This is a genomic window from Sphingobium aromaticiconvertens (assembly GCF_037154075.1).
In the GTDB taxonomy this organism is placed as follows: domain Bacteria; phylum Pseudomonadota; class Alphaproteobacteria; order Sphingomonadales; family Sphingomonadaceae; genus Sphingobium; species Sphingobium aromaticiconvertens.
In genome coordinates, this window is the sequence record NZ_JBANRJ010000001.1 from 391,969 (window position 1) to 447,901 (window position 55,933).

At 62.9% G+C, this 55,933-nt stretch carries 59 protein-coding genes (1 of these 59 cut by a window edge); 37 read left to right on the forward strand and 22 right to left on the reverse strand.

The window, feature by feature from the left end; translation table 11 throughout:
* Positions 1-20: 20 nt before the first annotated feature.
* The 3 genes from WFR25_RS02055 to WFR25_RS02065 are packed head-to-tail and all read right to left on the reverse strand — an operon-like array spanning position 21 to position 1,668.
* Entirely contained in the window at positions 21-926 is a 906-nt protein-coding gene (locus WFR25_RS02055) for a pirin family protein (protein WP_336968040.1), read from the reverse strand.
* Positions 923-1,387 carry an NUDIX hydrolase gene (locus WFR25_RS02060; RefSeq protein ID WP_336968042.1) on the reverse strand — a complete coding sequence of 155 codons (465 nt, stop codon included), beginning with the start codon at positions 1,385-1,387 and terminating at the stop codon, positions 923-925. The genes WFR25_RS02055 and WFR25_RS02060 overlap by 4 nt, the downstream gene beginning before the upstream one ends.
* Positions 1,384-1,668 carry a BolA family protein gene (locus WFR25_RS02065; protein ID WP_336968044.1) on the reverse strand — a complete coding sequence of 95 codons (285 nt, stop codon included), beginning with the start codon at positions 1,666-1,668 and terminating at the stop codon, positions 1,384-1,386. The genes WFR25_RS02060 and WFR25_RS02065 overlap by 4 nt, the downstream gene beginning before the upstream one ends.
* A gap of 45 nt (positions 1,669-1,713) precedes the next feature.
* On the opposite strand from WFR25_RS02065, the gene WFR25_RS02070 reads away from it, so the two are divergent.
* From WFR25_RS02070 to WFR25_RS02095, 6 genes are all read left to right on the forward strand, one after another.
* A complete protein-coding gene (locus WFR25_RS02070; protein WP_336968045.1) occupies positions 1,714-2,331 on the forward strand; it encodes a J domain-containing protein in 618 nt (205 codons plus the stop codon).
* A gap of 73 nt (positions 2,332-2,404) precedes the next feature.
* Complete coding sequence (locus WFR25_RS02075; RefSeq protein WP_336968047.1) at positions 2,405-3,694, forward strand: Hsp70 family protein; 1,290 nt, start codon at positions 2,405-2,407, stop codon at positions 3,692-3,694.
* Between the two features lie 89 nt (positions 3,695-3,783).
* Positions 3,784-4,791 (forward strand): cobaltochelatase subunit CobS, encoded by a 1,008-nt coding sequence (cobS, locus tag WFR25_RS02080; protein WP_336968049.1) that lies wholly within the window; start codon positions 3,784-3,786, stop codon positions 4,789-4,791.
* 24 nt (positions 4,792-4,815) lie between these two features.
* Positions 4,816-6,642: a cobaltochelatase subunit CobT gene (gene cobT, locus WFR25_RS02085; protein WP_336968051.1), complete on the forward strand. Its 1,827-nt coding sequence runs from the start codon at positions 4,816-4,818 to the stop codon at positions 6,640-6,642.
* 4 nt (positions 6,643-6,646) lie between these two features.
* Positions 6,647-7,120, forward strand: a complete 474-nt coding sequence (locus tag WFR25_RS02090) for a GreA/GreB family elongation factor (RefSeq protein WP_336968052.1) — start codon at positions 6,647-6,649, stop codon at positions 7,118-7,120.
* A 5-nt stretch (positions 7,121-7,125) separates the two neighbouring features.
* Positions 7,126-7,914, forward strand: coding sequence for an enoyl-CoA hydratase/isomerase family protein (locus tag WFR25_RS02095; protein ID WP_336968054.1), 789 nt, complete (start codon positions 7,126-7,128; stop codon positions 7,912-7,914).
* Between the two features lie 13 nt (positions 7,915-7,927).
* Here WFR25_RS02095 and WFR25_RS02100 read toward each other — a convergent pair whose 3' ends face one another.
* From WFR25_RS02100 to WFR25_RS02110, 3 genes are all read right to left on the reverse strand, one after another.
* Complete coding sequence (locus tag WFR25_RS02100) at positions 7,928-8,419, reverse strand: Dps family protein (protein ID WP_336968057.1); 492 nt, start codon at positions 8,417-8,419, stop codon at positions 7,928-7,930.
* A gap of 112 nt (positions 8,420-8,531) precedes the next feature.
* Positions 8,532-9,098: a TMEM165/GDT1 family protein gene (locus WFR25_RS02105; RefSeq protein ID WP_336968058.1), complete on the reverse strand. Its 567-nt coding sequence runs from the start codon at positions 9,096-9,098 to the stop codon at positions 8,532-8,534.
* Positions 9,099-9,121: 23 nt separating this feature from the next.
* Positions 9,122-9,436: a hypothetical protein gene (locus tag WFR25_RS02110; RefSeq protein WP_336968060.1), complete on the reverse strand. Its 315-nt coding sequence runs from the start codon at positions 9,434-9,436 to the stop codon at positions 9,122-9,124.
* A gap of 208 nt (positions 9,437-9,644) precedes the next feature.
* Here WFR25_RS02110 and rpmG point away from each other — a divergent pair, with 208 nt between their 5' ends.
* Positions 9,645-9,812 carry a 50S ribosomal protein L33 gene (gene rpmG / locus WFR25_RS02115; protein WP_184081231.1) on the forward strand — a complete coding sequence of 56 codons (168 nt, stop codon included), beginning with the start codon at positions 9,645-9,647 and terminating at the stop codon, positions 9,810-9,812.
* A gap of 180 nt (positions 9,813-9,992) precedes the next feature.
* Here the strand turns inward: rpmG and WFR25_RS02120 are convergent, their stop codons facing one another.
* Together WFR25_RS02120 and WFR25_RS02125 are read right to left on the reverse strand one after the other, a co-directional pair.
* Entirely contained in the window at positions 9,993-11,864 is a 1,872-nt protein-coding gene (locus tag WFR25_RS02120) for a PhoX family protein (RefSeq protein WP_336968066.1), read from the reverse strand.
* A 159-nt stretch (positions 11,865-12,023) separates the two neighbouring features.
* Positions 12,024-12,386, reverse strand: a complete 363-nt coding sequence (locus WFR25_RS02125) for a response regulator (protein ID WP_336968067.1) — start codon at positions 12,384-12,386, stop codon at positions 12,024-12,026.
* 71 nt (positions 12,387-12,457) lie between these two features.
* On the opposite strand from WFR25_RS02125, the gene WFR25_RS02130 reads away from it, so the two are divergent.
* Genes WFR25_RS02130 through WFR25_RS02150 form a run of 5 tightly spaced genes read left to right on the forward strand, consistent with a single transcriptional unit; the run spans position 12,458 to position 15,734 of the window.
* Complete coding sequence (locus WFR25_RS02130; protein WP_336968069.1) at positions 12,458-12,757, forward strand: DUF3572 domain-containing protein; 300 nt, start codon at positions 12,458-12,460, stop codon at positions 12,755-12,757.
* Positions 12,757-13,410, forward strand: a complete 654-nt coding sequence (locus tag WFR25_RS02135) for an HAD family hydrolase (RefSeq protein WP_336968072.1) — start codon at positions 12,757-12,759, stop codon at positions 13,408-13,410. The genes WFR25_RS02130 and WFR25_RS02135 overlap by 1 nt, the downstream gene beginning before the upstream one ends.
* Positions 13,407-13,865, forward strand: coding sequence for a RidA family protein (locus WFR25_RS02140; RefSeq protein WP_336968074.1), 459 nt, complete (start codon positions 13,407-13,409; stop codon positions 13,863-13,865). Before WFR25_RS02135 ends, WFR25_RS02140 begins: the two co-directional genes overlap by 4 nt.
* The gene (locus tag WFR25_RS02145; RefSeq protein WP_336968076.1) at positions 13,849-14,589 is read left to right on the forward strand and encodes a glycerophosphodiester phosphodiesterase family protein; all 741 of its coding nucleotides are present in this window, start codon (positions 13,849-13,851) and stop codon (positions 14,587-14,589) included. Before WFR25_RS02140 ends, WFR25_RS02145 begins: the two co-directional genes overlap by 17 nt.
* Positions 14,586-15,734 carry a GNAT family N-acetyltransferase gene (locus WFR25_RS02150; RefSeq protein ID WP_336968078.1) on the forward strand — a complete coding sequence of 383 codons (1,149 nt, stop codon included), beginning with the start codon at positions 14,586-14,588 and terminating at the stop codon, positions 15,732-15,734. The genes WFR25_RS02145 and WFR25_RS02150 overlap by 4 nt, the downstream gene beginning before the upstream one ends.
* Positions 15,735-15,751: 17 nt before the next feature.
* On the opposite strand, the gene WFR25_RS02155 is transcribed toward WFR25_RS02150, so the two are convergent.
* A complete protein-coding gene (locus WFR25_RS02155; protein WP_336968081.1) occupies positions 15,752-16,048 on the reverse strand; it encodes an SEL1-like repeat protein in 297 nt (98 codons plus the stop codon).
* Between the two features lie 193 nt (positions 16,049-16,241).
* On the opposite strand from WFR25_RS02155, the gene WFR25_RS02160 reads away from it, so the two are divergent.
* Entirely contained in the window at positions 16,242-17,519 is a 1,278-nt protein-coding gene (locus WFR25_RS02160; RefSeq protein ID WP_336968084.1) for a multidrug effflux MFS transporter, read from the forward strand.
* A 19-nt stretch (positions 17,520-17,538) separates the two neighbouring features.
* Here the strand turns inward: WFR25_RS02160 and WFR25_RS02165 are convergent, their stop codons facing one another.
* On the reverse strand, positions 17,539-19,119 hold the full coding sequence (locus WFR25_RS02165) for an amino acid permease (RefSeq protein ID WP_336968087.1): 1,581 nt from the start codon (positions 19,117-19,119) through the stop codon (positions 17,539-17,541).
* Between the two features lie 147 nt (positions 19,120-19,266).
* Here WFR25_RS02165 and pgeF point away from each other — a divergent pair, with 147 nt between their 5' ends.
* The gene (pgeF, locus tag WFR25_RS02170; protein ID WP_336974610.1) at positions 19,267-20,025 is read left to right on the forward strand and encodes a peptidoglycan editing factor PgeF; all 759 of its coding nucleotides are present in this window, start codon (positions 19,267-19,269) and stop codon (positions 20,023-20,025) included.
* A gap of 27 nt (positions 20,026-20,052) precedes the next feature.
* Here pgeF and WFR25_RS02175 read toward each other — a convergent pair whose 3' ends face one another.
* Positions 20,053-21,015 carry a retroviral-like aspartic protease family protein gene (locus WFR25_RS02175; protein ID WP_336968089.1) on the reverse strand — a complete coding sequence of 321 codons (963 nt, stop codon included), beginning with the start codon at positions 21,013-21,015 and terminating at the stop codon, positions 20,053-20,055.
* A 254-nt stretch (positions 21,016-21,269) separates the two neighbouring features.
* Here WFR25_RS02175 and rho point away from each other — a divergent pair, with 254 nt between their 5' ends.
* The 3 genes from rho to WFR25_RS02190 are packed head-to-tail and all read left to right on the forward strand — an operon-like array spanning position 21,270 to position 23,850.
* The gene (gene rho, locus WFR25_RS02180) at positions 21,270-22,526 is read left to right on the forward strand and encodes a transcription termination factor Rho (protein WP_336968090.1); all 1,257 of its coding nucleotides are present in this window, start codon (positions 21,270-21,272) and stop codon (positions 22,524-22,526) included.
* Positions 22,527-22,548: 22 nt separating this feature from the next.
* A complete protein-coding gene (locus WFR25_RS02185; protein WP_336968092.1) occupies positions 22,549-23,271 on the forward strand; it encodes a YjbE family putative metal transport protein in 723 nt (240 codons plus the stop codon).
* A 33-nt stretch (positions 23,272-23,304) separates the two neighbouring features.
* Positions 23,305-23,850 (forward strand): AAA family ATPase, encoded by a 546-nt coding sequence (locus WFR25_RS02190; protein ID WP_336968094.1) that lies wholly within the window; start codon positions 23,305-23,307, stop codon positions 23,848-23,850.
* 14 nt (positions 23,851-23,864) lie between these two features.
* On the opposite strand, the gene WFR25_RS02195 is transcribed toward WFR25_RS02190, so the two are convergent.
* Positions 23,865-24,815: a quinone oxidoreductase family protein gene (locus WFR25_RS02195; protein ID WP_336974612.1), complete on the reverse strand. Its 951-nt coding sequence runs from the start codon at positions 24,813-24,815 to the stop codon at positions 23,865-23,867.
* Positions 24,816-24,841: 26 nt separating this feature from the next.
* Positions 24,842-25,543 carry a dienelactone hydrolase family protein gene (locus WFR25_RS02200; protein WP_336968095.1) on the reverse strand — a complete coding sequence of 234 codons (702 nt, stop codon included), beginning with the start codon at positions 25,541-25,543 and terminating at the stop codon, positions 24,842-24,844.
* 166 nt (positions 25,544-25,709) lie between these two features.
* Between WFR25_RS02200 and WFR25_RS02205 the strand changes: the two genes are divergently transcribed.
* The 7 genes from WFR25_RS02205 to pepN all read left to right on the forward strand — a co-directional run bounded on the left by WFR25_RS02205 (position 25,710) and on the right by pepN (position 34,267).
* Positions 25,710-25,973 carry a DUF6489 family protein gene (locus WFR25_RS02205; RefSeq protein ID WP_336968096.1) on the forward strand — a complete coding sequence of 88 codons (264 nt, stop codon included), beginning with the start codon at positions 25,710-25,712 and terminating at the stop codon, positions 25,971-25,973.
* A gap of 26 nt (positions 25,974-25,999) precedes the next feature.
* Positions 26,000-27,289: a tRNA uridine-5-carboxymethylaminomethyl(34) synthesis GTPase MnmE gene (gene mnmE / locus WFR25_RS02210; protein ID WP_336968097.1), complete on the forward strand. Its 1,290-nt coding sequence runs from the start codon at positions 26,000-26,002 to the stop codon at positions 27,287-27,289.
* Between the two features lie 67 nt (positions 27,290-27,356).
* The gene (gene mnmG, locus WFR25_RS02215; protein WP_336968098.1) at positions 27,357-29,207 is read left to right on the forward strand and encodes a tRNA uridine-5-carboxymethylaminomethyl(34) synthesis enzyme MnmG; all 1,851 of its coding nucleotides are present in this window, start codon (positions 27,357-27,359) and stop codon (positions 29,205-29,207) included.
* The gene (rsmG, locus tag WFR25_RS02220; protein ID WP_336968101.1) at positions 29,204-29,833 is read left to right on the forward strand and encodes a 16S rRNA (guanine(527)-N(7))-methyltransferase RsmG; all 630 of its coding nucleotides are present in this window, start codon (positions 29,204-29,206) and stop codon (positions 29,831-29,833) included. Before mnmG ends, rsmG begins: the two co-directional genes overlap by 4 nt.
* Positions 29,830-30,612, forward strand: a complete 783-nt coding sequence (locus WFR25_RS02225) for a ParA family protein (RefSeq protein WP_336968103.1) — start codon at positions 29,830-29,832, stop codon at positions 30,610-30,612. The genes rsmG and WFR25_RS02225 overlap by 4 nt, the downstream gene beginning before the upstream one ends.
* Entirely contained in the window at positions 30,609-31,550 is a 942-nt protein-coding gene (locus WFR25_RS02230) for a ParB/RepB/Spo0J family partition protein (RefSeq protein ID WP_336968105.1), read from the forward strand. The genes WFR25_RS02225 and WFR25_RS02230 overlap by 4 nt, the downstream gene beginning before the upstream one ends.
* Positions 31,551-31,666: 116 nt before the next feature.
* Positions 31,667-34,267 (forward strand): aminopeptidase N, encoded by a 2,601-nt coding sequence (gene pepN, locus WFR25_RS02235; protein ID WP_336968106.1) that lies wholly within the window; start codon positions 31,667-31,669, stop codon positions 34,265-34,267.
* A gap of 62 nt (positions 34,268-34,329) precedes the next feature.
* On the opposite strand, the gene WFR25_RS02240 is transcribed toward pepN, so the two are convergent.
* From WFR25_RS02240 to WFR25_RS02255, 4 genes are read right to left on the reverse strand one after another with little or no spacing between them, the layout of a single operon-like run.
* Positions 34,330-34,938 (reverse strand): ABC-type transport auxiliary lipoprotein family protein, encoded by a 609-nt coding sequence (locus tag WFR25_RS02240; RefSeq protein WP_336968107.1) that lies wholly within the window; start codon positions 34,936-34,938, stop codon positions 34,330-34,332.
* Positions 34,939-34,952: 14 nt separating this feature from the next.
* Complete coding sequence (locus WFR25_RS02245) at positions 34,953-35,915, reverse strand: MlaD family protein (protein WP_336968108.1); 963 nt, start codon at positions 35,913-35,915, stop codon at positions 34,953-34,955.
* Between the two features lie 3 nt (positions 35,916-35,918).
* Positions 35,919-36,806: an ABC transporter ATP-binding protein gene (locus WFR25_RS02250; RefSeq protein WP_336968109.1), complete on the reverse strand. Its 888-nt coding sequence runs from the start codon at positions 36,804-36,806 to the stop codon at positions 35,919-35,921.
* Positions 36,806-37,915 (reverse strand): MlaE family ABC transporter permease, encoded by a 1,110-nt coding sequence (locus tag WFR25_RS02255; RefSeq protein WP_336968111.1) that lies wholly within the window; start codon positions 37,913-37,915, stop codon positions 36,806-36,808. The genes WFR25_RS02250 and WFR25_RS02255 overlap by 1 nt, the downstream gene beginning before the upstream one ends.
* A gap of 99 nt (positions 37,916-38,014) precedes the next feature.
* Here WFR25_RS02255 and WFR25_RS02260 point away from each other — a divergent pair, with 99 nt between their 5' ends.
* Positions 38,015-38,692, forward strand: a complete 678-nt coding sequence (locus WFR25_RS02260; protein WP_336968113.1) for an HAD family hydrolase — start codon at positions 38,015-38,017, stop codon at positions 38,690-38,692.
* A 10-nt stretch (positions 38,693-38,702) separates the two neighbouring features.
* On the opposite strand, the gene WFR25_RS02265 is transcribed toward WFR25_RS02260, so the two are convergent.
* A complete protein-coding gene (locus WFR25_RS02265) occupies positions 38,703-39,641 on the reverse strand; it encodes an NAD(P)-dependent oxidoreductase (RefSeq protein WP_336974615.1) in 939 nt (312 codons plus the stop codon).
* 11 nt (positions 39,642-39,652) lie between these two features.
* Complete coding sequence (locus WFR25_RS02270) at positions 39,653-41,005, reverse strand: cystathionine gamma-synthase family protein (protein WP_419723135.1); 1,353 nt, start codon at positions 41,003-41,005, stop codon at positions 39,653-39,655.
* A 128-nt stretch (positions 41,006-41,133) separates the two neighbouring features.
* Between WFR25_RS02270 and pdeM the strand changes: the two genes are divergently transcribed.
* A complete protein-coding gene (pdeM, locus tag WFR25_RS02275; protein WP_336968114.1) occupies positions 41,134-41,793 on the forward strand; it encodes a ligase-associated DNA damage response endonuclease PdeM in 660 nt (219 codons plus the stop codon).
* 191 nt (positions 41,794-41,984) lie between these two features.
* The gene (locus WFR25_RS02280) at positions 41,985-44,810 is read left to right on the forward strand and encodes a TonB-dependent receptor (RefSeq protein ID WP_336968115.1); all 2,826 of its coding nucleotides are present in this window, start codon (positions 41,985-41,987) and stop codon (positions 44,808-44,810) included.
* Positions 44,811-45,087: 277 nt separating this feature from the next.
* On the opposite strand, the gene WFR25_RS02285 is transcribed toward WFR25_RS02280, so the two are convergent.
* Complete coding sequence (locus WFR25_RS02285; RefSeq protein ID WP_419723186.1) at positions 45,088-45,750, reverse strand: YggS family pyridoxal phosphate-dependent enzyme; 663 nt, start codon at positions 45,748-45,750, stop codon at positions 45,088-45,090.
* Between the two features lie 68 nt (positions 45,751-45,818).
* Between WFR25_RS02285 and WFR25_RS02290 the strand changes: the two genes are divergently transcribed.
* On the forward strand, positions 45,819-46,373 hold the full coding sequence (locus WFR25_RS02290) for a thiamine phosphate synthase (protein WP_336968119.1): 555 nt from the start codon (positions 45,819-45,821) through the stop codon (positions 46,371-46,373).
* 25 nt (positions 46,374-46,398) lie between these two features.
* Here WFR25_RS02290 and WFR25_RS02295 read toward each other — a convergent pair whose 3' ends face one another.
* Positions 46,399-47,124 (reverse strand): hypothetical protein, encoded by a 726-nt coding sequence (locus tag WFR25_RS02295; protein WP_336968122.1) that lies wholly within the window; start codon positions 47,122-47,124, stop codon positions 46,399-46,401.
* A 224-nt stretch (positions 47,125-47,348) separates the two neighbouring features.
* On the opposite strand from WFR25_RS02295, the gene WFR25_RS02300 reads away from it, so the two are divergent.
* From WFR25_RS02300 to holA, 4 genes are all read left to right on the forward strand, one after another.
* The gene (locus WFR25_RS02300) at positions 47,349-47,798 is read left to right on the forward strand and encodes a DUF3576 domain-containing protein (protein ID WP_336968124.1); all 450 of its coding nucleotides are present in this window, start codon (positions 47,349-47,351) and stop codon (positions 47,796-47,798) included.
* Positions 47,799-47,857: 59 nt separating this feature from the next.
* Entirely contained in the window at positions 47,858-50,389 is a 2,532-nt protein-coding gene (gene leuS / locus WFR25_RS02305) for a leucine--tRNA ligase (RefSeq protein WP_336968125.1), read from the forward strand.
* Between the two features lie 68 nt (positions 50,390-50,457).
* A complete protein-coding gene (gene lptE / locus WFR25_RS02310) occupies positions 50,458-50,967 on the forward strand; it encodes an LPS assembly lipoprotein LptE (RefSeq protein WP_336968127.1) in 510 nt (169 codons plus the stop codon).
* Positions 50,964-51,989: a DNA polymerase III subunit delta gene (gene holA, locus WFR25_RS02315; RefSeq protein WP_336968130.1), complete on the forward strand. Its 1,026-nt coding sequence runs from the start codon at positions 50,964-50,966 to the stop codon at positions 51,987-51,989. Before lptE ends, holA begins: the two co-directional genes overlap by 4 nt.
* 33 nt (positions 51,990-52,022) lie before the next feature.
* Here holA and WFR25_RS02320 read toward each other — a convergent pair whose 3' ends face one another.
* Entirely contained in the window at positions 52,023-52,259 is a 237-nt protein-coding gene (locus WFR25_RS02320) for a hypothetical protein (RefSeq protein WP_336968131.1), read from the reverse strand.
* Here WFR25_RS02320 and WFR25_RS02325 point away from each other — a divergent pair.
* The 5 genes from WFR25_RS02325 to WFR25_RS02345 all read left to right on the forward strand — a co-directional run.
* Positions 52,161-53,159 (forward strand): type III polyketide synthase, encoded by a 999-nt coding sequence (locus WFR25_RS02325; RefSeq protein ID WP_336974618.1) that lies wholly within the window; start codon positions 52,161-52,163, stop codon positions 53,157-53,159. The two genes, WFR25_RS02320 and WFR25_RS02325, sit on opposite strands and share 99 nt — an antisense overlap.
* Positions 53,156-53,833 carry a methyltransferase domain-containing protein gene (locus WFR25_RS02330; protein ID WP_336968133.1) on the forward strand — a complete coding sequence of 226 codons (678 nt, stop codon included), beginning with the start codon at positions 53,156-53,158 and terminating at the stop codon, positions 53,831-53,833. The genes WFR25_RS02325 and WFR25_RS02330 overlap by 4 nt, the downstream gene beginning before the upstream one ends.
* Before the next feature lie 2 nt (positions 53,834-53,835).
* A complete protein-coding gene (locus WFR25_RS02335; protein ID WP_336968135.1) occupies positions 53,836-54,891 on the forward strand; it encodes an NAD(P)/FAD-dependent oxidoreductase in 1,056 nt (351 codons plus the stop codon).
* Between the two features lie 31 nt (positions 54,892-54,922).
* On the forward strand, positions 54,923-55,336 hold the full coding sequence (gene msrB / locus WFR25_RS02340) for a peptide-methionine (R)-S-oxide reductase MsrB (protein ID WP_336968137.1): 414 nt from the start codon (positions 54,923-54,925) through the stop codon (positions 55,334-55,336).
* A gap of 76 nt (positions 55,337-55,412) precedes the next feature.
* On the forward strand, positions 55,413-55,933 hold the 5' end (the start) of the coding sequence (locus WFR25_RS02345; RefSeq protein WP_336968139.1) for a transglycosylase domain-containing protein. 1,552 nt of this gene lie beyond the right edge of the window; 521 of the gene's 2,073 nt are visible here — the first part of the coding sequence; the start codon lies at positions 55,413-55,415; its stop codon lies beyond the right edge, outside the window.

The following is a 55,933-nucleotide window of genomic DNA, read 5'->3' on the forward strand; positions in this document are numbered from 1 at the left end:
AACGGCTGGAATCCCATGCGTCACGGATAGCTGACCGTCTTGGGCCGTCCCTGCGGGATCGGGATAAACTCCTGATCGTCGCCGGGGATCAGGGGAAAGCGCATCGCCTCCCAATCCTCACGCGCCTGCATCAGCCGGTCAGTGCTGGACGATACGAAATTCCACCAGACATGGCGGGGCGAGGAAAAGGCCTCTCCTCCACACAGCATCACGCGCCCGCCATCAACGCTGAACAGCGTCGCGGAAACGCCGGGCCGCAGCACGTAGAGCGTCTGCGGCGCCAGCGCGACGCCGTCGAGCGCCGCGTCCCCGCCAGACACATAGATGGCCCGCTCTTCCGCGCCCGCGTCGATCGGCGCGCTGCCACCGGGCATCAGCAATATGTCAGCGTAGATGGTGTTGGCGTAGGTGGTGACGGGCGCCGTTTCGCCCCATAGCGTGCCCATGATCACCCGCGCGCGGGCATGGCCGCAGTCGATGATCGGCAGGCCACCCTCGCTCACATGTTCAAAGGCAGGGTCCATTTCCTCATCACGCTCGGGCAGCGCCAGCCAGGTCTGGATCGCCGATAGCTTCGACAGTTTCACGCGCTCCTCGTCCGGCGACCGTTCTGAATGGACGATGCCCTTGCCCGCCGTCATCAGATTGACCGCGCCCGGCTCGATCAACTGCTCGGTCCCCAGTGAATCGCGGTGCAGGAATGACCCCTCATACATATAGGTGACGGTCGCCAGGTTGATGTGCGGATGCGGCCGCACGTCGACCCCCTGTCCCGGCGCAATCCGCGCAGGCCCGGCCTGATCGAAGAAGATGAACGGTCCCACCATCGTCCGCCCCTTGGCGGGCAACGCGCGATGTACTTTGAAATCACCCAGATTGTGGGTGGTGGGCGCAATCGTCTGGATGATCAGGTCGTCTAACGTCATGAAAGCGTCTCCAGCGGTTGCGCTCCAACCAACCCGGTCCAGAGCGGAATGAGGTCGACGGGAAAATAGGCTTCGGTACAGGCGGCCAGAGTCTCGGGCGTCCACCAGCGCCAGCTTTGCATCACGCGTCTTTCCAGTGCGGTGTGGCGCGAGGGATCGACCCGGTCGTCGGGCGCGTGGACGAGGAAATATTGCTCCTCCGCATCCACCTCCACACCCTCCAGGCTGACAAAAGTAGCGTGGCGAACGGCGACCACCGGCCCCGGCTCAGCGATCAGCCCGACCTCCTCCAGCAATTCGCGGCGGGCCGCATCGGGAAAATCCTCCCCCGGATCGAGCGCTCCGCCCGGCGTACACCAGAAGGGCGCGCGATCAGGCGGCGTAAACCGAAAGAGCAACAGGCGCCCGTCCGGATCGCACAGCAACAGCCGGGCCGATGGACGCGTGGGCCGACCGGTCACTCCCCCGGCGCCCGCGCCTTGATCGCCAGCGCGTGCACCTTGTCGCGCAGCAGTTCGGCGAGCGCGGCGTTGACCAGCCGCTGACGGCCGACGCGACTCTCTCCCACGAAACGGTCCGCCACGATCTCGACGGTGAAATGGCTTTCGCCCGATCCGTCATGCCCGGCATGGCCGCGATGCTTTTCGCTGTCGTCGATCACGTCGAGTTGTTGCGGGTTCAGGGCAGCGCGCAGCCGCGCCTCGATTTCTGTGGCCACCGGGCCTTTGAGCATCTGGGTCATTGCGCCTATATAGGCAAATCCGAACCGACTTGCATCAGGATAGACTTGGCTACCGATCCCTTCTCGAACCGCCGTTTCAACCGCTTCCATGGCCGCGTGGAAAGTGATCGCCCCTGCGCAGCCCCCGGCTGCGAGGAATCGGGCGAATTTCGTGCGCCGCCGCCGGAAGGACAGGGCGGCGGGCATGAGGGGCCGCGCTGGCGCTGGCTGTGTCTCGACCATGTGCGCGCCTTCAATCAGGGCTATAATTTCTTCAGCGGCATGACCCCTGACGAGATCGAGGCGGCGCAACGCCCCTTTGCGGGATGGGAGCGGGAGACGCGGGCCTTTTCTACCAACGGCACCACCCCGCCGCCCAAATGGGCCGACTTCTCCGATCCTCTGGACGCCATCAGCGCAAAGTTTCGCGAACGGATGGACCGCGCCGCGCGCGCGCAGAAAATGCGGGATGATGGCCGGATGCTCTCCGCCGATGATCGCAAGGCGCTCGACGTCATGGGCCTTGCTGTCGACGCCGACCGAAAGGCGCTGCGCCAGCGCTACACCGAACTGGTGCGCCGCTATCACCCCGATCATAATGGCGGTGACCGCAGCCATGAAGGGGCGCTTCAGGGCGTGATCGAAGCCTATGGACATCTGCGCAAGGCCGCAGCCTTCGCCTGATCCGATCCCGTAGCATCACCTTGCTATTGCAGGGTACGACTGCCATAGGCGCCGCCCCCAGCCATCCCGGAGAATGATCATGCAGTCCCGCGCCCTGGGCCTCGACTTCGGCACGACCAATAGCGTTGCTGCCATCGCCAATGACGGTGAATCGCAACTGGTCGATTTCGTCGGCGGGCAGGCAAGCGGCGCGGTCTTCCGGTCGGCGCTGTGTTTCTGGCATGGCGACGATGGCAAGACGATCGCGCATGAGGCGGGGCCATGGGCGATCGCCGAATATCTGGAATATCCGCAGGACAGCCGCTTCATCCAGTCGTTCAAGTCGGTCGCCGCCAGCCCGATCTTCGAAAGCGCGAGCATTTTCGACAAACGCTATCGCTTCGAGGAACTGGGCCAGCGCTTTCTGGAGCGGATGATCGGCCATGCCAGGGGCGGGCTGGACGCGCGGCCAGAGCGGATCGTCGTGGGCCGCCCGGTCGAATATGCAGGCTCGCGCCCTGACGAGGCACTGGCGCGACAACGCTATGACGCCATGTTCAAGGGGTTCGGCAGCGAAATCCACTATGTCTATGAACCGCTGGGCGCAGCGTTCAGCTATGCCAGCCGCCTGACCGATCCCGCCACCCTATTGGTCGCGGACTTTGGCGGCGGCACCAGCGATTTTTCGATCGTGCGCGTGGCGGCGCCCGGCGCGGCGCGGCGTTGCGAGCCGCTGGGGTCGGCGGGCATCGGCATTGCGGGCGACCGTTTCGACTATCGCATCCTCGACCATCTGGTGCTGCCGATGCTGGGGAAGGGCAGTAGCTACAAATCGTTCGACAAAGAACTGGAAATTCCCCGCAGCTATTTCGCCGACTTCGCCGACTGGTCACGTCTGGCGCTGATGCGGAACCGGCGGACGATGGAGGAACTGGCGCGGCTTCAGAAAAGCGCGATTGACGGCCCCGCCATCGGCCGGATGATCACCGTGATCGAGCAGGAACTGGGCTATCCGCTCTATGATTCGGTCGGACAATTGAAGCGCGCCCTGTCCGACAGCGAAAACGCCCATTTCCACTTCAGCGGTGGCGGCCTGTCAATCGAAGCCGACGTCACCCGCGCCGATTTCGAACGCTGGATCGCCCCTGACATCGCCCGGATCGAGGCAACGGTGGACCGCGCATTGGAGAGGGCCGCCGTCGCCCCCGATGCCATCGACCGCATCTTCCTGACCGGCGGATCGTCGCTGATCCCAGCCATCCGCCGCATCTTCGAAGCGCGCTTTGGAGCAGACCGTATCGCCACCGGCGGGGAACTGACCTCCATCGCCCATGGTTTGGCGTTGATAGGGCAGGAGGCCAATCTGTCGGAATGGGCAGCTTGATCCACGCCCGTGCCATCGCCACTCTATCGACAGGCGCTTGCCCCTTGGGTTAGGGGCAATAAGGACTCGCAGAAAGACTGACACCGATCATGACCGACATTTCCAACGTCCAGCCCGATACGCGCGACGAAACGCTGCTGGAGCGGCCCGACCGCGAGGTTAATGCGCGCGATATTTTCGGCATCGACGTGGACATGAAGATCCCCGCCTTTTCGCAGGCCGACGAACGCGTCCCCGACCTTGATCCCGCCTATGTGTTCGACCCGGACACGACATTGGCGATTCTGGCGGGCTTTGCCTTCAACCGCCGCGTGATGGTTCAGGGCTATCACGGCACCGGCAAGTCGACCCATATCGAACAGGTGGCCGCCCGCCTGAACTGGCCGTGCATCCGCATCAATCTGGACGCGCATATCAGTCGTATCGACCTGGTGGGTCGCGACGCCATCGTGCTGAAGGACGGGCAGCAGGTCACGGAATTTAAGGAAGGCCTGCTCCCGTGGTCGCTCCAGCGTCCGGTCGCCTTGGTGTTCGACGAATATGATGCGGGTCGCCCCGACGTCATGTTCGTGATCCAGCGCGTGCTGGAGACGGACGGCAAGATGACCCTGCTCGACCAGAACCGCGTTATCCGTCCCAACCCGCATTTCCGCCTGTTCGCGACCGCCAACACGGTCGGCCTTGGCGACACGACCGGCCTCTATCACGGCACGCAGCAGATTAATCAGGGCCAGATGGACCGCTGGAATCTGGTCGTCACCCTGAACTATCTGCCCGCCGCGACGGAGGCCCAGATCGTCCTCGCCAAGTCCGGCGAATACGACCATGAGGGCGGCCGCAAGGAAGTGGAGAATATGATCAAGGTGGCGGAGTTGACCCGTCAGGGCTTCGTCAACGGCGACATCTCGACCGTCATGTCCCCCCGCACAGTCATAAGCTGGGCGCAGAACGCGCTGATCTTCAAGAATGTCGGCTTCGCTTTCCGCCTGTCCTTCCTCAACAAATGCGATGAGGCGGAACGCGCGCTGGTCGCCGAATATTATCAGCGCGTCTTCGGCATGGATCTGCCCGAAAGCGTGGTGGGGAAGGCGGGCTGAGGCCCGTCTTCGCCGCCTGACATCATGGCCGATCGCTCCCCCCTCGACGCATTCAAGGACGTGCTGTCCGGCGCGGCGCGGGCGATCACGCGCGACGCGGAGGTGGAGGTTGGCTTCACCGCCGACGCCCCGCATATGGCGGGCAAGGCGATCAAGGTGCCCACCCCCGGTCGCACCCTGCCCGCCGATCAGGTCGCGCTGGCACGTGGCTTTGCCGACGCCAATGCGCTGAAGATGCGCCATCACAATGCCCGCATCCATGCCGCCCATGCCCCCGGCGAAGCGGTGGCGCGCGCCGTCTATGACGCGGTCGAGCAGGCGCGGGTGGAGGCGATCGGCGCGCGGTCGATGGCGGGGGTCCGCGACAATCTCAACAGCGCGCTGGAGATGCGGCTCAAATCCGATCCCATCCGCCGCGCCCGCTCCGCCGACGAAGTGCCGCTCTCGACCGCACTGGCGCTCAAGGTGCGCGAGCGGCTGACCGGCCAGCCCATTCCCGAGGATGTCGCCGCCCCGATGGCGATGATCGACCAGTGGATCGAGGATAAGGCCGGAGCCGACCTTGATGCGCTCGGCCTGGCGCTCGACGATCAGCGCGCCTTTCAGAAGCTGGCGCAGGCGATGCTGGAGCATCTGGAACTGGTCGATGCCGACGCCCCCCCCGAAACCGACGAAAGCGAGTCGGAGCAGGAGGGCGAGGATCAGGAGGAGCAGCAGGAAGAGGGCGATTCGGGCGAGGATCAGCCCGGTGACAGCGACATGAATGCCGAAGCCCGCGCCGACGATCAGGGCGGCGACACGGAGGACGGCGAACAGGATTATAGCGACGAGTTCGACGCCGACAGCGAGGAAGGCGCCGACGAGATGGGGGAGGAGGGCATGATGCCCGTCCGCCCCAATCGCCCGCTGTCCGACCTGCCCCCCGGCTTCGACTATAAGCCCTATACGACCCGCCATGACGAGATCGTCACGGCGGAGGAACTGTGCGACGAGGATGAACTGCTGCGCCTGCGCGGCTTCCTCGACCAGCAGCTCGTCAGTCTTCAGGGCGCGGTCACGAAGCTCGCCAACCGCCTGCAACGCCGCCTGATGGCGCAACAGTCGCGCAGTTGGGACTTCGATCAGGAGGAGGGGATGCTCGACGCCGCACGCCTCGCCCGCATCGTCATCGACCCGACCCACTCGTTGTCCTACAAGGTCGAGCGCGACACGGAATTTCGCGACACCGTCGTTACCCTGCTGATCGACAATAGCGGCTCGATGCGCGGCCGCCCGATCAGCATCGCCGCAATCAGCGCCGACATCATGGCCCGCACGCTGGAACGCTGCGGCGTGAAGACTGAAATATTGGGTTTCACCACCCGCGCCTGGAAGGGCGGACAGGCGCGTGAGGAATGGCTGACCGCCGGTCGCCCGCCGCTGCCCGGCCGCCTCAACGACCTGCGCCACATCATCTACAAGAAGGCGGACGAGCCGTGGCGGCGTGCGCGCAAGAATCTGGGCCTGATGATGCGCGAGGGGCTGCTCAAGGAGAATATCGACGGCGAGGCGCTGCTGTGGGCGCACGCACGCCTTATCGCCCGTAATGAAGAGCGCCGGATATTGATGGTGATCTCCGATGGCGCGCCGGTCGATGATTCGACGCTGTCGGTCAACAGCGGTACCTATCTGGAGCGGCATCTGCGTCAGGTGATCGACTGGATCGAGAATCGCTCGCCAGTGCAATTGGTGGCGATCGGCATCGGCCATGACGTCACCCGCTATTATCGCCGCGCCGTCACCATCATGGACGCCGAACAGCTTGGCGGCATGATGGTCGAACAACTCGCCGGCCTGTTCGACGAGGATTGATGCCATGAGCGTCGCCTTTCGCCGTGAGGGCGATGACGAACATCTGGAACCCAAGTTCGAGCTGCCGATCCCGCCCGGTCCCAACCGCGTGACCGCCCGTGGCCTTGCCCTTACCCGAACGAAGGTCGAGGGGCTGGAAGCCGCCGTCGCGGCAGAGACCGACGAGGAACCCCGCAAGAAACTGCAACGCGACCTGCGTTACTGGCGTACCCGGCTGGCGACGGCGGAGCTGATGCCCGTGCCCGATGGCCACGTCGTCGCCTTCGGCACCCGTGTCACCTATCGCCTGAACGGGCAGGACAAGCGCATCGCCATCGTCGGCGATGACGAGGCCGATCCGGCAGAAGGGCGCATTGCCTTTTCCGCGCCGCTCGCCCGCGCGATGATGGACGTTGAAGTCCACGAAAGCGTGGATTTCGTCGGGCGAGACGGAGCAATAGAAATATTGGCCATAGAGCCGATCGCAAAAGGAGAGTGATAGCCGTGACCGACGCCGTAACCCTGAGCCGCGACGGTGCGGTCGCCACCATCACCTTCAATCGTCCCGACCAGTTCAACGCCATCAACCCGGCGTTGGCGCGCGGGCTGGTCGAGGCGGCGATCGACGTCGATCAGGATGAGAGCGTGCGCTGCGTGGTGCTGACCGGGGCAGGGCGCATGTTCTGCGCGGGCGGCGACATCGGCCTGATGCAGTCGGCAGGGACACGCGCCGGACAGGTGCTGAGCGAGCTGGCCGGCACGCTGCACATGGCGACATCGCGCCTTGCGCGCATGAACAAGCCGCTATTATGCGCCGTCAACGGCCCCGCCGCCGGCGCGGGGCTGGGCCTCGCCATCATGGGCGATATCGTTATCGCCGGGGCATCGGCCAATTTCACGCCCGGCTATCCCGGCATCGGCCTGACCCCGGATGGCGGCGCGACCTGGCTGCTGCCACGCCTCATCGGCCTGCGCCGCACTCAGGAGATGCTACTGACCAATGAGCGAATCGACGCTGAGGAGGCGGCGAAAATTGGCCTCGTCACCCGCACGGTTGCCGATGAATCTTTGACGGAAGAGGCTATGACGACGGCGCGTAAACTGGCCGCCGCTGCGACCGGCGCGATCGGCACGGTCCGCGCACAGCTTCTCGCCAGCTATGGCGCCGGTCTGGAAGCCCAATTGGAGGTGGAGGCCCGCGGCATCGCCTCCGCCGCCGCTGGCCCCGATGGGCAGGAGGGCGTCGCTGCCTTCCTGCAAAAACGCCGCCCGGAATTTACCGGACGGCGTTGAAGATCGGATAGTCTTACGCGTTGCGGCCCGCTTCGAACAGGAACCAGGCGCGCTCTTCGGCCTGGTCGGTCCAGTCGTCAACAATGCCTTCGGTCGCATTGTCGCCAGCCTCGGTCGCCGCGGCCTTGGTGGCGCGCAGCGCTTCGACCAGCTTGAGATTATCCTCGCGCAATTCGTTGAGCATGTCGGCGGCGCTCACATAATCGGCGTCATTATCCTTGACAGTCTGATGCCGGGAAATGTCGCCGATCGACCGCAAGGTCGTGTTGCCCGTCTTGCGAACCCGCTCCGCGATCAGATCGGTGGTCGCCAATATCTGCCCCGCCTGATCGTCGAACATCAAATGATAATCGCGGAAATGCGGGCCGGACACATGCCAGTGAAAATTCTTGGTCTTGAAATACAGCGCATAGCTGTCGGCGAGCACGCCGTTCAACGCTTCGGCCACGGATTTGGTGGCATTGCTTTTCAGGTCGGTCGGGGTTTTAAGGTCGGGGGCGGTCATGCAGGGGTCCTCCAGTTCGATGCCTTGGTTTCGGCTCAATAACGACCCGCCGTCAAGTTGGTGCCACGAAACGGTGCCCGATATTTTCACTTGGCCTGATTGAGTGGATCGATCAGAGAATGGCCAACGCAGAGGCCGCGATCAATCCGCCAACGACCAACAGCATCACGCCGCCGCCCAACCGCACCGCGCGTAACGCCCCATGATGATAAAATTGCTCGCGCAGCGCGATGACCGGCACCGCCGCCAGCGTCACGCCAACCGCGCCGCCGATAGCAGCCATAACCGGATCACCGGTGCGCGTCGCAATGCCCAGAATCAGGAATTGCGGCCCGTCCCCGAATCCCAGGATGAAAAGACCAAAAGCGGTGGTCAGGAAAGCACCCAGCTTCCACCCGTCCAGCATATCAGGCCGCTTGACCCGAAACACCATGCCCACGCCAAGGAACAGGATGGCGAGCGCGAGGAAAAGAAGGCGCGCATTGCCCGCCAGCATCGGCGCCAACAAAGCCCCCGCAGCCGCCGAAAGCGCGGCGTTACAGGCGGCAGCGATAGCGACGCCCGCCAGAACCACACCATCGCGCTGATATCGGCTGGCCAGCGCCAGCACCAGCCACTGGCTCTTGTCGCCCATCTCACCCAACAGGCAACCGAGCAAAGCTGTCAGCAGAGCATCCACGTCCGGCTTATATCAGCTACGTATCAGGCGCGCAGGTGCGGCTGGATCGGGGAAACGAGGATATGAGAGGCCGGAATCACGACCATCTCGACCGCCGCCTCGCGCATAAGGTCCAGATAGGAGAGGACGGTCGGGCCATGGCCGTTGACGGAAATTACGCTCTGCAATGTGTCGGCCAGCCCTTCCACCGCGTCGAAGTGAAAGCTGCGGGCGATATGGCGGATCTGGTCGACCTCATCATGGATGCGCGACGCGGACAGATGCCCGCGCTGTGCCGCCAGCGCGTCGATACGCCGCAATATGTCGGCCCGAATCACCAGTGTCGCATCCTGTCGCATGGGATCGTCCCCCTTGGCCTGTTGCCCCAATAGCGATCATGCGCGCGAGGGATTAAGACCACGTAAACTACGCCATTCTCTATGCCGCACCTGCACCCAACCCTTGACAGCAGCGCGAATCTCGCCCAATGGGCACCGCTGGAACGGGGCGGTCCGGTTGGGGCCGCTTTTCTTTTTCGTCGATTTTTCAAGACCAAGGATTTGGGCCATGGCTAAGCCAGCGACCGTCAAGATCAGACTCGTCAGCTCCGCTGACACCGGCTTCTTCTACGTCACCAAGAAGAACCCGCGCACGAAGACCGAAAAGCTGAGCTTCAGCAAATATGACCCCGTCGTGCGCAAGCATGTCGAGTTCAAGGAAGCCAAGATCAAGTGATCTGACGGTAGCGCAAGCTGCCAAAGATCATCCCGAACCACGTTTGGGATCAAGGCATCCAGGCTTAATGCCGGAACAGGAAAAAGGCCCGTCTCCCTTAAGGGAACGGGCCTTTCCTTGTTGCTGCCTTGCCTTTTTCGAAAATCCCCGACCCGAAGGCCGGGGATTCCCGTCCTGGCCTCAGTTACCGACCGCTGTACCGTCGGTGCGGCGAACGACGATGGTCGAGGAACGGGGCTGCTGCCCCGACACCGGCCAGTTGCCCGTTGGATGCTGAATATTGACAAAGAAGGTGTTGAGGTCCGGCGTATAGGCGAGGCCGGTAATCTCGCAACCCAGCGGCCCCACCAGGAAACGCTTCGACAGCTTGCTGACCTGATCCACATGGAACATCGCATTATGGCCGAAGGCCGCGTCAATGGTCAGGCCAGTAACGCCCGAACTGCCCGGCACGCTATGGTCGGTCTGGACCCACATGCGACCCTTGGGATCGATGCGTAGGCCATCGGGGCTTGAGAATGTGTCACCGTTGATATTACCCACCAGATTGCTGCCACCGGCTGACAATTTGGGATCGCCCGCCAGCAGGAAGATTTCCCAGGTAAACTTCGTCGCCAGCGGCGAGTTGGCCTCTTCCTTGAACTTGATGATATGGCCGTGCAGGTTGGTGACACGCGGATTGGCGGCGTCGGTGACGCGGCGGCCACTGTTATTGGTGAGCGTGCAGTAGATCGCGCTGTTGTCAGGCGCGACCGTCAGCCATTCGGGTCGATCCATGATCGTGCCGCCAGCAACCCGGGCAGCCGACTGGGTATTGATCAATACGTCGGACTGGAAGTTGAAATTAACGACCGTGGGGGTCGGCACGGTTGTGCTTTGGCTGGTATTACCGGGATCGCTGGCGCCTGCGACCAGACCGTTCTGGCCCTGCACCAGGGCGCGCCATTCACCTGTGCCGTCCGCGTTGAAACGGGCGACATAGAGCGTACCGTCATCGAGCAGGCCGATATTGGCCGCCCGGTTGGTACTGTTGAACGCCCGCTCAGGAATGAATTTGTAGATACAGCCGGGCGTGTTGTCGTCACCCATGTAAAAGGCGACACGTTGATTGCTGTCCGTCATATAGGCGACATTTTCATGGTTGAAGCGGCCCATGGCTGTGCGCTTGGTCGGTGCGGCCAGTTCCTGATAGGGGTCGATCTCGACCACCCAGCCATAATTTGTGGCAGGCTGTGTCGGATCGAGATAGTTATCCATCGTCTCTTCACAGGTCAGGTAGGTGCCCCAGGGGGTGCTCCCCGACGAGCAATTATTGAGTGTGCCCTTGATGGTGCCCGACAGTTGGCCAGCGGCGGGGCCGCCAACGCGATAGCTGGTGTTGCCGGTATAGCGTTTGTTATATTTCGATCCAGCCTTGACTGCCCATTTGCCGTCCGTGCCCTTGGCGATCTCGATCACGGAGACACCTACGGCGGAAAGGGCAAGCGCCTTCTGGTCGGCCGTGGCGGTCGCGGCGTTATAGCTGCCGGAGAACAGGATATTAAAGTCAGGCAGTTCGTGGTTCATCACCAGCAGGCCGCTTGCATTGGCGTCCGCGCCGGTCAGGGTGAAATATTCCATGCCGTCATGATTGCCGCCCGCCCATTTCTCGGCATCGGCGGGGGTCGGGAAGCTGCCCGAATAGGGGGTGCCAGTTTCGACCGAATCGCCCGCCTTCAGCAACACGTCGACGGTGTAGCCGGTCGGCACGGTGACGGTGTCGTTCTGGTTGAGGGCTACCGGCGCGAAGTTGATCCCGTAACTGGGGGCGGGGGTCGGCGTGGGTGTGGGGGTCGGCGTCGGTGCAGGCGTCGGCGTTACGTCGTCGTCATCGTCGCACGCGGCCAGCGTTCCCAGCATCGGCAGGATCGACAGGCCCAGCAGGCCATTTTTCAGGATGGAGCGGCGGCCCGGATTGGCCGCGACGATCGCTTCCAGGCAATCGTCGCCAAAGCCGATCTGCGGCTGCGCGTCTCGGAAAGGCGCGCGCGCCTCGTCGGTCAGATGTGACATGAATATACCCCTGTATGTGCCGTTATGGCTTTACGGCGGCAAGGCGCCGCACACTGCCCGGTTGACAGAGGGGAATGACTTGGGGAGGACGGACCGATGACGGACCGATGAAATGTGCGTGACGATCCGGTGACAGGGCCAAGTGACAGGCCACTCGACTCAAAGCAGCGCGTTCACCTGCTCGATGAAACGCAGCACGGAAATCGGCTTGGACACATAGGCTTCCGCTCCAGCCTCACGGATGCGGTCCTCGTCCCCCTTCCCGGCATAGGCGGTGACGGCCATGATTGGCGCAACCGCAAGGGCCGGGTCTGCCTTCAGCGCAATGATCAGATCCAGGCCGCTGACATGGGGCAGATGAATGTCCATGATCACAAGGTCCGGCATGAAGGCGCGCGCCTGTTCGACAACGTCGCGCCCATCCCGTACCGCCATCACTTCATGCCCATGGGCACGCAGCAGGTCGCAAAAAAGTTTGAGATTGAGTTCGTTATCCTCGACAACGAGCACGCGCTTTGCCACCAGTCACCCACATCCTGTAAAAAGCCTGGTTGCGCCGTGCCGCGCACGGCTCACCTGCCAGAGGCCCGATCATGCGACCCGACAGTGAAATTGGCAAGGGCGGCGCCCCACGCAAAGAAGGGGTAACCGACGCCACAACCCTCTCGCTGATGGCGCTGGGCTGGATCGTAGCTGATAGCCGACGCGCCGACAGGCTGCTGGCGCTCACAGGTCTCGACGCCGACGCGCTGCGGGCAGGGGTCAACGATCCGACGGTGCTGGGCGCTGTGCTCGGTTTCCTGGCCGAACATGAGCCTGACCTGCTTGCCTGCGCCGACGCCATCGGCTCCAGTCCAGAAGCGCTGGTCGCTGCACGAAAGGCACTGACATAATGACCCGCCCGCTCATCATAACCGATTGCGACGAGGTGCTGCTGCACATGATCGTCCCGTTCCGCCAATGGCTGGACGAAACGCATGCAGTCCATTTCGATGTGCGCGGCCAGAATTTCACCGAGGCACTGCGCCACAAGGACAGCGACCTGCCGGTGGAGCGGGAACTGGTCTGGGAATTGCTGGTCGCCTTCTTCGACACCGAAATGCACCGGCAGGCGCCGATCGCTGGCGCGGTCGAAGCGCTGCATGCCCTGTCGGCAGACGCCGATATCGTCGTCCTCACCAATATCGGCGAGCGGCATCATCTGGGGCGGGTAGAACAACTGGCCGGGCACGGCCTGCATCTGCCGGTCTTCTGGAACCAGGGGGGCAAGGGCCGCCCGCTCGCCCGCATCGTCGCGGATCGGCAACCCAGCGTTGCCCTCTTCATCGACGACCTGGGCGAACATCACCAGTCGGTGGAGAAGCATGCGCCTGGCGTCTGGCGGCTGCATATGGTCGGCGAACCGGAGGTGGCCGTGAATGTGCGCCCCAGCCCCCATGCCCACACCCGCATCGACGACTGGGCCAGCGCGCGCGACTGGATCGCGCAGCACCTTGCCCAAGGACCGGCCCCCCTTATCCCATCCATGGAGATTACATCATCATGAGCATCGAAGCCCGCCTCGCTGAACGTAACATCGTGCTGCCGCAGGCGGCCGCCCCGGTCGCCGCCTATGTCCCTGCCGTCGAGACAGGCGGCCTGCTGCATATTTCCGGCCAGCTTCCCTTTCTGGATGGACAGGTGATGACGGGTCGGCTGGGCGAGGACCGCGACCTTGATTATGGCGTGGAGGCCGCACGCCGTTGCGCCCTGATGCTGGTCGCCCAGATGAAGGCCGCGCTTGGCAGCCTCGACCGGGTTAGCCGGATCGTGAAGCTCGGCGCGTTCGTCAACAGCGCGGGCAGCTTTACCGATCAGCCCAAGGTCGCCAATGGCGCGTCCGAACTGATGGTCGAGATTTTCGGCGACGCGGGCAAACACGCCCGCAGCGCCGTGGGTGTGCCGGTCCTGCCGCTCGGCGCCGTTGTTGAAGTGGATGCGATCGTTGAGGTCCGCGCCTGATCAGGCCTTCCTGACCGCGCGCCCTTTCGCCCATCGTGGATTGCATGGAGACGGGGCGCATGGCGGGGGGCGTAGCGAAAATGGCATGGCCGCCTTCCGCGCGGCCATCGCCGCTGGCTTTGGCATCGAGTGCGATGTGCGCCTCAGCGCCGATGGCGTGGCGATGATATTCCATGACGCCACGCTCGACCGACTGACAGGGGAGGCGGGGTCTGTCGCAACACGCGACGCTGCGGCTCTTGGCGCCCTTTCCCTGCCCGACGGTGGCCCGATTCCCCGCCTTGCCAGATTGCTCCCCCTCACTACCGCCAGCGCAACGCCCCTGCTGATCGAGGTCAAGGTCGATGGCCATCAGGTCGCCCCGATTTGCACGGCCGTTCTGGCCGACATCAAAGCGACGGGTACCGCAACTGTCGCCATCATGTCCTTCAATCCGCTCGTCCCCCGCTGGTTCGCCGTCCATGCGCCGCATGTGCCGCGCGGACTGGTCGTTACGCAGCGCGACAGCCACGGTCTGCGCGGTATAGTCAGCCGCACCCTTGCGCTTGCCCTTGCCAGACCCGATTTCCTGGCCTGTGACATATCCGATCTTCCGTCGTCGCTCGCCATCCGCGCCCGCCGCCGGGGCTTGCCCGTGCTGAGCTGGACGGTACGCACCCTGGAACAGCGCGAGCGCGCCGGAACCCATGCCGACCAGATCATCTTCGAGGAGGTGGCCGCATGAACGATGTCGTCGCCCGCCTCGCCAATGGCGTGTCGGAAATCCCGAAAGATCAATGGGACGCCTGTGCCGGGAGTGCCAATCCCTTCGTCAGTTGGGATTTCCTGACCGCGCTCGAACGGTCGGGCAGTGTCGGACCGGGCACCGGCTGGCAACCGCTGCCCATATTGATCGACGGTGCGGATGGACGCCTTGCCGCCGCCGCACCCGCTTATGCCAAGACCCACAGCCAGGGCGAATATGTGTTCGACCATGGCTGGGCCGATGCGTGGCAAAGGGCAGGGGGCGATTATTACCCCAAGATCCAGATCGCCGCGCCTTTCTCACCCGTACCCGGCCCGCGCCTGCTGCTGCGCGATTCGTCGCTAGGCCCCGCGCTGATCGCTGGAATCGAAACAGTGGTGGGCCAGAACGAACTCTCCTCCGCCCACGCCACTTTCGTCGAGGAAAGTCAGCTTCCCGTTTTCGAGGCGGCAGGCTGGCTGATCCGCGAGGATAGCCAGTTTCACTGGATCAATCAGGGCTATAAGGATTTCGGCGATTTCCTGGCCGACCTCTCCAGCGCCAAGCGCAAGAATATCCGCAAGGAACGGGAACGCGCGGTGCAGGGGCTGGAGATCGTCCACCTGACCGGCGCTATGCTGACCGAAGCGCATTGGGACATATTCTGGCATTTCTATCAGGACACGGGCGCCCGCAAATGGGGCCAGCCCTATCTCACCCGACCCTTCTTCTCGCTGCTGGGCGAGACGATGGGCAACAGGATATTGTTGATGTTGGCCATGCGGGAGGGGAAGCCGATTGCAGGCGCGCTCAACCTGATCGGCGCGGATACGCTGTACGGCCGCTATTGGGGCTGCGTCGAAGACGTGCCCAATCTGCATTTCGAACTCTGCTATTATCAGGCGATCGACGTCGCCATCACGCGCGGCCTCAACCGTGTCGAGGCAGGAGCGCAGGGGAGCCACAAGCTGGCGCGGGGCTATACGCCAGAGCCGACATGGTCGGCGCACCATATCCCTAATCCGTCGTTCCGCCGTGCCGTAGCCGATTTTCTCAAGGCCGAGCGGTCAGGGGTCCAGCAGGACCGGTCATGGCTTCGCGAACATGCGCCTTTCCGCAAGGACGGGTCGCACCGAGCGGACTGATCCGCCTGTAAGCCCTGTCAGGCGGCGCGAGCCTGTGTCGCGATGATCCAGGCGCGCGCTTGACGCTGCGCCTCGGCGATTTCGCGCGCGGTCATTTCCTCAGCAATGTCGGAGCGAAAGGACTGCGCCGCCTCACTGCCGTTCAAGGCAGCGATATTGAACCATTTATGCGCCTCGATCAGGTCAATATCGACCCCGCCGGTGCCACAGCTATAGGCCATGCCCAGATCCAGACAGGCATCGGGCGAACCCGTGGCTGCGCCCGACAGGCGACTTTCGATCAGAAATTGCGCGCTTTTTAAACTGCTACCCATGGCCATACCTTTGCGGACGGATTTCGGTAGGAGGCAAATTGCACCGGCAGGCGATAAAAAATGGTTAACGCACACTCGCACTTTTACAGATTCAACGCTGCACTTCCGCGCGTTTGCAAGGTTAACGCGCCAAATCGGACAAAATGGCGATTCGCACTGGCGTCTTGCGGCCAACGGTCCCATATCCGCCGCAATGCAGCATAGTCCGCCCCCGCCCGCTCCGGCAGCCGACGCGCCGGCCATTGGTTTTCACGAATTCGTTCTGCTCTGCGCGGCGCTTATGGCGATGAATGCGCTGTCGATCGATCCGATGCTACCAGCCCTGCCAGCCATCGGCCGCGATCTGGCCATCCCGCATCCCAACGACCGGCAGATGATCATCAGCGTCTATTTCCTGGGCGTAGGAATTGGCTCGCTGTTGTTCGGTATCCTGTCTGACCGTTTTGGACGAAAGCCGGTCATGGGCGTCGCGCTTGGCCTGTTCGCCCTCTGCACCGTCGCCTGCGCCGCCGCGCAAAGCTTCACCATGCTGCTTGTCGCGCGCGGCTTGGCGGGCTTCTTTGCGGGCGCCAGCCGAGTCATTACCGTCGGCATCATCCGCGACAAGTTTCACGGCGATGCCATGGCGCGCGTCATGTCGCTGATCTTCGCCGTCTTCATGATCATTCCCGTACTCGCGCCCAGCTTCGGCCAGGCGGTGTTGTGGGTCGCTCCCTGGCGCTGGATCTTCTGGACGCTGGCAATTCTGGCCGTCCTTGTCACCGCCTGGATGATGGCGCGGATGACCGAAACGCTGCGCCCTGAAAACCGTCTGCCGATCGATCCGCGCGGGATCGGGGAAACCATCGGCCGGGTCGTCACCCATCGCCTCGCGATCGGCTATATGCTGGCCAGCGGCGTCATCATGGGTGGGTTGGTCAGCTTCATCCTGTCGGTGCAGCAGATATTCTTCGACATTTTCGACGCTGCTCGCGTGTTTCCGCTCGCCTTTGCGGCGATGGCGGGCTGCATGGGGGTAGGGGGCCTCGTCAACAGCCGCCTCGTCCAGCGTTTCGGCGCGCGCCGCATGAGCCAGACCGCACTGGTGGCCCTGATTTTCATCTCGATCGTGCATCTCTTGGTCGCCTTGACCGGTATCGAGACGATTGTGACCTTCGTCACCCTTCAGGCGATAACAATGCTGACGGTTTCCTTCACTGCGTCCAATTTCAGTTCCATCTCCATGGAGCCGTTCGCGAAAGGGGCAGGCGTCGCCTCGTCCTTCCAGGCATTTCTGACCACCGCTATCTCCAGCGCACTGGGCGCTGGCGTCGGTGCCGCCTTCAACGGCACCACGGTGCCGTTGTCGATGGGCTTTCTGGTTTTCGGTGTCGTTGCCCTGGGAATCGTCGCCTGGGCAGAGAAAGGGCAGCTCTTCACCCGTCCCCATCATGACTTGCTGCGCGACCGGGCCAGCGAAACCATCCGCTGACCCGATAAGCGCTTGTCTCTTATGCGTCCTGGCCGCCGGGGGTGGGCGCACCGGGCATCGGTGGCACTGGCTGCGGGGGGATGCCCTCATCGCCCTCATGGGTATCGCTGATTCCGCGACCAACATGGCTACGGCGATAGCTATAGGCGAAATAGACGATCAGGCCGACCGCTGCCCAGCCGACGAACATCAGCTTCGTCTCCGTCCCCAGGCTGAAGAACAGGTAGAGGCAGCCCAATATGGCGATCGGCGCCGTCACCATGATGGCGGGGGTACGGAAGGGGCGTTTGCGACCCGGATCGGTCCGGCGCAGCACCATCACAGCGATCGACACGGCGGCGAAGGCGAACAACGTGCCCGAGTTGGAGATGTCCGCAAGGATGCCAACCGGGAAGAAAGCAGCGAACAACGCCACGAAAATGCCGGTCAGGATGGTGATGACATAGGGCGTTTTGAAGGTCGGATGCACCTTTGAGAAGACGGCCGGGAGCAGGCCGTCACGGCTCATGACGAAGAAGATGCGGGTCTGGCCGAACATCATCATCAGGATGACCGAGGGCAGGGCAAGACCGGCAGCCAGGCCCAGCAGGTTGCCGATCTGCGGCCAGCCGATTTCGCGCAGCGTCCAGGCCAGCGCTTCCTTGGAACAGGTCACAGCCTCGGTCCCCGCCGCCGCCAGCGCCGCGCATTGTTGCGACAGGGCGGTGGAACCGGGGGCGAGCGCAATGCCGCCCTGCGCGATGGGGATGGCGCCCTGCGTCACCGGCTGCGCGCCCACGGTGCCGATCACGCCTGCGGCGACCAGCATGTAGAAGATGGTGCAGATGCCCAGCGACCCGATCAGGCCGATCGGCATGTTGCGCTGTGGATTTTTTGTTTCCTCCGCCGCTGTCGAAACAGCATCAAAGCCGACATAGGCGAAGAAGATCGAGGCCGCCGCCGCCGAAATGCCGGAAAATCCCAGCGGCGCGAAGGGCGTGAACTTCTCCATGTTGATCACAGGCAAGGCAAGCACGATGAACAGCGTCAGCGCCGCCACCTTGATCAGCACCAGCACGGCGTTGACGGTCGCGCTTTCCTTCGTACCGATAACCAGCAGCCAGGTGACCAGCCCCGCGATCATCATCGCGGGCAGGTTGACCATGCCGCCGTCAAACGGGCCACGCGTCAGAAGGTCGGGTATGTCGATATGGAAGCTATGTTCGATAAGGCCGACGACATAGCCCGACCATCCGACAGACACCGCCCCAGCCGCGACCGCATATTCCAGGATCAGCGCCCAACCGACCATCCAGGCGATCAGTTCGCCCATCACGGCATAGCTATAGGTATAAGCAGAGCCGGAAACCGGCACCATCGCCGCCATCTCCGCATAACAGAGCGCCGCCACGGCGCAGACGAAACCGGCGATGACGAAGGACAGCATCATGCCCGGCCCGGCCTTCTGCGCGGCCTCCGCCGTCAGCACGAAGATACCGGTGCCGATGACGGCGCCGATACCCAACATCGTCAACTGGAACGCGCCCAATGAGCGCGTAAGCGACTTCTTCTCGGCCGTCGCCAATATGGCGTCGAGTGATTTTACGCGCCCGAAAATCATGGATGGAGGACCTTTTTCTGTGTAGCCCGGCACGCCACCAAGCGCGCCCCTTTTGCTTATGACCGGGAGACTATCGCCAATTTCGACGCGCGCAAGTATGTTGCGTGTTGAAGACATGGACGTTGATGCGACGGAAAAGGAGGCATGGTGGTCGAACTGTTGAATGCGCGCGCGCTGAGTGAGGTGCGGCATGGTTTCGCAGGACGGCGGGGCGGGGTTTCGACCGGCATTCATGCGGGCCTCAATGTCGGGCTGGGATCGCAGGACGACCGCGCGGCCATCCTGAAAAACCGCGATCTTGCCCGCGATGCGGTCCTGCCCGGCAGCATCCTTGTCACCGCGCGGCAGGTCCATTCCCCCGATGTGGTGACGGTCACCACAGCCATCCCGGAAACAGACCGCCCCGCCGCCGACGCGCTCGTCACGGACCGCCCCGGTCTGTTGCTGGGTATCCTGACCGCAGATTGCGTGCCGGTGCTGTTCGTGGACCCGGTCGCCGCTATCGTCGGCGCTGCCCATGCCGGGTGGAAAGGCGCGATAAGCGGCGTCACCGACCGCACGATCGACGCTATGGTTGCGCTGGGAGCTGATTCCACGCGAATCGTCTGTGCCATCGGCCCCTGCATTGGTCGCGCCTCCTATGAAGTGGGCGATGATTTCGCCATCCGGTTCGAGGAACATGCCCCGGACAACGCCCGCTTCTTTTCCCCCGCCCGCGAAGGTCACAGGCTTTTTGACATCGCTGCCTATGTCGCCGCCCGCCTCGCCGATTATGGCATCGGCCGGGTCGAAATGCTGGACGAGGATACCTACGCCCAGCCTGACCGTTTCTTCAGCTATCGCCGCGCCTGCCATCTTGGCGAGCCGGGCTATGGGCGCCAGATATCGATGATTGCAGTGGGTTAGACCGGGCCGATTCGTTCGGCTCCATGGTCACGGCATGTCAACCCCACCCCTCGCATCCGCCAGTTGCGCGCCCGCCAACGATCCCTGATCCGGAATCATGAAGTCGACCTTTCCGCGTCCAAAGTCGATCGCCACCCGATCGAATACCTTGAGCGCATTAATACCCAGCAAGAGGGCAGGGCGGTCATGCAGGTCCAATTCCTCGAAGGGGCTGGCTTCGGCAAACAGCACCGGCAGATCGACGAGCGTCGCCCCGCCCATCTTCACTGTGCGGAGTATCGCGATCTGCCCGATCAGCACGCCGCCCGTGACGCTCGTCAGGCTCGCGGGCGTAGTGGCAGGGGCACGCCCCTTTTTCGTCAGCTTCGCCAGCAACGCCATATTACCGACACTGATATTCGTGCCGGTGTCGAGGATGATGTTGACCCTACTGCCCTCGACAGTCGAATCGAGCAGGATCAACTGACCATTACGCCGTCGCGCCTCGACGATGATCGCATCCGACTCCGGCCGGACGCGCCGGTTGCTGGCGCTGATCTCCATCCGTCCCGTGCGGAAATTGAGCAGCAGTCGCTTCGACTGCAATCCATCCAGGCCCAGCAGTCCGGGCGCGCCCAGATGATCGCCATCCAGCACCGGCGCCTCTATATCCTTGATCGTGGTCGTGCCAAAGGCGATCGGCGGCAGGTCCACGCTGCCGACATCCGAACGGCCGGTCATGCTCAGGATCGTCACCCGCCGCGCCTCCACAAGCGCCAGCCTCTGGGCCAGGTCACGCGATATGACCGTTCGCTGCGCACCGGTATCGATGACGAAATTCCAGGTACCCTGCACGCCTATACGGATGGGGATGGTCAGCCGGTCGTCACTCGCCGGCCCTGTTCGAACCACTGCGGGCGGCGTGTCCGGGTCAAGCCCCGCGTCCTCCTGCGCCAGCAGAAGGCCCGGCCAGAAAGCCAGGAAAGCGGCAACAGCAGCAACGCAACGCATGGCATCACTCTCCGGATTTTATGGCGACGATTATAGCATGAACGCCCCACCAGCGTCCATTGACGCGCACGCGCCTTGCTTCGTCGATTTAGGGGGAGAAATAGGCAGCATTTCTCCGCATCTGCTTGACTTGGACGCATCCCGCGCCAAACGCTTTTTTCTCCCATGCCGCCCGGCGCGGGCCTATTCTTGTGCCACATTCTGCCGGGCCATTCTCCAAAGCCTCATTCCACCCTGAAGCGGACAGACGCGACATGCATCTCAAGGACCTCAAGAAACAACCACCAGCCGCGCTCGTCACCATGGCGGAAGAGCTGGGCGTCGAGGGCGCGTCGACGCTGCGCAAGCAGGATCTGATGTTCGCGATCCTCAAGGCCGAAGCCGAGAATGGCGAACAGATCATGGGCGAGGGCACGATCGAGGTGTTGCAGGACGGCTTCGGCTTCCTGCGTAGCCCCCAGTCCAATTATCTGGCCGGTCCCGATGACATCTATGTATCGCCAAATCAGGTCCGCAAGTTCGGCCTGCGCACCGGCGATACGGTGGAAGGCGAAATTCGCGCGCCCAAGGATGGCGAGCGCTATTTCGCGCTGACCAAGCTGATGTCCGTCAATTTCGACGATCCCGACGTGGTCCGCCATCGCGTCAATTTCGACAATCTGACGCCGCTCTATCCCGAACAGAAGCTGTCGCTCGACACGCTCGACCCGACCGTCAAGGACAAGTCGGCCCGCGTCATCGACATCATCTCGCCGCAGGGCAAGGGCCAGCGCACGCTGATCGTCGCACCACCCCGCGTCGGTAAGACGGTGATGCTGCAAAACATCGCCAAGGCCATCACCGACAACCATCCCGAAGTGTTCCTGCTGGTCCTGCTGATCGACGAGCGGCCTGAGGAAGTCACCGACATGCAACGCAGCGTGAAGGGTGAGGTCGTGTCCTCGACCTTCGACGAGCCTGCAACGCGCCACGTCCAGGTCGCCGAAATGGTGATCGAAAAGGCCAAGCGCCTCGTGGAACACAAGAAGGATGTCGTCATCCTTCTGGACTCCATCACCCGCCTTGGCCGCGCCTACAACACCGTCGTGCCCTCGTCGGGCAAGGTGCTGACCGGCGGCGTCGATGCCAACGCCCTGCAACGGCCCAAGCGCTTCTTCGGCGCGGCCCGTAACATCGAGGAGGGCGGCTCGCTCTCCATCATCGCGACCGCGCTGATCGACACCGGCAGCCGCATGGACGAGGTGATCTTCGAAGAGTTCAAGGGCACCGGCAACTCGGAAATCGTCCTCGACCGCAAGGTGGCCGACAAGCGCATCTTCCCCGCGCTCGACGTCGGCAAGTCGGGCACCCGCAAGGAAGAGCTGCTGGTCGACAAGGCCAAGCTCTCCAAAATGTGGGTGCTGCGTCGTATCCTCATGCAGATGGGCACGATCGACGCTATGGAGTTCCTGCTCGACAAGATGAAGGATTCGAAGACGAACGAAGATTTCTTCGATTCGATGAACCAGTAAGACGGAGCTTCGTTAGGCCGCCATGATCGACCTTCTCGCCACCGCCGCCGCCGCTGCCCAGGGACTGGGATCGCCCGCCGACATCTGGGGGCATATTGTCCATGATTTCAGTAATATAACCAGTCCAAGTGCGCTTGCCGCCTTCGGTCAGGTGCTGATGATCGACATTTTGCTGGCGGGCGACAACGCCATCGTCGTCGGCGCGCTTGCCGCCGGGCTGCCGCCGCAGCAGCGCCAGCGGGTCATCCTGATCGGCATCATCGCCGCGCTGGTACTCCGCATCGGCTTTGCGCTGGTGGTCAGCCAGTTGATGCAGATCGTCGGCCTGATCCTGGCGGGTGGGCTTCTGCTCCTCTGGGTCAGTTGGAAGATGTGGCGCGAACTGCACCCCAAGCGGGGCGGGGAGACGCCGGGCGACACCAGCGACGATGACATCTCCGGCCTTCGTCCGGCCAAGAGCTTCGCCGCCGCCGCCTGGGCCGTGGCCGTTGCGGACGTCTCGATGAGCCTGGACAATGTGCTCGCCGTCGCTGGCGCAGCGCGCGATCATCCGGGTATTCTCATCATCGGCCTGATCCTGTCGGTGGCCCTGATGGGTATCGCCGCCAACGTCATTGCCAAATATATCGAGCGATTCCGCTGGATCGCCTATCTGGGCCTCATCGTCATCGTCTATGTCGCGTTCAAGATGGTCTATGACGGCTTCGTTGACCAGAATGTGGGTATCCTCACCCTCTTCTCCTGATCTGGGCGCTCAATCCCAGCCGCTGGTGATGACGTGACATTACACGTCGTCACTGGCGGCCCCGGATCGGGCAAGACCAGCCTGATTAACGCCCTTGCTGCAGCCGGCCATCCCACTCTTCCGGAATCGGGTCGAAACATCATCCGCGAACAGGTAGCGACGGGAGATCGTGCCCTGCCATGGGATGATCAGGAGGCTTTTGCCCAGGCGATGGAAGCGGCCGACAGGCGCGCTTATGCCGCCATGCCGAACAGAAATGGTGCGGTCTTCCTGGATCGGGGGCTGCCCGACATCATCGGCTACAGGGCGCTATCAGGCCTGCCTATCAGCCCCACATTGGAAGCGGATTGTCGAGCGACCATCCGCTACGCATCCCCGATCTTCATCGCACCGCCCTGGCCCGAAATCTACGCAACCGACAGCGAGCGTCGACAGGATTTTGGAGAAGCTGATCGTACCTGCGCCTTCATGCGCGAAACCTACGCTGCCCTGGGCTATGCGCTTGTAGAATTGCCGCACGCTTCGGTGGCCGAACGCGTCGCTTTCATCCTGCGTTCGGCAGGTGTCTCAGCGGCATAGCCGACTGCCCCCCTTCATGGCACCAATATAGTTGCCCCGGTTGTCGCCCGTGCCTCAAGTGCCCGGTGCGCCTCCGCCGCGTCAGCCAGTGCAAATCGCTGCCCGATCACCGCCTTAACCACGCCCCGCGCCATTCGGTCGAACAGCCGCTCCGCCGTATGCGTCAGCGCGTCCGGCGTCGCAATATAGTCAAATAAAGTCGGGCGCGTCACATAGAGCGACCCACCCTTGCTCAAGTCCAGCAGGCTGACGGGCGGCACAGCTCCCGACGCATTACCAAAGCTGACCATCAACCCCCGCCGCTTCAGACAGGCAAGTGATGCCGCCCAGCTATCCTTGCCAACCCCATCATAGACGGCATCGACGCCCTTTCCGTCCGTCAAATCGCGCACCGCCTCGGCTAACGCAGCGAAGTCTCCATGCAGGCTATGGTCCGCTGCAACCTGCGCGGCCTTTTCCGCCGATCCGCTATGGGCGATCACAACAACACCCTTGTCCCGTAGCCAAGGCACCAGGACCGACCCCACGCCGCCCGCCGCCGCATGGACCAGCACCACCTGACCTGCTCTCAAATCGATCATGTCTTCAGCGAGGTAACAGGCGGTCATTCCTTTAAGCATCATCGCCGCCGCATCTTCGGCAGGAATCGCATCGGGCAAGCGCACCGCCTTGTCCGCCGCGATGATCCGATGGGTCGCATAGGCACCAAGTCCACTCACGCAGCCCACCCGATCACCGACAGCAAAGCCGCCGACACCAGCGCCCACCGCCAATATCATACCCACACTTTCCGATCCCAACGGGACCGGAAGCGGGGCAGGGTAGAGGCCCGTGCGATAATAGGTGTCGATGAAATTAAGCCCGATCGCCTCCTGCACGACCAGCATTTCACTGTCACCGGGAACGCCGGGATCAAAATCCTGCCGGGCGATCACCTCCGGTCCGCCATGGGCGGAGGCAACCATCCGCCATGCGGCGCTCCCGCCCGACATCAGGCGAGATGCTCGGCAAAGAAATCAGCCGTGCGCCGGTCCGCCAGTGCAGCAGCTTCCTCATTCCGCCGCAGCCCCGACTCGGCGGCAAAGCCATGATCCAGCCCCTCATAGTCAAACAGCGCCACATGGCGATTGTCTGCCAGCCCGTCATGCATTGCTTTCTGAGTCGCGGGCGGCACAAAGCCATCGGCGGTCGGCACATGCAGCAGCACCGGTTTACCGATCGCCTTCTGCTCGCCCAGCAGCCCGTCGATGCCCACGCCATAATAGCCGACAAAGGCATCGCCATCGGTGCGACAGGCGGACATGAACGCTATCCGTCCCCCTAAGCAGTAACCCACCAGACCGACCTTACCCGCACCGCCCAGCGCAGCGCGCGCCGTCTTGATCGTAGCCTCGATGTCCTTGATCCCCTGATCCTGATCGAACTGGCCAAACAGACCCAGTCCTTCCTGCAACTGCTCGGGCACATCGGCGTCCAGTTCAATATGCGGCCGAATGCGCCAGAACAGATCGGGCGCATAGGCCAGATAACCCGCCTTTGCCCAATTGTCGCACTTGCGCCGGATACCTTCATTCACCCCGAAAATCTCCTGGATGACGATAATCGCCGCGGTTGGCTCGCCCTGCGGCTTTGCGACATAGGTATCAAACGGCGCTCCGCCTTCCAGCGGGGTCACGGGCTGAAACTCTGCCATGGGATAAGGCTCCTTCTCCTTTGGGCGATGCCGATCTGACTCGCATCCACCACGCATAATGGCTTCGGCAGCGGCAAGTGCAAGTCACGATGAACGCACAGGATTTGGCTTTTTTCACCTTTTGCGGCATGACAGGGCAGAACCGGTATCAGCAAGGATCAGCGCCATGAAAGTCACCGTCGATGTGGATTGCTCCCCGACCGAAGCGCGCGCCTTTCTGGGGCTTCCCGACCTGACCCCATTGCACGACAAATATGTGCAAACGGTGCTCGACAGCTTCACTGGAACAGGCAGCCTCGATCAGGTTGAAAGTCTGATGAAGTCGATGTCACCAATGGGTGATGCGGGCATCCGCATGTTCAAGCAGATGATGGATTTGGGTATGGCGTCAGGCGGAATGGGAACGACCAAGGACAAGAAAGGCGACTGACGCCCCGCGCGCCGAACATCGCAGCCATGACCGACACGATCTTCGCCCTGTCGAGCGGCGCACCACCTGCCGCCATTGGTGTGATCCGTGTCAGCGGGCCGCTAGCGGGGAGGGCGCTGGAAGCTTTGAGTGGTCGCCTGCCGCCCCCACGTCGTGCAACCCTTGCGCTGCTGCGCGCACCGAACACCAGCGATTTGCTCGATCGAGCCTTGCTCTTATGGTTCCCAGGGCCGGCAACAGCCACAGGTGAGGATCTGGCCGAACTCCACTGCCATGGCGGTCGCGCGGTGGTCGAAGCGATAGCTTCAGCGTTGGCGACGCTGCCGGGACTGCGCGCAGCGACGCCTGGGGAGTTCACCCGCCGCGCCTTCGATAATGGCCGCATGGACCTTAACGCAGTCGAGGGGCTAGCCGACCTGCTCACGGCTGAAACCCAACAACAGCGCCGCGCCGCGCTGGCAATGGCCGAAGGGCATTTCTCGCGACGTATAGAGGGATGGCGACAGACCCTGCTCCAACTCTCCGCCATGACCGAAGCGGCGCTTGATTTCTCGGATGAAGATGATGTGCCCGATGCCGAAATAGAACAACGCATCGGCGCGGGCATAGCCACCCTCGCGAAAGAGGTTGAGGTCGACCTAGCGCGCCCTACCGCTGAACGTTTGCGCGACGGCATTCGTGTCGCTCTCGCCGGGCCGCCCAATGCGGGCAAGTCGACGCTGCTCAATGCACTCGCCGGGCGAGACGCCGCGATCGTTTCTGACATCGCCGGAACAACCCGCGACCGGATCGAGGTGCCTGTGGCAATCGGTGGCATTGCCTTTCTGCTCACCGACACGGCGGGCCTGCGCGATCAAACCGACGACGCGATAGAGGCCATCGGCATCGCCCGCGCGCGTGATGCCGTTGAGGCGGCTGACATCGTTCTCTGGCTGGGCGATCCCACAACGCCGCCTCGTGCTGACGCGATTCTCGTCATTGCTCAAGCCGATCGTCTGACCCATCCGCTGACTGCACCCGACACAATCCCGCTGTCCGCGATCACCGGGCAGGGGATGGACGCGCTTTATGCGGAACTGTTAGCCAGGGCCGCTCGTCTCCTGCCTGCCGAGGGCGACTATGCGCTGCAGGCCCGCCAACGCGAAGCCGCTGGGACGCTCCATCACCATCTGCGCGCCGCCGCCGAGACTGGCGACCTTCTCATCCTCGGTGAAGAATTGCGGGCAGCGCGCGGCGCAATCGACCGCCTCACCGGACGCGCGGGTACGGAGGATATGCTCGATACCTTGTTCAGCGGTTTTTGCATCGGCAAGTGAGTTCGTTGTTCCACGTGGAACAGGAGAGCATATGGACCGCGCGCCGGAAAAACGGTAAGGGGTGGCCATGCAAACAAGCTATGATGTGATCGTGGTCGGTGGTGGCCATGCCGGGTGTGAGGCGGCGGCGGCGGCGGCGCGCAAGGGCGCATGCGTGGCGCTCCTGACCTTCGACCGTGCGACCGTCGGGGCCATGTCCTGCAATCCAGCCATCGGTGGGCTGGGTAAGGGGCATCTGGTCCGAGAGGTCGACGCGCTCGACGGCCTTATCGCTCGCGCCGCCGATGCTGCTGCCATTCACTATCGAATGCTGAACAGCAGCAAGGGTGCCGCCGTCCAGGGACCGCGCATCCAGGCCGATCGCAAACGTTATCGCGCCGCCATCCACACCATGCTCGACGCTCAGACCGGACTCTCGATCGTCGAGGGCGAAGCGGTTGGACTGGTTGTGACCAATGGCATTGTTTCAGGCCTGACCCTCGCCAGCGGCGACACCCTGAACGCGCCCGCCATCGTACTTGCTACCGGCACATTTCTCGGCGGAAAACTATTCCGGGGCGAGGATGTCGATCTTGGTGGTCGCACGGGTGAGCGCGCTGCCACGACGCTTGGCATCCAGCTCCGCGCCCTCGGCCTGCCCATTGGTCGGCTCAAGACCGGAACACCCCCGCGCATCGACGGGCGCACGATCGACTGGGCTGTTCTTGAATCCCAGCCTTCCGACAGCGGGCATTGGACCATGTCGCCCCTCTCTGCCGGTCGAACGCTGCCGCAGCTTGCCTGCGCCATCACCCGTACCAATGCGGAAACGCATGCGATCATCCGCTCCGGTCTCGATCGCTCGCCGCTGTTCAGCGGCGCGATCGAGGGGAGGGGACCGCGCTATTGCCCTTCCATCGAAGACAAGATTTTTCGCTTCGGCGATCGCGACGGCCATCAGATTTTTCTGGAACCGGAAGGACTCGACGATCCGCTCGTCTATCCCAATGGCATCAGCACCTCGCTTCCGGCAGACATCCAACTGGCAATGGTCCGCTCCATGGCCGGCCTCAGCCGCGCGAAAATCGTCGTGCCCGGCTATGCCGTCGAATATGACCATGTCGACCCACGCGCGCTTTCCGCCTCGCTTGAAGTCCGCGCACTGCCCGGCCTGTTCTGCGCGGGCCAGATTAACGGCACCACCGGCTATGAGGAAGCCGCCGCTCAAGGGCTGATCGCCGGCGCCAACGCTGCGGGCCGCGCCAATGGTTCGGCGCCGCTGATCCTCGATCGCGCAGACTCCTATATTGGCGTGATGATTGACGACCTTGTTCTTCAGGGCGTGACCGAGCCTTATCGTATGTTGACTGCGCGCGCGGAGTATCGCCTGCGCCTGCGCGCAGACAATGCGGCAACCCGCCTGACTCCGATCGGCCTCTCACATGGCTTGATCGGTCCCGACCGCACTCGCCACTTTTCCGAGCGCCAATCTTGCCGCACCCATGTTGAAACTGCGCTGTCGGCAGAACTGACCGCCAGCGAGATGGCACGAGCAGGAGCAAGCGTTCGTCAGGACGGCGCGCGCCGCTCGCTGTTCCAATGGGCACGCTTCCCGGAAGTGGGTGCAGACCTTCTCCTCCGACTTGCCCCCGCACTGGCCGAGGCGCCCATCGACCTGCGCGAAGAGATACTGGAAGATGCCCACTATGCGCCTTATCTCGAACGACAGCGGGCAGAGATTATAGACCTGCGCCGGAACGAACGGGTCACCATTCCCGCCGATTTCGACTTCACCCATATTGGTGGTCTGTCGACCGAAATGCGTGAGCGCCTGGATGCTGCCCGCCCTGAAAGCCTCGCGGCCGCCGCCCGTGTCCGAGGCGTCACCCCGGCTGCGCTTGCCGCGATCCTGACTCATGTTCGGCGGCGAGTAGCATGACCGAAGATGAAGCCCTGTCCTGGCTCACGGCCCATTTCGCTGTTCCACGTGAAACATTGGACCGATTGGAAGCCTATATCACTCTACTCTTTGCCGGAATGGCAGAGCAGAATCTTATCGCTGAATCGACGCGCGAGCATGTCTGGGCGCGCCATATCGTCGACTCGGCCCAGCTTCTCCCGCTTGCCCGATCCACGCCAGGCACGTGGATGGATCTCGGCTCCGGCGCGGGCCTGCCGGGCATCGTCGTTGCCATCCTATCCGACCGGCCGGTCATGCTGGTCGAATCCCGCCGCAAGCGGATCGACTTTCTGAAGGTCGTTGCTAACAGCCTCGTTCTGAACAACGTCACTGTCTTTGGTGGCCGGGTCGAAGCGGTCCCTACCTACGCTTCCGCTATCATTAGCGCCCGCGCTTATGCCCCGCTGCCACGACTCCTCGCGTCCGCCGTCCATCTCGCCGACGAAAAGACACTTTGGTTGCTGCCCAAAGGGCGAAATGCACAAAATGAACTGGAGGCGACGCGCCCATCATGGCAGGGTGTGTTTCACGTGGAACAGAGCGTGACAGATCCCGACAGCGCGGTGGTCGTTGCCACAGGCATCAAACAGAAAGGTCGTCGATGATCCGGATAGCGATAGCCAACCAGAAGGGCGGAGTGGGAAAGACCACGACTGCGATCAATCTGGCGACCGGGCTTGCCGCCACCGGTTTGCGCGTGCTGCTTGTCGATCTCGATCCGCAGGGCAATGCCTCGACCGGCCTTGGTGTCAGCCAGGCCGAGCGGGACCGGTCGAGCTACGATCTTCTGGTCGGCAATTGCGGGCTAGACGATGCGGTCATCGAAACCCGTGTCCCCAAATTGTCGATCGTCCCCGCGACCCAGGATCTGTCCGGAGCAGAGATCGAACTGATCGATTATGAAGAGCGCACCCATCGGCTGGAGCGCGTCCTGTCGGAAGCCTCCTCCGCCCGCTGGGACATCTGCCTGATCGATTGTCCGCCCTCGCTCGGACTCCTCACCATCAACGCCATGGTCGCGGCGCAATCGCTCCTCGTCCCTCTGCAATGCGAATTTTTTGCGCTGGAAGGTCTCTCGCAACTGCTCCAGACGGTCGACCGCATCCGTGGGCGCTTCAATCCCGGCCTGTCGATCCTGGGCGTCGCGCTCACCATGTATGATCGCCGCAACCGTCTGACCGATCAGGTGGCAGACGATGTACGCGCGTGCCTTGGTGATCTCGTCTTCACTACGGTCATTCCCCGCAATGTTCGCCTGTCTGAAGCACCCAGCCACGGAATGCCGGCTCTGATCTATGATTTCCGCTGCTCTGGGTCCGAAGCCTATATGCGTCTCGCCCGCGAACTTATCGCGCGCCTGCCCGCCCAAGAGGTAGCGGCATGAGCGAAGCAACCAGCGACAAACCCAAGACAGCAGCCGCAGTCAAGCGCAGTCATGGCCTTGGTCGCGGTCTCTCCGCGCTATTGGGTGATGCGCCTCCGCGCGAAGAACCCGTTGCTGCGGGTGGGGTCGCTCCACCCACTAGTGGCAAGGCCGTGCAGAGCATCGAGATCGCGCTCATCCATCCGCACCCCGAACAGCCCCGCCGTCATTTCGACGAAGGCGCCCTTCAGGAATTGGCTGACAGCATCGCCAAGCGCGGCGTCATCCAGCCAATCATCGTCCGCGCGCATGGTGGGGGGTTCCAGATCGTCGCCGGTGAACGGCGTTGGCGCGCCGCGCAACGGGTGCATTTGCACCGTATTCCCGCCATCGTTCGCGACTTCAACGAAGCCGAAACGCTGGAAATCGCCCTTATCGAAAATATCCAGCGCGAAGAGTTGAATCCGATCGAAGAGGCCGAAGCCTATCGCAAGTTGATCGGCGAGTTCGATCATAGTCAGGAGGCGCTTGGCCGTCTCGTTGGCAAGTCCCGCAGCCACATCGCCAACCTCATGCGCCTGCTTGATCTGCCCCAGTCCGTTCAGCAAGCGGTGATGGAACAGCGCCTGTCGATGGGCCATGCCCGCGCGCTGATCGGCATAGCCGATTGCGAGGCGTTAGCCCGCACGGTTGAGCAAAAAGGGCTTTCGGTCCGCGACACCGAAAAGCTCGTTCGTCGGACCAAGAAGGGGGAAGGCACTGATGCCCCGCGCAGCGGCAACAACGCTACAAGCGGCAAGGATGCCGACATCGAAGCGCTCGAACTGCATCTCGCCGACATATTGGGCTTGAAGGTAGAGATCGCGCATGAGCAGGGTGGCGGCATACTCTCGCTCCGCTACTCGACCCTCGATCAGCTCGACATGCTTTGCCAGCGCCTTTCTGGCGAGCGTATTTAACCGGTTTTCGTGATCCCAGCGTAGGCCGGGGTCACCGGCGTCAGTCGCACTCCCAGCGCCACGAAAGCCTGTCGCAACCACTGGCCTTTTACCCGGCAAGCCCTTAGCTATGGGCGATGGCCGATATCCAATCCACTGGCGCTGCAGCGCCCATCGTCATCCGCCGTTCCGATTATCGCGCGCCCGACTGGCTAGTGCCGGACATTACGCTGGACGTCTCCCTTGACGTCTTGTTGACCCGGATTCACGCAACACTCAGCGTCACGCGCAACGGCAACCATGATCGCGCACTGCGCCTCGACGGCGACGGTCTGGTTCCGCTGGAGGTTCGCGTCGATGGCCGGGCACTGGATGCCGGAGAGTGGACCATTGATGGCGGCGCGCTCGTCATAACCCTCCCGACCGATACGCATAGGATTGAAACGCTGGTGGAGATTTCTCCGCAGGCCAACAGCAAATTGATGGGTCTCTATGCCAGCGGCGGTCTGCTATGCACTCAATGCGAGGCCCAGGGATTCCGCCGCATCACCTTCTTTCCCGATCGCCCGGATGTCCTGTCGCGCTACCGCGTCCGCATGGCCGCTGACAAAGCGACCTATCCCATCCTGCTCGCCAATGGTGATCCGGTGGGGCAGGGCGATCTGGAAGGCGGCCGTCACTGGGCCGAATGGACCGACCCCTTTCCAAAGCCATGCTATCTGTTCGCGCTGGTGGCGGGCGACCTGGCGTGCAATGCCGACAGCTTCATGACCATGAGCGGCCGCGAGGTTGCCCTGGGTATCTGGGTCAAGGAGGCGGACCTGCTGCGCACCGCCCACGCCATGAAGGCGCTCAAGGATTCGATGGCGTGGGACGAACGGGTCTATGGCCGCGAATATGATCTGGACGTGTTCAACATCGTTGCGGTTGCGGACTTCAACTTCGGCGCGATGGAGAATAAGGGTCTTAACATTTTCAATTCACGCTACATTCTGGCCGATCCAGAAACCGCGACCGACATTGATTATGATGGGGTGGAAGGCGTCGTCGCCCATGAATATTTCCATAATTGGTCGGGCAATCGCGTGACCTGTCGCGACTGGTTCCAGTTAAGTCTCAAGGAAGGCTTCACCGTCTTTCGCGATCAGAATTTCTCCGCCGACATGGGGTCGCATGCGGTCAAGCGGATCGAAGACGTCCGCATATTGCGCGCGGCCCAGTTCCAGGAGGATCAAGGACCGCTCGCGCACCCCGTTCGTCCTGAATCCTATATGGAAATCAGTAACTTCTACACCGCCACCATCTACAATAAGGGTGCCGAGTTGATCCGCATGATGGCGCTGATGCTGGGCGCTGAACGGTTCCGCGCGGGGAGCGATCTCTATTTCGATCGCCACGATGGCGAAGCCGCGACCTGTGAGGATTTTGTCCTCGCGATGGAGGAGGGCGGGGGGATCGACCTCACCCAGTTCCGCCATTGGTACGAGCAGGCAGGCACGCCTCGCGTCAAGGCGCTGCTCTCCCACGACGCGGCGAGCGCAACTGTGACACTGACCCTGGAACAGAGCATGCAACCGACAGCCGGCCAGCCGGTCAAGCAACCCATGGCGATCCCGCTCCGCACCGCGCTGTTCGATCCCGCCACACAGGCGCATCAGGGCGATCACCTCCTCATGCTGACGCAAGAGCAGCAGAGCTTCACTTTCGCCGGTTTCACCAACCTGCCCATCCTGTCAATCAATCGCGGCTTTTCCGCGCCCGTGATTCTGGACGCCAACCGCAGTCAGGCCGATCTCACCTTCCTGTCGGCGCATGACGACGATCCCTTCGCCCGTTATGAAGCGATACAGCAGTTGATGGTCAACGTCCTGATCGGCGCTGTCGCTGGCCAACCGACAGATGAAGACGCGGTTATCGCCGCTATCCGCAACACCGCGACCGACCCCGTGCTCGACCCCGCTTTTGTCGCCGAAGCCATCCGTCTGCCCAGCGAAGCCTATCTGGGTGACCAGATGGGACAGGTCGACCCGGATGCCATTCATGCCGCGCGCGAAGCGCTTCAGCGCCGTATCGGCGCCGATCTGGAGCCGATCTGGCGCGATATCCATGACCGGACGGAGGCCAACGGCTTCTCCCTGTCCTCCGCTGCCAAGGGCGCGCGCAAGCTCCGCAACTCAGCGCTTGCCTATCTGATCGCCTCGGGCGCTTCAGACGGCCCGGCAATCGCCTTCTCCCAGTTCGATCGCGCCGACAACATGACCGAGCGGCAGGCCGCGCTGGCAATCCTGGCAAACGGCATCAGCGACGAACGGGAAGCCGCGCTCGACATATTCTACAATCGCTATGCCGCCGATCCGCTGGTGCTGGACAAATGGTTCCAGACCCAGGCGCTATCTTTCCACCCCGACACCGTCGCGCTGGTCGAGGAACTGGGACGGCACAAGGATTTCACCCTCGCCAACCCTAACCGCGTCCGCGCTCTTTACGGTGCCTTCACGGCCAACCAGTGGGCCTTTCATCATAGCTCGGGGGAGGGCTATCGCCTCGTTGCAGACTGCATCATCGCGCTGGATGCCCTGAACCCGCAAACCGCTGCCCGCCTCGTCCCGCCGCTCGGTCGCTGGAAGCGCTTCGACGAAGACCGGGCTGCGAAGATGCGCGCCGAACTGCAACATATTCTGGCCACCACCGGCCTGTCCCGCGACGTGACCGAACAGGCGATGAAGAGTCTGGAATAAAAAGGGACGGCGCGCGTCATAAACGCCCCCGCCCCCGACGAACCATCATCACACCATGAGGCTTATCGAGTCGCCGCAACCCAGGCGGCGACATCCGCCGCCACCTTGTTCGCCGCAGCATTAAGCGGTGCGCCGATGCTCAAGGCATCGACCTTGCCCACCGGCACACTCGCCGAAAAACGCTGCTTGACGATGGCCGTCCCGCCTTCGCCCGCCATGATCGCATCGAAGGTCACGACGGCGCTATTCGTCTGTGCATCAATGCCGAACTGCACCAATTCGCCGGTCAATCGCTGGGTCGGATCGGCCGCATATTGCCCCGGCTCCAGCACGATCCGGTCGCTGCCCGCCGCAATCGTCTCCGACAGGAGCTTGCGGAACAGGTGGCGCGGCGTATCGGTCCATTGCGCATCCGTCACATAAGCGACGGAGGTCGGGCTGACCTGCACCGGCACGCGGACCGTATCAAGCAGCTTGGGCGCATCGGGATCTGCAATGACCAGACTGCCAACATCATTCCCACGGCGCACCGTTCCGGGTGCCACTGCCTGAGTGGCACTAAGCGTCAGGAGCTGCGAAGGCGGCTTGGCGCCAAAGGATACGCAGCCCGTCAGCCCGAGTGCAACGGTGAACGCCAGGATCGCACCGGCGGGTTGTTTCATGTGGAACATCCTGTGCATCCTTCTCATGGCTTATAGTCCGGCAACTTGGGCGACCCGACCAGCGATCCGGCGCCCTGCTGGTCCAGCTTTTCCGCAACTCCGCGGAAGGCACGCGACATCTCGCGCAGATCATGGACCAATTGGTTGACCTCCGGCATCGTCTGGCGGCTGAAAGTTCGCACGCCCGGCTGCGCCTCGGCGATCGTCTTGTCCAGCGTCTCAATACTCTTGGTGGAGGCCTGTACCGTCTTGCGAAGGTCCGCCATCAGCGGACGACCTTCCTCGTTCAGCATCGTATCCGTCGTAGCCGCCAGCTTGCCGATCTGCTCCACGGCAACCCCCGTGCGCTGCACAGCGATTCGCGCCTCTGCCAGGGTGGCGGCAATTTCGGGACTGCGATCGGCCAGCGCGCCGGACACTCGCTCGACATTGGCCAATATGCTCGCGATCGACTGCTGATTCTTGTCGCTCAACAACTCGGTCAGTCGCTCGGTCAGCGTCGTCAGCCGCTCAAGCAATTGCGGCGCATTGTTCAACAGTTCACCCAGAGCACCCGGTTTGGTGGGGATCACCGCCACCCCATCGGGGCAGGCGGATAGCGGATTTTCCGCCGGACACTGGATCGGTGGCGCACCCTTGACCGCGCCATCCAGTACGATTTCGGAGACGCCGGTAAAGCCTACGCCCGCGATCGTCGCAGTGGTGCCCTGCAATATCGGTGTCTCGTCCTTCACCGCGATGCGGACCTTCACGAAGCTCGGATCGCGCTTCCATAGTTCGATCGACTTTACCTGGCCGGACGGGACGCCCGAATAGTTGACGCCCGAACCCTTGGCGAGACCATTGACCGACGTCTTGAAAAAAATGTCGAACTCCCGGTCCTGGCCATCGGAAATGCGCGAAAACCAGAAGGCCGCGATCATAACCGCCGCCAGCAATCCCAGCACGACGGCGCCCACCAGCACATGGTTGGAACGTGTTTCCATATCCTATCGCCTTCCGTCCGCCGCATCGGCAGAAGCTTTCTGGGCCTCTGCCTTGCCGGCTGCCTTGCTTACCGCCGCAGTCGCGGCCCGACCGCGTGGGCCATTGAAATATTCCTGAATCCAGGGGTGGTCCATCGCCAGCAATTCCTCGATCGTGCCGACGGCGATCACCTTCCTGTCGGCCAACACCGCAACCCGATCACAGATCGAATAAAGCGTATCGAGATCATGGGTGATGAGGAAAATGGTCAGGCCCAGCGTCTGCTGCAATTGCCGCGTCTGCTCGTCGAAAGAGGCCGCGCCGATGGGGTCGAGACCCGCTGTTGGCTCATCCAGGAACAGGAGATCCGGGTCGATCGCCAGCGCCCTCGCCAAGCCCGCGCGCTTCTTCATGCCGCCCGACAGTTCGGACGGATATTTGGGGCCAGCCTCCGCTGGCAGGCCGGTCATGCGAATCTTGTAAGCCGCAATCTCATCGCGCAATTGCGGGCCGATATTGGGATAATATTCGCGCAACGGGACTTCGACATTTTCGGCCACGGTCAGGGTGGAGAACAGTGCGCCGCCCTGAAACAACACGCCCCAACGCTTGCGGATGGCCAGCGCCTGGTCATCCAGCCGATTGATCATCGACTCGCCAAAGACGTGAACCTCGCCCTCCATCGGCGTCTGCAAACCGATAATCGACCGCATCAAAACCGACTTGCCAGTGCCAGAGCCGCCGACCACGCCCAATATCTCGCCCTTGCGAACGTCAAGGTCCAGCCCGTCATGGACAATCTGGTCACCAAAACCATTCTTCAGGCCACGTACCGAAATGGCGATGTCCGCCGTTTCCAGCGCTTCATTGATTCGCTGCTCTTCGGCAGCCATCTCTTCTTCTTCGGACATCAATTCCACCCGATCCAGGTGAAGAAGACCGCGAAAAAGGCATCGATGACGATCACCAGGAAGATCGCCTGCACGACAGCAGCGGTGGTCCGCAGGCCGACCTCTTCAGCATTGGCCTTGACCTGCATCCCCTGAAAACAGCCGGAAATGGCGATGATCAGACCGAATACCGGCGCCTTGAGAAGCCCCACCCACAGGTCGGTGATCGGCACCACCTCCCGCAACCGCTGGACGAAGGTGACAGGCGGAATGTCCAGCGCGACCCAGCACAGAAACCCGCCGCCAATGACAGACAGGACCGAGGCATAGAATCCCAGCAGCGGCATCATGATGACCACGGCCAGCGTGCGGGGCAGTACCAGCGCCTCCATCGGTGACACCCCGATCGTCCGCATCGCGTCAATCTCTTCGGTCAGCTTCATCGTGCCCAGCTGCGCGGCAAAGGCGGAGCCTGACCGGCCCGCGACCATGATCGCGGTCATCAACACGCCCAGTTCGCGAAAGGTCAGGCGGCCGACCAGGTTGATTGTCAGCATCTCCATACCGAACTGACGCAACTGCACCGAACCCTGCTGGGCGATGACGATGCCGATCAGGAAACTCATCAACCCGATGATGCCCAGCGCCGAAACGCCGACCACTTCGAACCGCTGAATGACAGCGTTGATACGAAATTTGCTGGGATGGCGGATCAGCGTCCAACTAGAAACCAGTGTCGATCCGAAAAAACCCAGCAGCCCGACCAATGTTGTGCCGGAAGCAATTACCGCCTCGCCGATCTGACCCAAAACGCGCTGGAATGGCGGGGTCGTGTCGGGGCGGATGGAGACCGGCTCATCGACCTTACCGATCTCGCCTATCAATCGCTCGGTTTCGCCGGTTGCGCCCGTGATCGGACAATCGAGTCGCCGCGCGGTGCGGTGAATCGTCCAGGCACCGATCGTATCGACATGGGGTACATCACTGATGTCGATCGCCTCGACCGGTCCCTCAATAGCATCCAGCCGATCAGGCAAGTCGCCCAGGCAGGCGACGGTCACATTGCCCGACAGGCGGACGAGCGACCCGCCGTCGCGCGTCTCTTGGGCAAGGTCGGCGGCTTTCATCATGCGATGGGATTACTGGTCCAATATCGGTTGCACGGCAAGCCGAAACGGCCCATCCGCAATCCAGAACGTGTGAGCGGCAGGAAAAGTTTCGGGAACGGCATGAAGACCCACAAGCTGGCGATCTACGACATGGATCGCACGGTGACCTTTACCGGCACTTATACCGGCTTTTTGATTCATGTGGCGCTGCACCTGGCGCCCTGGCGGCTTGTCCTGCTGCCGCTCGTGCCGCTGGTCATGCTCGCTTATGTGCTCCGGCTGATCCCCCGCCAGACGCTCAAGGAAGTGAATCAAGCGCTGATGATCGGCCGTCAGGTCGAACGCGCTAAACTGATGCCCCATATCGAAAGCTTTGCTGACAAGGTGATCGGTGGCAATCTTCGCAAAGGCGCGGTCGAGCAGATCGCGCGAGATCGGGCCGATGGCTATACGCTGGTGCTCGCGACCGCTTCCTACCGCCTCTATGTGACGTCCATCGCGCAGCGGCTGGGTTTCGATGCGGTCATCGCCACCGATCATATAAATCAGGATCTGCCCTATGTCCGCGCCAGGATCGCAGGCGAAAATTGCTATGACATGGGCAAGCTCCGGATGATCAAGGCGTGGATGGCCGCGCAGGCGATCGACCGCTCAATGGCGCATATCCGGGCCTATTCCGACCATGTGTCGGACGCCCCGATGCTGGAATTCGCCGACGAGGCCTTCGCCGCCAATCCGCACCAGCCGCTCGCAAAGCTCGCAATTGAGCGCGGCTGGGCGCGGGTTGACTGGGATTAGCGTTTCGCCATCAGCCTGCATCCCGAACAGGCGTCGGCAGCGGCTCTCCGGCAAAATGCGCGGACAGGTTGGCAAACAGCATCTGCGTCATCCGCGCTACCGCCGCATCGGTCGCGCCGCCGCCATGTGGGGCAAGCACAGTTTGCGGCACATCCACCCAGCGCGCAGGGGTGGTCGGCTCCTCCCAAAACACATCGAGCGCCGCGCCGCCCAGCGCGCCGCTTCGCAACGCCGCGATCAACGCATCCTCGTCCACCACCTGCCCGCGTGAGACATTGACGAGCAGACCATCGGGGCCAAGCGCCGCCATCACCCGCGCATCGATTATCCCGACATTGCCCGCAAAGGCACGGGGCGCGGCCACCAATATATCGCTTTCCCGTGCCAGTTCGATCAGGCTTTCCGCGCGCGGCCATGGGGCGTCCGGCTTGGGACGCGGCCCCCACCAGCCGACCTGCATCCGCATCGCTTCAGCCCGACGCGCGATCCCCATGCCGATGCCACCCAACCCGACAATGCCGAGCCGCGCACCACCCAGCGATCGGGTCATCCGCTTCGGCCCCGGCTGCCAGCCGCCCGACCGGACCATATGGTCGCCCTCCACGATGCCGCGACGATGGGCGATGATCAGGCCAATGGCGAGGTCCGCGACATCCTCGCCATTGGCGTCCTGCGCATGCGCCACTGCAATCCCGTGCGAACGCGCCCAACCGACGTCAACACCGTCATAGCCAACCGTGAAACAGGCAATCAGCTTCAGGCGCGGCATCGTTTCCAGCCAGGCGGGTTCCAGCCGAAACTCGCCCGCTGCAACCAAGGCCTCGACCTCGTCCAGCCGGGTCGCGCTGCCCTCTTCCCACCAGGCGATCGCATCATAGTGATCGCGCAACAGAGGCAACAACCCGGCCAGCAGAGGCTGCACCACCAGAATAACCGGCTTGCGGCCCATCGTTGCCCCCATCACCCCGCCATCGCCCGCAACGCTTGCGTAAAATCGGCGATCAGGTCGTCGGCATCTTCGCAGCCGATCGAAATGCGAACCATATTGTCGCCAATGCCCAGCGCCGCCTTACGTTCTGCGGGGACCGAAAGGTGCGTCATGGCGGCAGGATGGCTGGCCAGCGTCTCGGTCCCGCCCAGGCTGACGGCGAGCTTCGCGATCTTGAGCGCGTCGAGAAAGGCGAAACTCTCCGCCTCGCCGCCCTTGAGGTAGAGCGAGAAGGTCGACCCCGCGCCCGTACAATGCCGGTCATAAATATCCTGTTGCCGCGCATTTTCCGGAAAGCCCAGATAGACGATCTTCTCCACCTGCGGTTGATCCCGCAACCAGGTGCAGACCTTGGCCGCATTCTCGCCCGCTCGGCTCATCCGCAATTCCAGCGTCTCCAGACTGCGCAGCAGCATCCAGGCGGAATGCGGGTCGAGGATCGTGCCGATCGTGTTACGCATCATCCGGATGGTGTTGATGAGCGCGTTCGTGCCCAACACCCCACCGGCCACCAGATCGCTATGCCCGCCCGCATATTTGGTGAGCGAATAGATCACCAGATCCGCGCCGTGATTCAAGGGCTTCAACCACAACGGTCCCAGAAAGGTATTGTCGATGGCGACCGGCGGCACATGGTCCTCACCTGCAAACAAGGCGTTACGCCGCGCCACAACCGCCTCGATATCCACCAGCACATTGGTCGGGTTGGCGGGACTTTCCAGATAGATGAGTGCAACGCGACCCAGACCCTTCGCCTTTTCGATCAGCGCACCAATCTCATCCTCGGTCGCGCCAGCGGGGAAGTCCAGCCACTGCACCCCGAACTTGCCCAATATGCGCCCGATCAGCGCTTCGCTCGCGGCATAGAGCGGCGCGGAATGGACGATCACGTCGCCCGGCTGCACCATCGCCAGCAGAGTCGTCGCGATCGCCGACATGCCGCTCGAAAAGAGCAGCGCATCCTCCGCCTCTTCCCACACCGACAAGCGATCCTCGGCAATTTCCTGATTGGGACCGTTGAAACGGGAATAAACCAGTCCTTCGGACCCGCCGGGACGGATGCCCGTCACCCCTTCAAAATGCCGCTTTCCCGCTGCCGCGCTTTCAAAGGCAAAGGTGGAGGTGAGGAAGATGGGCGGCTTCAGCGATCCTTCCGACAGGCTGGGATCATAACCATGTCCCATCATTAACGTCGCGGGGCTGAGTTTGCGACCGTCAATCTCCATGATCGCCGGCTTGGGCCGGCGGCGGTTGTTGCTGGGGGTCGATTCGAGCGAGGTGCCCGTAAGATCGGCTTCATTCATTCCGCTGGTGTCGGCGGCCATGGTGAGTCTCCTGCAATGTTCGGCGACCTGTGCCCGGTCGCTCCTGATGCAGAGGAAGCTAGAGCGCGGCGACAGGTTCCGCCAGTGCCCGACTTGAAAGCAGGCGCATAGAGGCGCATAGCCACGTCATGGTTCCCCTTTCGTTCGCAGGCCACAGCTTCCTTGCCTTGCCCGAAGCCGCGCTGTTCTGGCCAGCGCAGGGCGCGCTGCTCATCGCCGACCTGCATTTCGAAAAGGCAAGCTGGTTCGCCCGTTCCGGTCAGTTCCTGCCGCCCCATGACAGTGAGGCCACGCTCGATATGATCGAGGGGCTGGTGGCGCGTACCGGCGCACGCGCGGTCTGGTCACTGGGCGATTCCTTTCACGATGCCGATGGCGTCGCACGCCTGTCCTCCCATGCCCGCGCCCGGCTGGAGGCGTTGACCGCAAGGCTCGACTGGGTCTGGATCACCGGCAATCATGATGCGACGATCAGCGATCCGCTGGGCGGACGACTGCTGGAAGAGGTGCATATCGACGGGATCATCTTACGGCATCAGGCTGACCCGGCCGATCCACGACCGGAAATATCCGGTCATTTCCATCCCAAACTGCGTCTATCCCTGCGTGGTCGCCCCATATCGCGGCGCTGCTTCATACGATCCGACTCGAAGCTGATTCTGCCTGCACTCGGTGCCCTGACCGGGGGCCTGGATGCGGGCCACGGAGAAATTCGTCGTGCAGTCGGGGCAGGAGCCCATGCATTGGTGCCGGTGGCCGATCGATTGTTGCACTTTCCGCTAACGTAAAGAACGCTACGGAAACGTCATCTTAATGTCGCCGTTATAGGCGTAGAGTGATGTTCAAGCCACAGCCCATATCGTCAAAAGGCGCGGAAAAGCTGGCGACTCTTGCCATGCGCTTGCACGAGACGCATAAGGGTGTGGCAAAAAAATCCGATGCGGCAAAAGCTGCACGGGAGGAGAGGGAACCGCAACTCATGACCAAGAAGACTCTTTGGCTGATCTCGGTCGGCGCCGCCGCATTCGCTATTAACGCCCCCACTTATGCTCAGGCCCCTGCTTCTACACAGGATGGCGTCGCCACGCCTGACCAGGCGAGCGGAACCCTCGATGATACCAATGTGATCATCGTCACCGCCACCCGTCGCGCCAGCCCGCTGTCGGACGTACCAATCGCCGTGTCCGCCATCACCGCCCAGTCGCTCCAGGATAGCGGCGGCAACGACATCCGCTCCCTCAATCAGGTCGCGCCCTCACTCCTCGTTTCTTCGACCGGCACGGAGGCCAATGCCTCGGCCCGCATCCGCGGCATCGGCACGGTCGGCGATAATCCCGGCCTTGAAAGTTCGGTCGCGGTGTTCATCGACGGCGTCTATCGCTCGCGCACCGGCGCGGGCCTCAGCGACCTTGGCGAAATCGAGCGGGTGGAAGTCCTGCGCGGGCCGCAGGGCACCTTGTTCGGCCGAAACGCCTCGGCAGGCCTGCTCAATATCGTCAGCAAGGCGCCCGAGTTCAAACTGGCCGGCAAGGCCGAGATTACATATGGAAATTACGATTATTGGCGGCTGTCGGGCCGCATCACCGGCCCGATCAGCGACAGCCTGGCGCTGAGTCTGGACGGCGTATGGTCAAAGCGCGATGGCTTTTACGGCATCGTCGATGCGACTGGCGGAAAGACCGGCGAAACCAATGACCGCGACCGCTATTTCCTGCGCGGGCAGATGCTGTTCGAGCCCAGCGACGCGCTCTCCTTCCGCCTGATCGGTGACTATACCAACCGCGACGAAAGCTGCTGCGGCGCGGCCTATATCGAAACGCGCGAACGGCGGCCCGTCGCGGGCGGCGGCTATACCACCGCGCCCTTCAACCGTATCCTTACGATACTACAGGCGCAGGGCGGCCCGGTTCCGGCCGATCCCTATGACCGCAACCTGTCGATCACGCCCGGCCGCGATTATGTGTCGAAGCTGAAGGATTGGGGCGTTTCGGGCGAACTCAACTATGATTTCGGCGGCGCGAAGCTCACCAGCATCACCGCCTATCGCGACTATAAGAGCCAGGATTACGGCGATTATGACTATAATCGCGCCGACCTGCTCTACCGCGATCCGGGCACTTTTCGTCAGTTCAAGACCTTCACCCAGGAATTGCGGCTTCAGGGAACGGCCTTCTCCGACAGACTGGACTGGCTGGTCGGTGGCTATTTCGCCAATGAAAAGCTGACGCTGCGCGACAATATCCGCTTCGGCGCCGATTATGGCCGCTTCGCGGCGTGCCGCCTGATGGCGGGGGCTGGCGCAACCAGCAACTTCACCCAGCCACAGCTTGCGGCCTGCGCCAATGGCGCGGCCACCGGCGCGCTTATCACCGGCACCCAAGGCCAGCTTAATGCGGGGCTGACGCAGGCGTTCATCAATGCGGGCCTTTCCCCAGCGGTCGCTGCGGGCCAGGCGGGCGCGATCTCGACCGGCCTTGGCAACGGCCTGCGGGCGCTGGCCGCTATTCCGGGTGGCACGGGTGACACCGACAGCCGCTACTATCAGGACAGCCGTAACTGGGCGTTGTTCACCCATAATATCATTCACCTGACCGACCGGCTCGATGTCACGCTGGGCCTGCGCTACACGCGTGAACGCAAGAAATTCTCGGCTGATCTCAACAACAACAATGCCACCTGCGCCGCGCTTCAGTCGGGCGCCCTGCGCTCGATCGCGACCAACCCCGCGCTGGGTTCGGCACAGGCGCTCGCCGGCGGTATCCTGACGCTCGGCTGCCTGGGTAATGCCAGCACCACTCTCAACGCGCTGGACCTCAACGATCGCATCAGCGATGGCGAATTTTCCGGTACTGGTGTGCTGTCGTGGAAACCAACAAACGCTGTACTCCTCTATGGCAGCTATTCGCGCGGCTATAAGGCGGGGGGCTATAATCTCGATCGCTTCCAACTGGGATCGACCGGGCTGAATGCGATTCCTGCCGTATTCTCGCCGCGCACCAACGCCGACGTAACCTCGCTGCGCTTCGCCGCAGAACAGGTGGATGCGTTCGAATTGGGCTTCAAATACAGCCAGCCCAAATGGGGTGTGAACATCGCCGCCTTCCGTCAGGAATTCAGCGACTTCCAGCTCAATACCTTCAACGGCACCAGCTTCATCGTCCAGAACATCAATGGCTGCGACAGCGCGCTGACCGCCACCCGCACCTGCGCCAGCGGTGATGTCGGCCCCGGCCTCATCACCCAGGGCGTGGAGCTGGAAGCAAGCGCCACACCGGTCCGCAACTTCCGTGTGACCGGCGGCCTCACTTATGCCCGGGCCAAGTTCGCCAACCGGCTGGTCGGCAGCGGCGACGGGGCCGTGCCGCTCGACCCGGCGCTGTTCCTGCTCCCCGGCTCGATCAACTCCAATGCGCCCCAACTGGTCACGACCGCCAGCCTGTCCTTCACACCCGAACTGGGTTCGTCAGGCCTGTCGGCGCTCTTCTATGTCGATGGCCGTCTGACCAGCGATTATAATACCGGGTCCGACCTGTTCCCCGAAAAGCGGCAGGACGGTTTTGCCGTGGTCAATGCCCGCGTCGGCATCCGGGGCAAGGACCAGCGCTGGGCGGTGGAATTCTGGGGCCAGAATATCTTCAACCAGGATTATACTCAGGTCGCCTTCTCCAGCCCGCTCCAGTCGAGCAGCCCGGCGACGTCGACCACCGGCCAGTTCGCCCAGGGCGCGCCGATGGCGAATCAGTTGATCTCGGCCTACCTCGCCGAACCGCGCACCTATGGCGTCACCCTGCGCGGTAGTTTCTGATCCTGCATGGTGTTCCCTGTCCATCACGGGGAGGGGACACCACGACCGATTTACAACTGACATTGATCCAGAGCAGGCGGTTAGGCAGAATAGCAGTATGAAGTTTCGGATCGCCGCCGTTGCAACAATTGCTCTTTTGTTGGGCGGTATTGGTGGCTGGTGGGGGCGTGAACATGTTGCCTCCGACCGTTGCCTCGATGCAGGCGGTGCATGGAGTGTCGAGATAGACGCCTGCTCACTGCCCGCCTCGATGTCACACTAAGCGTGAATAGGATGTTCACCCATCCAACACAGCACGCGCGCCAAACAACGCCGTGCCCACGCGCACATCGGTCGCGCCCAGCATGATCGCCGTTTCATAATCGCCCGACATGCCCATCGACAGACGCGGCAGTCCTTCCTCGCGCGCCATCTTCGCCAGCAGCGCAAAATAGGGGGCCGGTTCGACATCGGCAGGCGGCACGCACATCAGGCCCACGACTGGTATGTCGGCGTCGCGCGCCTGACGCAGCAGTGCGGACATATCGGCGATCGCACAGCCGCCCTTCTGCTCCTCCGCACCAATATTGACCTGGATGTAACAGGGCAGACGCCTGCCCACAGAATCCATCGCTTTCGCCAGCGCAATGAGCAGCGAGGGGCGATCGAGCGAATGAATGACATCGAACAACGCCACGGCCTCAGCCGCCTTGTTCGACTGAAGCTGTCCCACCAGATGCAGCTCGATACCCGGATGCGCCGCACGCAGTGCAGGCCATTTTCCCTGCGCTTCCTGCACGCGATTCTCCCCGAACACACGTTGCCCGGCCTTGATGAGCGGCATAATTGCATCGGCTGCCTGCATCTTCGATACCGCGATCAGTCGAACGTCGTCGCCAGTGCGCCCGGTCAACCGCGCCGTGCGGTCGATCCCATCTATCACTGCATCCAGCCGTGCCATCGCTTCGTCGTTCATACTGTCCATCATGCTGCTGTCGTTCGTCATGGCGGCTGCTATAGGACAGGGGGATGACCGGCCGCCACCGCAAAAACCTGCCCAGCGTGTGGCTGATGACGGACGAGCGCATCGCTGACGCCACATTGCTTGCGACGGTCGCTCGCCTGCCACGCGGGCGGGCGGGTATTGTCTTTCGTCATTACCGAACGCCCGCTACGCAACGCCGCGCTCTCTTTGCCCAGATCGCCGGCATCGCTCACCGCCGCCGCCTGATGATAGTATTGGCCGGCACCGCGCGCACGGCTGCCGCGTGGAAAGCCGATGGATGGCATGGCCCCAACAACCGCACAGTTTGTCGTCCCCTGATTCACAGCCAAGCGGCTCATGATGTCACAGAGATCAAAGCGGCCGAACGAAGCGACGCAAACCTGCTTTTCCTCTCGCCGCTTTTCCCAACCCGGTCCCATCCCGGTGCAACCGCACTCGGACGGGCTGGATTCGCGTCGCTGGCACGGCAATCGATCTTACCGGTCATCGCACTAGGCGGCGTCCGGTCCTGTCATCAGCGGCAGTTGAAAATATTGGGAGCAAGCGGGTGGGCGGCGATCGACGGTCTTACCACCTGATCACCCGTCAGAACCGCCGTTCTGCTCAGAATTTGAAGACGGTGCCCAGATATAGCGCCTGACTGTCCTGCCGCTCATCGGTCATTGGCGTCAGCCGTCCAACGGTCGGGCCAGTATAGCGCACACCCGCCGTGACGTTCAGGTTCCGTGTCAGTGAGTAGGAACTGGCGAGGTCCAGCGTATAATCGCTCTCGGTCGACGGCGTGCGCAGACCCGGTGTCGCATCGCGACGGGTTTCCATCACCACCTTGGTCGAGAAACGATCCTTCTTGCCCTGATCCAGCGAGAAATTCTTGATTGCCGCGATCGGTTCAACCGCGACCGGGTCCAGTTCCTTGCGGCCAACCGACTCAGGCAGGGCGAACTTGTGCCAATTGCGCGAGCTGTTGAGGCTGAAGGCGACTGGCGTGATGCTGATGACCGGGAGAGTGCGCGACACGAGGACACCGTCATTATCCGCGCGGACCATCACCGTCACCGACCGCTGTCCGCTCATCGAACCGCTGGTGGGGGTGAAGCGAAAGCTCTTGCGGCTCGCCGACAGGGCGATCTTCGCATAAGCAGCCGCGAGACGCGGATCTTTGGTCGTCGGCGTGAAGGAAGAGATACTGCCCAGCGCACCAAGCGAGACGGGCGCTTCGCTCCGCAGGCGCTCAAAATCGCCGGCTGCGCCGATCGCGGGAGACAGCACAAAGCCGGCGACAGCAACCGCCGCGCCCGCCAATGCCAGATGTCCCCGTTTCACGCCCATGTCCTGCGACTCTAATCCCCAAAGATTCTGTTCTGACAAACGCTTTACACCGCTAAGCCCTCTACTGGCTAGGGGCGGTCAGGCGTTTTGTCTGACAACTGTTGCATTCTCCACACAGATCGAAACGACGTCAATCATGGCGATCCGTGCCCAGCCCCTTGCCCATTGGCGCGCGCCCACTATAGATGCCATGCTCTTACTCCCGTTTTCACAGGATTTGCGTCATGCATCGCCGCCTTCCCGCTCCCTTTACCGCCGCCCTGCTGGCTACCGCGCTGTTGCCGCTCGCCGCCTGCGGTGGCGGGTCGAAGGACCGGCCAAAGGCGGACATCGCCGCATCCAAGGTGACGACCATCGGCGTCAACGCCTATCTGTGGCGCGCGGCCCTCGACACCATCTCCTTCATGCCGCTGGTGCAGACCGATTCCAACGGCGGCGTAATCGTCACCGACTGGTACGCCAACCCCAACAGCCCGAACGAGCGGATGAAGCTGACCGTATCGGTACTGGACCAGGATCTGCGCGCCGACGCACTGCGCGTCGCAGGCAGCCGCCAGGTCAACCAGAACGGCCAGTGGGTCGATGCCCCGGTTCAGGCCGCCACCGTGCAGAAGCTGGAGGAGATCATCCTCACCAAGGCCCGCGACCTGCGCCGGATGGCGATCGCAGGGTAAGTTTGCCCTTGGGCGTGCCTGCCTGATCGGGCCGCGCCGGGCCATCACATGGAGTAGATATGCAAAGGCGCTTCAACCCGCTTGAGGCCGATGCCCGCTGGCAGGCCGTCTGGGACGAGCAGCAGAGTTTCCGCGCATCCGACACATCGGAAAAGCCGCGATCCTATGTGCTGGAGATGTTCCCCTATCCTTCCGGGCGCATCCATATCGGCCATGTCCGTAACTATTCCATGGGTGACGTGCTGGCGCGTTTCCGCCGGATGACGGGCCATGAAGTGCTGCATCCGATGGGTTGGGACGCCTTTGGCATGCCGGCTGAAAATGCAGCGATGGAAAAGAAGGTGCATCCGGGCGACTGGACCCGCGCCAACATCGCCTCCATGCGCGCGCAGTTGAAGAAGCTGGGGTTCGCGCTCGACTGGAGCCGTGAACTGGCGACCTGTGAGCCGGATTATTATGGTCATGAACAGGCGCTGTTCCTGGACATGCTGGACGCGGGCCTCGTCTATCGCAAGGAAAGCGCGGTCAACTGGGATCCGGTCGACATGACCGTGCTGGCCAACGAACAGGTGATCGACGGCAAGGGCTGGCGTTCGGGCGCACCGGTTGAGAAGCGCAAGCTTAGCCAGTGGTTCCTGAAGATCACCCAGTTTGCCGATGATCTGGTCGAGGGCTTGAACACGCTCGACCAGTGGCCGGACAAGGTGAAGCTGATGCAGGAAAACTGGATCGGCAAGTCGGTCGGTCTGCAATTCAGCTTCGCGCTGGATCAGGCCGTGGGCGATATTTCGCGGCTGGAGGTCTTCTCAACCCGTCCCGACACCATCTTCGGCGCCAGCTTTGCCGCCATAGCAGCCGATCACCCAATCGCGCTGGCGCTGGCCGCCAACAACCCGCAACTCGCCGCCTTTGCCGACGAATGCCGCCAGACCGGCACCGCCGCGGCAGAGGTGGAGACGCAGGACAAGAAGGGCTATGACACCGGCCTGTCGGTTGTCCATCCCTTCGATCCCGACTGGAAGCTGCCGCTGTTCGTCGCCAATTTCGTGCTGATGGACTATGGCACCGGCGCCGTCATGGGCGTGCCCGCGCACGACCAGCGCGACCTCGACTTCGCGCGTAAATATATGCTGTCGGTCGAGCGTGTCGTCGCTGCCGAGGGTGAAGCATCACCGATCCACGACGAGGCCTATAGCGGCAGCGGCAAGCTGGTGAACTCGCGCTTCCTCAACGGCTTGGGCGTAGAGGCCGCCAAGACCGAAGTGATCAAGCGCGCCGAAGCGGAAGGCTGGGGCACCGGCACCACCGTCTGGCGCCTGCGCGATTGGGGCGTGTCGCGCCAGCGTTATTGGGGCACGCCGATTCCGGTCATCCATTGCGAGACATGCGGCCCCGTGGGCGTGCCCAAGGAGCAACTGCCCGTCATACTGCCCGAGGATGTCAGCTTCGACATTCCCGGCAACCCGCTCGATCGGCATCCGACCTGGAAGCATGTCGACTGCCCGACCTGCGGCAAGCCCGCAGTGCGGGAAACCGACACGCTTGACACCTTCGCGGACTCAAGCTGGTATTTCATCCGCTTCGCCAGCCAGCCCAAGGACAGGCCGTTCGACCGTGAAACGGTCGAAAAATGGCTGCCCGTCGGTCAATATATCGGTGGCGTCGAACATGCGATCCTGCACCTGCTCTATGCGCGTTTCTGGACCCGCGCGCTCCAGCATATGGGGCAATTGGGTTTTGCCGAACCGTTCACCGGCCTGTTTACGCAGGGCATGGTGACGCATGAGACATACAGCCGCGAACAGGGCGAGGGGCTTCCCCCGCTCTATTTCGCGCCGGGCGAGATCAACCGCGCATCCGATGGCGCAACGCTGGTCGCCGATAACGCGCCGGTCGAGGTTGGCCGCGTTATCAAAATGTCCAAGTCCAAGAAGAATGTCGTCGATCCCGATGACATCATCGCCCAATATGGCGCGGACGCGGTGCGCTGGTTCATGCTGTCCGACAGCCCGCCCGAGCGTGACCTGCCCTGGACCGAAAGCGGGATTGAGGGATCGTGGCGCTTCGTCAATCGCCTCTGGAGGCTGTTCGGCCAGATCGAGGCAGGCGTAGAGGGGGACGACAAGGGGCTGGACCGCAAGCTGCACCAGACGATCGACGGCATCGCCAGGGATATCGAAGCACTGTCGTTCAACAAGGCGGTGGCAAAGATCTACGAGCTTACCAACGCCGTGGAAAAGGCCCCGCCATCGGCCAGCCGCAACGCCGCCATCCGTGCACTCGCGCTGCTGGTCGCGCCAATGACCCCCCATCTGGCCGAAGAGGCATGGGCAGATATGGATGAAACCGGCCTGATCGCCGACGCAGCCTGGCCGCCCGTCGATCCCGCGCTACTGGTCGATGATGAAGTGACGATTGCCTGTCAGGTCATGGGCAAGCTGCGCGATACGATCACCGTGCCCAAGGGAACAGCCAGGGACGAACTGGAGCGGCTCGCTCTGGCCGCGCCCAATGTCGCCCGCTCGCTGGACGGCGCGACGCCGAAGAAGATCATCGTCGTGCCGGATCGCCTGGTGAATCTGGTGATCTGAAGGCCGTTGAGGGGTGTTGGCGCAACATCCCTCGACTTCGCTCGGGACGAACGGCTAGGATGATACCCATGAACCGCTCTCTTCTTGCCCTTCTGGCCGTCACGGCCCTGCTTTCCGCCTGCGGCCTGCGGCCCGTTTATGGCGGCGGCGGTCATGGTGCTGTCGCGCAGACTCTCGGCAATGTCGACGTGCAGCCGATCGAGGGGAAGGGCGGCTGGCTCGTCCGTAACGCCCTTAACGACCGCCTCTCCGTGATGAGCGGCAATGGTCCCCGCTACAAGCTGGTGGTAAAGCTGGACGACCAGATTTCAGGCTTCGGTCTGCGCTCCGACGCCGCCATCACCCGCGAACGCCGCACCCTGCGCGCCCGCTACCAATTGGTGGATGAAGCCACCGGCGCACAGATATTGGACGACACCGCCGGGTCCGACGCAGGCATCGACGTCACCTCCAGCGAATATGCGACAATCGCGGCAGAGGACACCGCGCTCGAACGCCTGTCACAGACCATCGCCGACCAGATCGTCGCGCGCCTCGCTTTGTTCGCCACGCGGGAGCAGGCCGCAAAAGCTCCATGAAGGCCAATAAGGGCCATATCGAAAAAGCGCTGGATGCCCCGCCAGCCGATATTCGCTTCTTCCTGCTCTACGGTCCTGATGAATCGGGCAGCGCCGCGCTTGCCAAACGACTGGAGCGGGCGATGGGGGCAGGGGCGGAGCGGGTCGATCTCGACCCTTCCGCTCTGCGCGAAGATCCCGCCCGCCTGGCGGATGAGGCCGCCTCCTTCTCCATGTTCGGCGATAAACGCTGGGTGCGCCTGAACGGCATCGGTGACGAATCACTGCCCGCAATCACGGCGCTGCTAGAATCGACGGCGGCAGGGAATCCGGTTGTCGCGATCTGTGGCGCGCTCAAGGCGACGTCGAAACTTGTGAAGCTCGCCAACGACCACGCCGCCGCTATGGCCTTCATCTCCTATCAGCCCGACGCGCGGGAGGCTGACCAGATCGCCGTCGCCATCGCCCGCGAAGGCGGCCTGCGGCTGCCGACTGATCTCGCCCGACGGATCAGCGCACTGACCGGTGGCGACCGGGCGCTGATGACCGGCGAGGTCGAAAAGCTGATCCTCTATCTGGACGCCGCGCCCGAACGGCCGGTCGAAGCGACAGCGGAGGCTCTGGATGCCCTGTCCGCGGAAAATTTCGACGATGATGTCTCGCCGCTGGTCAATGCCGTGCTGGGCGGCGACCTGAAGGCCATGAATCACGAAATGCCGCGGTTGCGGGTGATCGGCGCCAATATGGGCGCGGTGTTGCGCCCGCTGCTGACCCGCGCGATGCTGTTGGCGAATATCCGGGCGGAATTCGACCGTTCGGGCCGGATCGACGACGCGATGGACGCAGCGGGCAAGGCGGTGTTCTGGAAGGAAAAGGGCGCCGTCGCGCGTCAGGTACGCCTTTGGGATGCCCCCGGCATCGCCCGCGTCATCCAGCGCCTCTCGGACGCCGAACGCGCCAGTCGGTCCAGCCGCAACGCCGGTGACGTGCTGGTCCGCCATGAACTGCTCGCCATTGCCCGTCAGGGCGCCAGAGACCGTTAAAAGCATGACCGCTGACAGGGACGAAGGAAACAGTTAGCATCCGGAGCGTTTTATAATCCCAGACGATCTGACCGGTGAACAGGGCGCCGAACCATCGCCAAGCAAAGGCAGCCCATCATTTCCATCACCGCCCATATTCATGCCATCGGCACCGCCGTCCCCGATACCGACATCCACCAGACCTTCATCGGTTGGGCCGAAAAACGGATCAGCGACGACCGCGAACGCACCCTGTTCACGCGGATGGCCCAGCGCAGCGGCATAGATCATCGCTGGTCAGTGCTGGACGCGACAGGGCAGGCGTTGCACGAAAAAGGCGGTTTCTATGGTGACGCATGGCCTTCCACCGCCCGTCGCATGGGTATTTATGGCGACGCTGCCCCGGCTCTTGCCATGCGGGCGATCGAAGCCCTCTACCAGCAGGTACCAATCGACGGCATTACCCATCTGGTCGTTGCCAGTTGCACCGGATTCACCGCACCGGGAACGGACCAGCGGATCGCCGCGCTGCTGGGATTGTCTCCATCGGTAGAACGGCTGCTTATCGGCTATATGGGCTGTTACGCCGCCGTCGTCGCCTTGCGATCGGCCCGGCATATCGTGCGATCGCAGCCTGATGCGCGAGTGCTGGTGGTCTGCGTCGAACTCAGCTCTCTTCATCTACAGGAGAAGCCGCATATCGAGCCGCTGCTCGCCATGCTCCAGTTTGGCGACGGCGCGGCGGCAGCGTTGGTCACGGGCGAACCGGGCGGCATCGCTCTGCACCAGCCCTTTTCCACGACTCTGCCGGACAGCGCAAACCTGATCCGCTGGGATCTGGGCGACCATGGTTTCGCCATGCACCTGTCGGGCGAGGTGCCGGGCGTTCTCGCCGCTGCGCTGGCCGACCCGGCCATGCTCCCGATCCCCTCCCGCGATGTCGACCTGTGGGCCGTTCACGCAGGGGGCCGCTCCATCCTCGATGCTGTCGCCCGCGGGCTGGATTTGCCAGCGGACGCGCTCGATCACAGCCGCGCCGTCCTGCGCGCTTTTGGTAATATGTCCTCGGCCACCTTGCTGTTCGTGCTGGCCCGCATCCTGGCAGGGGAAGAGAGGGGGCAGGGGATCGCGCTCGCCTTCGGCCCCGGCCTGGCGGCGGAAGGCCTGACCTTCGAGCGCATTACCCCATGATCCGCGCGCTGGCGCAGGAACAGATGGACGCGGCGGATCTGCCCGCCGACATCTATGCCCGCGTGCTGGCCGACCTCGACCGGGTCAACCGGGTAACGCTGGCCGCGCGGCCAACGCTGGCCTTTCTGAATCGCACGGCCAGCGCTCCATTCCGCCTGCTCGATGTCGGTTATGGCGACGGCGGCATGTTGCGAGCGATCGCCCGCTGGGCCAAGCGGCGCGGCATCGCCTGTACGCTGGTCGGCATCGACCTCAATCCCCGCAGCGAGGATATCGCTCGCGCCCATAGCGATCCCGCACTGTCCATCACTTATCGCACGGGCGACTATGCCGACCTGACCGACGAACCGTGGGACATCATCCTCTCCAGCCTCGTCACCCATCATATGAGCGACGACCAGCGCCGTGCCTTCCTGCGCTTCATGGAGGATCATGCCCGTCTCGGCTGGTTCATCAATGACCTCCACCGCCATGCCTTTGCCTATCATGGCTATCCGCTGCTCGCCCGGCTGCTGGGCGTCCACCGGATCGTGCGCGAGGATGGGAAACTTTCGATCGCACGCAGCTTCGTTCCCGCCGACTGGCAGGTGATGCTTGAAGCCACAAGCCTCGCAAATGTGGCGAAGGTCGAACGGGCCTTCCCTTTCCGGCTATGCGTCACCCGTCGCCGATAATCGTGGGCGCCGGCCCGGCCGGGTCTGCCGCTGCCATCCGCCTTGCGCTGGCAGGCACGGTGCCGCGCCTTATCGACCAGCAGGTCATCCCCGGAGATGCGCTGTGCGGCGGCTTCCTCAGTTGGGCAACGATTGCGCAACTCGCAGAGCTTGGCCTCACGACCGACCAACTGGGCGGACATCGCATCACGCAGATCGCGCTGTTCGCGGGTGAGCGGGAAGAACGGCTGGCCTTGCCCGCGCCGGGCATCGGCCTGTCCCGCCACCGCCTCGACAGCTTGCTTCGTACAACCGCGCAAAGCGCAGGCGCACAGCTCCTCATCAGCCGCGCCACCCTGTTGTCGCCGACCGACCTGACGCTCGACGATGGCGCGGCAATCCCCTGGGACAGCCTGTTCCTCGCCACCGGCAAGCATGACCTGCGCGGAGTAGGTCGCCCGCATGGTGGCGACGATCCCGAACTGGGCTTGCGCCTGAAGCTCGATTCCCACCCCAGCCTGCATGATCTGATCGGCGACCGAATCGAACTGCACATGGTGGACGGGGGCTATGTCGGCCTGCTGCTTCAGGAGGATGGCCGCGCCAATATCTGCATGGCCGTCCGCAAGAGCCGCCTTGCCGCCGCGGAGGGACGCCCCGTCGCTCTCTTTCACCAGCTTGCGGACCAGTCCCCGGCGCTGGCTGCGCGGTTGGCAAGCCTGCCCGCCGATCCCCGGATCGATGCCATCGGCCATGTTCCCTATGGCTGGCGTGCCCGCAATAGCTGGCCCGGACTCTACCGCCTCGGTGATCAGGCCGCGGTCATCCCGTCGCTCGCGGGGGAGGGGACCGGCATCGCATTCGCCAGTGCGCAGCGAGCGGTCCAGCGCTGGCAGGCTGAGGGCCGCGAAGGCGCGATAGTCTATCAACGCGATTTTGCCCGCCGGGCCGTCCTGCCGCTTGCCACCGCTGCTGCCGTCCGGTCGCTTGGCAGCCATCCGACACTGCTGCGCGCGCTCGCCCGCGCGCCCGGTGCCGCAGCATTGGCAATGCGCCTCACCCGCATCACCCCGTCTTGATCCCATCCGCTATCATGCGCATATTGCGCCCATGGAAAAGCTGCATCTGACCGACGCGGAGTGGCGCGACAAGCTCTCCCCCGACCAATATCATATCCTGCGCGAAGCGGGGACCGAACGGGCATTTACCGGCAAATATAACAGCAACAAGGCGGATGGCGTCTATTATTGTGCCGGTTGCGGTGCCGAACTGTTCGATGCCGAGGAAAAATATGACAGCGGCTCGGGCTGGCCCAGCTTCACCGCCCCGGTCGAGGATGACGCGGTCGATGAAATCCGGGATTCCAGTCACGGCATGGTGCGGACCGAAGTCCGCTGCGCCAAGTGCGAAAGCCATCTGGGCCACGTTTTCCCCGATGGTCCGGGCGTCAACGGCCTGCGTTATTGCATGAACAGCGCCTCGCTTGACTTCAAGCCGAAGGACGAAGCAGGCGGCGACGCGTAAAAGTCTCCATTCATGCCCTATAAACCCGCGATCCGCTTGTAGCGGCGCGGGTTAGCGCGTATCCGGGCGACGAAATATGGCACGAACTGGCAAGAGCAAGACACCGTCGGGAACGGCGAAGCGATGGCTGATTCGCGGCCTTAAGATCGGGACCGTCGCGGCGCTCGGCGGACTGGTGGCGCTTGTCATCGCTGTGGTCGTGGCGATGCAATCGCTCCCTGACTATGGCTCGCTCAAATCCTCACCCAATGGGCAAATGATCCGCGTCCACGCGGCCGATGGATCGGTGATCGTCTCGATTGGTCCCAGCTTTGGCCGCTGGCTCGATTATCGCGAAATTCCGTCGGTGATGGTCGACGCGATGGTCTCGACCGAGGACCGGCGCTTCTATCACCATCCGGGCATCGACCCGATCGGCATGGCCCGCGCCGCCTGGCTCGCGCTCGAACGGCGGGGCACCGGGCGACGACTACAGGGCGCGTCCACCATCACCCAGCAGGTGACGCGCAACATCTTCCTCAACAACAGCTATAGCTGGGGCCGCAAGGTTCGGGAGATGATCCTGGCGATGGCACTGGAGCGTAAATTCTCCAAGCA

Bases quoted from the DNA above. Each gene is read 5' to 3' on its own strand.
- WFR25_RS02055 (WP_336968040.1), bottom strand. From the start codon at position 926: ATGACGTTAGACGACCTGATCATCCAGACGATTGCGCCCACCACCCAC.
- WFR25_RS02065 (WP_336968044.1), bottom strand. From the start codon at position 1,668: ATGACCCAGATGCTCAAAGGCCCGGTGGCCACAGAAATCGAGGCGCGG.
- WFR25_RS02075 (WP_336968047.1), top strand. From the start codon at position 2,405: ATGATCATGCAGTCCCGCGCCCTGGGCCTCGACTTCGGCACGACCAAT.
- cobS (WP_336968049.1), top strand. From the start codon at position 3,784: ATGACCGACATTTCCAACGTCCAGCCCGATACGCGCGACGAAACGCTG.
- cobT (WP_336968051.1), top strand. From the start codon at position 4,816: ATGGCCGATCGCTCCCCCCTCGACGCATTCAAGGACGTGCTGTCCGGC.
- WFR25_RS02090 (WP_336968052.1), top strand. From the start codon at position 6,647: ATGAGCGTCGCCTTTCGCCGTGAGGGCGATGACGAACATCTGGAACCC.
- WFR25_RS02100 (WP_336968057.1), bottom strand. From the start codon at position 8,419: ATGACCGCCCCCGACCTTAAAACCCCGACCGACCTGAAAAGCAATGCC.
- WFR25_RS02110 (WP_336968060.1), bottom strand. From the start codon at position 9,436: ATGCGACAGGATGCGACACTGGTGATTCGGGCCGACATATTGCGGCGT.
- rpmG (WP_184081231.1), top strand. From the start codon at position 9,645: ATGGCTAAGCCAGCGACCGTCAAGATCAGACTCGTCAGCTCCGCTGAC.
- WFR25_RS02120 (WP_336968066.1), bottom strand. From the start codon at position 11,864: ATGTCACATCTGACCGACGAGGCGCGCGCGCCTTTCCGAGACGCGCAG.
- WFR25_RS02130 (WP_336968069.1), top strand. From the start codon at position 12,458: ATGCGACCCGACAGTGAAATTGGCAAGGGCGGCGCCCCACGCAAAGAA.
- WFR25_RS02135 (WP_336968072.1), top strand. From the start codon at position 12,757: ATGACCCGCCCGCTCATCATAACCGATTGCGACGAGGTGCTGCTGCAC.
- WFR25_RS02140 (WP_336968074.1), top strand. From the start codon at position 13,407: ATGAGCATCGAAGCCCGCCTCGCTGAACGTAACATCGTGCTGCCGCAG.
- WFR25_RS02150 (WP_336968078.1), top strand. From the start codon at position 14,586: ATGAACGATGTCGTCGCCCGCCTCGCCAATGGCGTGTCGGAAATCCCG.
- WFR25_RS02155 (WP_336968081.1), bottom strand. From the start codon at position 16,048: ATGGGTAGCAGTTTAAAAAGCGCGCAATTTCTGATCGAAAGTCGCCTG.
- WFR25_RS02160 (WP_336968084.1), top strand. From the start codon at position 16,242: ATGCAGCATAGTCCGCCCCCGCCCGCTCCGGCAGCCGACGCGCCGGCC.
- WFR25_RS02165 (WP_336968087.1), bottom strand. From the start codon at position 19,119: ATGATTTTCGGGCGCGTAAAATCACTCGACGCCATATTGGCGACGGCC.
- WFR25_RS02175 (WP_336968089.1), bottom strand. From the start codon at position 21,015: ATGCGTTGCGTTGCTGCTGTTGCCGCTTTCCTGGCTTTCTGGCCGGGC.
- rho (WP_336968090.1), top strand. From the start codon at position 21,270: ATGCATCTCAAGGACCTCAAGAAACAACCACCAGCCGCGCTCGTCACC.
- WFR25_RS02185 (WP_336968092.1), top strand. From the start codon at position 22,549: ATGATCGACCTTCTCGCCACCGCCGCCGCCGCTGCCCAGGGACTGGGA.
- WFR25_RS02195 (WP_336974612.1), bottom strand. From the start codon at position 24,815: ATGGTTGCCTCCGCCCATGGCGGACCGGAGGTGATCGCCCGGCAGGAT.
- WFR25_RS02200 (WP_336968095.1), bottom strand. From the start codon at position 25,543: ATGGCAGAGTTTCAGCCCGTGACCCCGCTGGAAGGCGGAGCGCCGTTT.
- WFR25_RS02205 (WP_336968096.1), top strand. From the start codon at position 25,710: ATGAAAGTCACCGTCGATGTGGATTGCTCCCCGACCGAAGCGCGCGCC.
- mnmE (WP_336968097.1), top strand. From the start codon at position 26,000: ATGACCGACACGATCTTCGCCCTGTCGAGCGGCGCACCACCTGCCGCC.
- mnmG (WP_336968098.1), top strand. From the start codon at position 27,357: ATGCAAACAAGCTATGATGTGATCGTGGTCGGTGGTGGCCATGCCGGG.
- rsmG (WP_336968101.1), top strand. From the start codon at position 29,204: ATGACCGAAGATGAAGCCCTGTCCTGGCTCACGGCCCATTTCGCTGTT.
- WFR25_RS02225 (WP_336968103.1), top strand. From the start codon at position 29,830: ATGATCCGGATAGCGATAGCCAACCAGAAGGGCGGAGTGGGAAAGACC.
- WFR25_RS02230 (WP_336968105.1), top strand. From the start codon at position 30,609: ATGAGCGAAGCAACCAGCGACAAACCCAAGACAGCAGCCGCAGTCAAG.
- pepN (WP_336968106.1), top strand. From the start codon at position 31,667: ATGGCCGATATCCAATCCACTGGCGCTGCAGCGCCCATCGTCATCCGC.
- WFR25_RS02240 (WP_336968107.1), bottom strand. From the start codon at position 34,938: ATGTTCCACATGAAACAACCCGCCGGTGCGATCCTGGCGTTCACCGTT.
- WFR25_RS02245 (WP_336968108.1), bottom strand. From the start codon at position 35,915: ATGGAAACACGTTCCAACCATGTGCTGGTGGGCGCCGTCGTGCTGGGA.
- WFR25_RS02250 (WP_336968109.1), bottom strand. From the start codon at position 36,806: ATGTCCGAAGAAGAAGAGATGGCTGCCGAAGAGCAGCGAATCAATGAA.
- WFR25_RS02255 (WP_336968111.1), bottom strand. From the start codon at position 37,915: ATGATGAAAGCCGCCGACCTTGCCCAAGAGACGCGCGACGGCGGGTCG.
- WFR25_RS02260 (WP_336968113.1), top strand. From the start codon at position 38,015: ATGAAGACCCACAAGCTGGCGATCTACGACATGGATCGCACGGTGACC.
- WFR25_RS02265 (WP_336974615.1), bottom strand. From the start codon at position 39,641: ATGGGCCGCAAGCCGGTTATTCTGGTGGTGCAGCCTCTGCTGGCCGGG.
- WFR25_RS02270 (WP_419723135.1), bottom strand. From the start codon at position 41,005: ATGGCCGCCGACACCAGCGGAATGAATGAAGCCGATCTTACGGGCACC.
- pdeM (WP_336968114.1), top strand. From the start codon at position 41,134: ATGGTTCCCCTTTCGTTCGCAGGCCACAGCTTCCTTGCCTTGCCCGAA.
- WFR25_RS02280 (WP_336968115.1), top strand. From the start codon at position 41,985: ATGACCAAGAAGACTCTTTGGCTGATCTCGGTCGGCGCCGCCGCATTC.
- WFR25_RS02285 (WP_419723186.1), bottom strand. From the start codon at position 45,750: ATGGCACGGCTGGATGCAGTGATAGATGGGATCGACCGCACGGCGCGG.
- WFR25_RS02290 (WP_336968119.1), top strand. From the start codon at position 45,819: ATGACCGGCCGCCACCGCAAAAACCTGCCCAGCGTGTGGCTGATGACG.
- WFR25_RS02295 (WP_336968122.1), bottom strand. From the start codon at position 47,124: ATGGGCGTGAAACGGGGACATCTGGCATTGGCGGGCGCGGCGGTTGCT.
- WFR25_RS02300 (WP_336968124.1), top strand. From the start codon at position 47,349: ATGCATCGCCGCCTTCCCGCTCCCTTTACCGCCGCCCTGCTGGCTACC.
- leuS (WP_336968125.1), top strand. From the start codon at position 47,858: ATGCAAAGGCGCTTCAACCCGCTTGAGGCCGATGCCCGCTGGCAGGCC.
- lptE (WP_336968127.1), top strand. From the start codon at position 50,458: ATGAACCGCTCTCTTCTTGCCCTTCTGGCCGTCACGGCCCTGCTTTCC.
- holA (WP_336968130.1), top strand. From the start codon at position 50,964: ATGAAGGCCAATAAGGGCCATATCGAAAAAGCGCTGGATGCCCCGCCA.
- WFR25_RS02320 (WP_336968131.1), bottom strand. From the start codon at position 52,259: ATGATCTATGCCGCTGCGCTGGGCCATCCGCGTGAACAGGGTGCGTTC.
- WFR25_RS02330 (WP_336968133.1), top strand. From the start codon at position 53,156: ATGATCCGCGCGCTGGCGCAGGAACAGATGGACGCGGCGGATCTGCCC.
- msrB (WP_336968137.1), top strand. From the start codon at position 54,923: ATGGAAAAGCTGCATCTGACCGACGCGGAGTGGCGCGACAAGCTCTCC.